Source organism: Micromonospora sp. WMMC264 (assembly GCF_027497275.1).
Taxonomy (GTDB): Bacteria; Actinomycetota; Actinomycetes; order Mycobacteriales; family Micromonosporaceae; genus Micromonospora; species Micromonospora chalcea.
In genome coordinates this window covers 2,968,153-3,025,823 of sequence record NZ_CP114907.1, presented here as the reverse complement: position 1 = coordinate 3,025,823, position 57,671 = coordinate 2,968,153, and the positions used below count along the sequence as shown (strand labels likewise).

Below are 57,671 nucleotides of genomic sequence, written 5' to 3'. Positions count from 1 at the left end.
CTACACGACCCTGCCGGACGACCCGGGAGCGGGCCGGCTGTCGAAGGTCACTCGTTCGGCCCTGACGGCGGGAACGGCGGTCGAGACGGTCGTCTACCGAGTGCCGGTCTCCGGCAGCGGAGCGCCGTACGACCTGTCGCCCACCCAGACCAACCGGTGGGGTCAGACCGAGCAGCCCACGGATGCCACAGCGGTGTTCCCACCCACCCAACTGCCGACGGGTAACCCGGTGACCGGCACGCTACCCGCCTCCTACGAGCGCGCCTCGGTGACGTACCTCGACGCCAACGCCCGCATGGTGAACGTCGCGCAGCCGGGTGGACACCTGACCACCACCTGGTACGACGACTACGGCAACACGGTACGTCAACTCAGTGCCGGCAACCGCCGTCGCGCCCTCGACGCCTCGGCGTCCGACACCGCCACGGTGGAGGCGGCGACAGCCGCCTCGCTCTCATCCGTCAGCGTCTACTCCGAGGACGGACAGCAGCTCGTCGAGACGTTCGGACCTGAGCACGACGTGCTGCTGTCGTCGAACGTCGTCGTCCGGGGCCGGGCACACAGCCGGCACACGTACGACGAGGGCGCGCCCGCCACCGACATCCCCTTCAACCTGACCACCACCACGAGCTCCTCCGTCAGCTACGTCAACGCCGGCCAGACCGTCGACGCCGACGTGCGCACCACCACCACGCAGTACGACTGGGATCTGCGGAAGGCGATCGGATCGACCGTCGACCCGGACGGTCTGGATCTGACGACGTGGACCCGATACGACTCCGCGGGAAGGGTGACGTCGAGCACCATGCCGTCAGGCGGAAGCGTCGACACCACCGCGGCCACCAAGACCAGCACGTACTACACCTCGGCGGCCAACTCGACGTACCCGGAATGCGGAAACCGTGCCGAATGGGCGGGGTTGCTGTGCCGGACGGAGCACGCCGGCACGTCGCCGGCCTCGGCTCCGCTGCGGGTGACGGTCCGCACCTACGACCTGTACCAGCAGGTCCGTACCCTGGTCGAGAAGACCAAGGCGGGTGCCCAGCTCCGCACCACGACGGTGACGTACGACGCCGCGGGGCGGGTGCGGGGCACGACGGTCACGACCGCGGCGGGTCTCGGTACGACGGTGGACACGTCCCGGCTGGAGTACCACCAGCAGAGCGGCCTGCTGGCGCGTACCCAGTCGATGTCGGGGTCCACAGTCCTCGCGGAGGTGGTCCGCGGCTATGACAACCTCGGCCGGGAGACCTCCTACCAGGACAGCGACGGCAACGTGTCCACCAGGACGTACGACGTGATGTCGCGGGTGGCCGTCGCCGACGACGGCAAGGCCACTCAGACGTTCGAGTACGGCACAGCCGGCGAGGCTCGCGGTCTGGCGACGAAGCTGATCGACAGCCAGGCGGGGACGTTCACCGGTCAGTACGACCCGGACGGCGAGCTGATCAGCGAGACGTGGCCGAACGGCATCGTCGCGGAGACGGCCGGCGACGAGGCCGGTAACACCGTGGAGGTCTCCTACCGCCGCCCCGGCTGCGGGCAGGCCGACTGCACCGTCTACCGGGAGACGGCGGCGTTCAGCCCGCACAAGCAGCAGCGGAGAAGCACGTCGACGTTCTCCCAGCAGCATTACGACTACGACCAGGCAAGCCGGTTGTCGACCGTCCGCGACACCGTCTCGGGCGCCTGTTCCACCCGGGTCTACCAGTTCGACAACGCCAGTAACCGGACCCAGCGGGACAACTACGCCGCCGGTGGCGGTGGCGTGTGCCAGAGCAGCACGGCAGCGTCGACCCGGACCTGGGAGTACGACGACGCGGACCGGCTGATCTCCTCGGGCACGTCGTACGACCTGCTGGGTCGTACGACAGCGGTGGCGGCCGCCGACACCACCACCGGCACCGCCGCGACGGTCGGCTACTACACGAACGACATGGTGCGGCAGATCGTCGCGGGAACCACGCAGGCGGAGTACACCCTCGACGTCATGCTGACGAGGTTCCGCAGGGTCCAGACCACGTCAGGCGCGGTCGTGACGGTGCAGACGCATCACTACGCCGACGACAGCGACGCTCCGAGCTGGACTTCCGAGGGCACGTCGTACACGCGCAACCTCTCCGGTCTCGGTGATGCCGTCGGCATCTATCTCGGCGCCTCGGGCACCGTCGACTGGAAGCTGCGCAACCTGCACGGCGACTTCGTCGCCACCATCCAGGGCGCCGCGACAGGCATCTCCGCGGTGCACGAGACCGACGAGTTCGGGATGGCGCGCACCGGCAGCGTGTCGGCGGGCCGCTACGGCTGGCTGGGGGCCGCCTTCCGGGACGGGGGGAACCCGGCCGGCCTCGTGCTCATGGGCGTGCGGCTGTTCAACCCGGCGACCGGGCGCTTCCTGACGGCCGACCGGGTCTACGCGGGGTCGGCGAACGCGTACGAGTACGCGAATCAGGATCCGGTCAACGAGTCGGACACCTCCGGCCTGGCCGTGTGCCGTTGCTACATCCCCGGCTGGGCCTGGACGGGATACCGTGCGTCGTACATCCGGTGGTCGAGGGTCCTGTACACGTCTCCCTGGTACGAGAGCCAGCTGAACTGGCTCGGTCGTGCGCTCATGGACGTCATCGGCGACGAGGCGTGGCTGGACTTCCACCGGATGCAGATGCAGTACCGGACCCGCGACGTGGAGCGGGTGAACTGCGTCGTGGTCAAGAGGTACGGCTGGGGCGATTTCAAGGTGTATTCCGTGCGCTTCACCTACACCGACTATCAGTATCGGGCACGGATCAAGTACCGGTACAAGTACACGAAGTGGATCACGCCGTGGTTCTACGGCTGGTGGCTGACCTACCGGTCGAATCACTATCGTAATTACCACACTGGATACTATTGGACGTGATGATGGCCAGGAGGACGACCACGACGGGTTCGCCGACGGTTCAGGGTGACGCTCCTGAGCCTCGACGCCCTCGCTCACCGAGGGCCCGTGTGGCCCTGACCGGAGTGGTGCTGATTCTGGTGCTCCTCGCGTACGTGTCGCTGGAGGCCCTGATCTACGATCCGGTGTTCGGCAGCGGCCCGTTGAGCGACGTGCTGGGGGTGGTTGTTCCGTCCCTGTTCGTCGTCGCGGTCGCCCCGCTGGTCTCCTACCGCCGTCGCGACGCTGTCGCCTGGCTGTTACCGCCGCTGGGTCTGCTCCTGACCGCACGGCTGGCGTGGCGCCTGACCCTGCTGCCCTACCGGGACTGGCCGCCACGCCCGGAAGAAGCTCGCCGGTGCCGCCGGGCGCCGGTGGGTGCTGACGAGGGAACCACCCTGTACCAGCTCGAGGGGTAACGGGGAGGACAGAGGCAGTGGCGCGGGTGCGGTCGTCGACCGCACCCGCGTCGCGTCTCGGCCGGCGCCCGCGCGCTCAGCATCGACGTTCCGCCCGGCGCCGTCAGGCGTCGGTCGCGTCGAGCCGCTTCTGCAGCCGGTCGAGGCGGTCGAGGACGTCGTGCATCATCACGCGCAGGACCGTCGTGTCGGCGTCGCGTCCGGGCAGCATCCGCCCGAACGCGACGCCGTAGTAGAGGGCGGAGAGCGCGGCGGGCGTGACGACGGCGCTCACCCCGGTGCGGCGCAGCGCGGCGCCCGCCTCGCCGTCGTCGCGCAGCAGCCCGAGCAGCAGGTGGCTGCCGGTGGTGACGGCCGAGGCGTGCGCGGTGGCCTGCTCGGCGGCGGCCGCCAGCACCGCCCGGGTGGCCGGCGAGGTGGCCGGCTCGGTGGGCGTCGCCGTGGTGGCGGGGGTCTCGCCCAGGGCCGCGCGGATCGTGGCGGCGGGGAAGCCGAGCAGTTCGACGGTGTTCAACACCAGGCTCTCGCCCTCGTCGAGAAAGGCCCGCAGCAGGTGGACCGGCTCCACCGTGCCCGCGCCGGAGGCGGACGCGAGGGCGTACGCCTGGTGCAGGATCGCCGCCACGTGGTGGTTGGCGGGCGGTGTCAGGGTGAGCCCGGCGGGCAGCGCCCGGGTGGTGGGTGTCTCGTGAGTCGCGCCCACGGCGCCGTCCAGCGCCTGGGTCAGCGCGGTCTGGCAGATCCGGGAGACCGGCAGTCGGGCGTCTCGGACGCGGTCGGCGAGGGCGTCGGGTAGATAAACGTTGACCTTGGGCACCTGACCGATCCTGTCACGCGGGGGCCGGGCCGGGCACCCCTTGATCGCCTACATTCCCTAGGGTTATAGTAGGGTTATGCCCGCGCTGCTGACCACCCGACGAGCCCTCGACCAGGGCCGTACCTCCAGCGCGCTCTGTCGCCGCTGAGCCCCACCGGCTCGCTTCGCACACGTCGCCTCGTCGTGCCCTCCTGGGCACGGCCGACTCCTTAAGGCCCGACACGCCATGACTCAGCACGACCCTGTCCAGAAAGCCCGCGTCGACCTGACCGCCGGCATCAACAAGCTCTTCGCCGCCTCGGCCATGTCGGCCAGCGGACACGGCAACATCAGCGTCCGGATTCCCGGCCACGACGACCGCCTCCTCGTCAACGCCGGGGAACTGCTGCGCCCGTGGCCCGCCGACGACCTGCGGGTCGCGGCGCCCGCGCTGCGCACCGTCAACGACGACGTCGTCGTGGTCGGCCTCGACGGGACCGTCCACGAGGGAACGCCCAGCCCGTCGGTGGCCGCGATCCTGAAGATGCACATCGGCGTCTACCAGGCCCGGCCCGACGTCAACGCCGTCATCCACACCCATTCGCCGTACGCCACCAGCTACGCCCTCGCCGGTGTGTCGCTGCCGGCCCGGTACGAGGCCCTGCTGGTGCACGGCCAGCCGGTCGACATCCCGGTCGCGCCGTGGGCGCCACGCGGCACCGAGGAGGCGGTGCGGTCGATCGCCGAGACGTTCGCGGCGCACCCCCGCACGTACGCGATCCTGCTCGGCAACCACGGCCTGCTCGTCGCCGGCGACTCCGCCCGGCACGCCGCGAGCCTCGTCGTGGCGATCGAGGAGGCGGCCGTCTCCAGCATCGGCGCCGAGCCGCTCGGCGGCCCGGCGCCGTTCCCCGACCACGTCCACGACCTCGACCTGCGCCTGCGCTTTGAGGAGCCGACCGCATGACCACCCGTAGCCGCCGGATCGCCGGCGCCCTCGCCGCCGTCCTGCTCACCACGTCGCTCGCCGCCTGCGGCGGGAACGACGAGCCCGCCGCGGCGAGCGCCGACGGCCTCACCACCGTCCGGCTCGCCTCGTCGCCGCTGGGCCACCTCGCGCCCATCTACCTGGCCCAGGAGCGCGGCATCTTCGCCAAGCACGGCCTCAAGGTCGAGGTCGACACCGAGACCTCCGACCTGACCTCCGTGCCGGCCGTGCTGGCCGGCAAGGTCGACTTCGCCACCGGCGACCTCACCACGCTGATCGTGGCCCGGTCCAAGGGCCTCGACGTCAAGGCAGTGGTGCCGGCGTCCGCGTCCACCGGCAAGGAGGGCGCCGACTACGGCGCCCTGGTGGTCAAGGGCGACTCCGGCATCACCAGCGCCAAGCAGCTCGAAGGCAAGACCGTCTCGGTCAACGTCCTCACCAACATCGCCGCCGCGGCGGCCCGCGAGGCGGTCCGCGCCGACGGCGGCGACCCGACGAAGGTCAAGCTCGTCGAGATCCCGTTCCCGCAGGCGCCCGCCGCGGTCAGCACCGGCCGGGTGGACGGCGCCTGGGTGGTCGAGCCGTTCCTGTCGGCGGCCAAGGCACAGGGCGCGGTGCCGGTCGGCTGGGGATTCACCGACCTGGCGCCCGACCTCACGGTCTCCGCCTGGTACGCGGCCGGCTCCTACACCTCGAAGAACGCGAAGACCGTCACCGCGTTCCGGGACGCGGTGCGGGAGGCGTACGCGTACGCCCGCGACCACGAGGACGAGGTGCGCGCGAAGATCCCCACGTTCACCGAGATCAAGCCGGAGGTGGCCGCGAAGATCACCCTGACCGGCCTGCGTGACGAGGTCAGCCGGCAGGCCGCCGAGAAGCTCGCCGGCTACGCCCAGCGCGACGGGCTCATCACCACCACACCTGACCTCGACGAACTGATCCTCAAGTGAGAAGGGGGTGGCTCGGCGCCCTGGGCCTGGCGGGCGCTGCAACGACCTACGAGATCCTCGCCCGCCTGTTCCTCGACCCGGCTTACGTGCCGCCGCTGAGCGCCGTGGTTCCGGAGGCGCTGCGCCTGCTCACCGAGGAACGGTTCTGGACGGCGACCGGCCGTACGCTGGCGGCGGTGGCGGTCGGCCTGGTCATCGCGCTGGCCGCCGGCATCCTGGCCGGGTTCGCGCTCGGCTCGGTGCCCCAGGTGCGCCGGGCCACCTCCTCCACTCTCGACTTCCTGCGGCCGGTCCCGTCGATCGTGCTGATCCCGGTCCTGGTGCTCGTGCTCGACGTCCGGCAGATCACCGTGCTGCTGGTCGCCGTGTCCTGCTTCTGGATCGTCGTGTTCCAGGTGCTCTACGGCCTGCGTGACGTGGACCGGGTGGCGGTCGAGACCGCCCGCGCCTTCCGGCTCGGCCGGCTGGCCCGGATCGTGCACGTCACCTGGCCCACGGTGCTGCCGTACCTGGGCACGGCGCTGCGCCTGATCGTCTCGGTCGCGCTGGCCCTCGCACTGACCGGCGGGCTGGTCATGGGCGCCGCCGGGCTCGGCGAGATGATCTGGAGCAGCCAGGAGTCCGGCGAGTCCACCGGCATGTACGCGCTGGTGCTGCTCACCGGCGGGCTCGGCATCGGCCTCGACCAGCTCGCCCGGCTGGCCGAGCGGCGGCTGCTGCACTGGCACGTGGCGACCCGCCGGGAGGCCCTGGCATGAAGGCCCTCGGCTACGCGCTCGGCCTGCCCGCGGCGCTCGTGGCCGCCTGGTGGGTGGCCAGCGACGGCAGCACCAACGTGTTCCTGCCGCCGCTGCGCACGATCGTCGAGGCGTTCCGGGACGTGTGGTTCTCCGACACGTTCGTCCGCGACGTGGTGCCCAGTCTGTGGCGCCTCGCCGCCGGCTACACGATCGCGCTCGCCGCGGGCGTCGTCCTCGGCTTCGTGATCGGGCGGTGGGCGGTGCCGCGCGCGCTGACCGGCCCGCTGCTGGCGTACTTCCGGGTGCTGCCCGCCCCGGTGCTGATCCCGGTGCTGCTGGTGGCGGTCGGCATCGGCGACACGACCAAGCTGGTCGTCATCACTGTGGGCGCGGTCTGGCCGATCCTGCTCAACACCGCCGACGGCGTCCGCGCCGCCGACGAGGTCGGGCTGGAGACCGCCGCGGCGTACCGGCTGCCGCGCCGCACCCGGCACCTGCTGGTGCTGCGCGGCGCGAGCCCGCAGATCTTCGCCGGCGCCCGGCAGGCCCTCGGCCTGTCGATCATCCTGATGGTGGTCAGCGAGATGCTGATGAGCACCGACGGGCTCGGCTTCACAGTGGTGCAGTTCCAGCGCAGCTTCGCCATCCCGCAGATGTGGAGCGGGGTGCTGCTGATCGGCCTGCTCGGGTTCGGGCTCGCCAAACTCTTCGAGCTCGTCGAGCGGCGCGCGTTGCGCTGGCATCGCGGCCACACCGGACAACTCACGGAGCGACCATGACCTCCCTGCTCGAGATCGCCGGGATCGGCAAGACCTACCGGGCCCGGGAACGCACCGTCGAGGTGCTGACCGCGATCGACCTGACCGTCTCCGAGGGCGAGTTCGTCGCGCTCGTCGGCCCGTCCGGCTGCGGCAAGACCACCCTGCTCAAGATCGTCGCCGGGCTGCTGCCGGCCACCGTGGGGCAGGTCCGGTTCGGCGGCCGTCCGGTCACCGAACCGCCGCCCGGCCTCGGCGTCGTCTTCCAGGAGTACGGCCGCAGCCTGTACGCCTGGAAGACGGTCCGGCAGAACGTCGAGCTGCCGCTGCGGCACCTGGACCTGAGCCGGGCGCGGCGGCGGGAACTCGTCGCCGACGCGCTCGACGCGGTCGGACTCGGCGCGGCCGGCGACGCGTACCCCTGGCAGCTCTCCGGCGGCATGCAGCAGCGCGTCGCGATCGCCCGTGCGGTCGCCTACCGGCCCCGGCTGCTGCTGATGGACGAGCCGTTCTCCGCCGTCGACGCGCAGACCCGCGCCGACCTGGAGGACCTGGTAGCCACGCTGTGGAAGCGCTACGGCATGACCATCGTCTTCGTCACCCACGACATCGACGAGGCGGTCTACCTCAGTCAGCGCGTCGTGGTGCTCGGCGCCGGCGTCTCCGGCGTCCAGGCCGACATCCCGGTCGACCTGCCCGCCGACCGGGAACAGATCGGCACCCGTTCCTCCGCCCGCTTCGGCGAGCTGCGCACCCGAGTGTGGACGCAGGTCCGCCGTACCCCCGAGAGCGAGATGGTATGAGCAACGCCCGATGGACCGACACCGGCGGCGGCGAGGGCCCGCTGTGGTCCTTCCGAGTCGGTGAGGTCGAGGTCTTCCCGATTCGCGAGGTCGACTACTTCGTGGACCCGGCCGAGTTCTTCCCGCAGCTGGCGACCGAGTCGTGGACCGACGGCGCGTTCTACACCCGGGAGCCGTTCACCCACGACGGCCGGATCCTGCTCAACCAGGAGGCCCACCTGCTGCGTACGCCGGACCGGCTGATCCTGGTCGACGCCGGCGGCGGCAACGGCAAACCGCGCAACGGCGGCGTGTTCGACCGGGCGGACCGGCCGTTCCTGGAACAGTTCGCCCGCGCCGGGGTGTCGCTCGGCGACATCGACACCGTCGTCTTCACCCACCTGCACGTCGACCACGTCGGTTTCGCCACCAGCGCGGACGGCCGCGGCGGCTGGGAGCCGACCTTCCCCAACGCCCGGTACCTGGTGGTCCGGGAGGAGTTCGACTGGTGGACCGGCCCGGACGGCGCGCGGGCCATGCAGCGTACCGGCGACTACATCGCCGACAGCATCCTGCCGCTGCGCGACGCCGGGGTGCTCGACCTGATCGAGGCCGACCACGTCCTGTCCCCGCACGTGCACCTGGTGCCCGCGTTCGGTCACACGCCCGGCAACGTCTACCTGGTCGTCGAGTCGGCCGGGCAGCGGGCGTTGTTCGCCGGCGACATGCTGCACCACGGCGTCCAGCTGGAACGGCCGGAGTGGAGCATCCGCTACTGCGTGGTGCCGGGCGACTCCGCCGACCAGCGCCGCCGGTTGCTGGAACGGGCCGCCGACTCGGGTGACCTGCTCGTGCCGGCGCACTTCCCGTTCCCCGCGGCCGGGTACGTGCGCCGGGCCGAGCGCGGCTTCACCTACACGTTCCTCGACGTCTGATGCTCATCGCCGACTTCCACACCCACCACGCCTGTCCGGACTATCCCGCGGTGCTGCCGCACAACGCCACCGGCGTGCTCGCCGCCCGCTGGGCCGACACGGCCCGGCGCGTCGCCGACCTCGACGGCCTGCTCGCCGAGTCCGGCCGGCACGGCGTGGACCTGCGCGTCCTGAGCGCCCCGCCGGCGATGGTCACCCCGCACGGCGAACGGACGCGGCCGGACGATTTGCGGCGGCTCAACGACCACCTGGCCGCCGTGGTCGCCGCGAACCCGGGCCGCCTCGCCGGGCTCGCCACGATCGACGCCTTCGGCGGCGACGCGGCCGCCGGGGAGGTGGTCCGGGCCGTCCGCGAGCTGGGCCTGCCGGGCGTCGTCGTCGACTGCGCCGCCGCGGACGGGCGGCTGCTCGGCGACCCGGCCGCCCGTCCCACCCTGTCCGCCGCGGCCGAGCTGGGTGTGCCGGTCTTCGCGCATCCGATCAGCAGGTCCACGCTGACCGCCGAGTTCGCCGGCCTGGGCCGGCTCGGCACGTCGCTGGCCCGCGGCACGATCAACGCCGCCGCGCTGCTGTCCCTGCTCACCGGCGGCGCCCTGGCCGCGCTGCCCGGCCTGCACGTGGTCTTCCCGATGCTCGGGGTGGCCGGCCTGGCGCTCGCCGCCGCCACCGACGAGGGCGCGTTGCTCAGCGCGCCCGGCCGTCGCGCCCACGTGTACGCCGACACCATGGGCTTCGCGCCGTCGGCGATCCGCTTCGCCACCGACCTGCTCGGGGTCGACCACGTGGTCGTCGGCGGGGACTGGCCGGTCGCCGAACGGGAGACCACCCGGGAGCGGGTCGAGGCGGCGCTGCGCGGCGCGGGCCTCGACCCGGACGAGCGCGCCCTGGTGGCCGGCGGCAACACGCTGCGCCTGCTGGGCCGCGGCTGACGCGCCGATCAGGCCGGCGCCGATCCCGTCCCCGCCACGGCCAGCGGGGCCGCGCCGAACGACACCGCGAACCGCTTGCACCAGATCGACACGCTGCGCAGCCCGTCCAGGTCCACCGACGCCGGGATGTCGTACGCCTGGTCGCCGATGTTGCCCTTGAGGCGGCCCAGTTCCACCCAGCGGCCGTCGTCGAACACCTGCCAGCCCGCGCGGCCCTGCTGCACCTTCCGGTCGGTGAGCCAGACCCGCAGGTCGGGGCCGTCGGAGGTGTTCAGGCCGCGCAGCAGCAACTGACGGCGGCCGTCGGCGAGCCGGACCAGCTGCGCCCGGCCGGACGTGTCGTGCTCGTGGGTGACGAAGTCACCGGCGGCCAGGACCACGTCGGCGGGCGGCCCGCCGGTGGCCGGCGGGCCGCTCGTGCCGGCCGTCGGCGGCTCCGTCACCGACGGCAGCGCCTCGCGCACCTCGCGGTCGGTCACCAGCCGCCACGGCTGGAACAGGTACAGGCTCACCCCGAGACCGGCGACCACCACGACGGCGAGCACCGACAACACCACACGTCTTCTGCCCATGCCGTGAACCGTAGGGCCGTTCCCGGCCGGAGGATCTTTCCGTCCGCTTACGGCCCGACCGCGGGCCGCCGCGCCGGGACGCCGATGGGTAGCGTCGGGCCCATGGAGCGCTACGTGCTCGTCGTCGACGACGACCGGACGGTCAGCGACGTCGTCCGCCGCTATCTCGAACAGGACGGCTACCGGGTCCGGCTGTCCTTCGACGGGGCGGACGCGCTCGTCGCGGCCGGGGAGCAGCCGCCCGACCTGGTGGTCCTCGACCTGATGATGCCGGGCCTCGACGGCATCGAGGTGTGCCGGCGGCTGCGGCGGAGGCTGCCGGGGCTGCCCGTCGTCATGCTCACCGCGCTCGGCGACGAGGCCGACCGGGTCGCCGGGCTGGAGGTCGGCGCGGACGACTACGTGACGAAGCCGTTCTCCCCCCGGGAACTGGTGCTGCGCATCCGGTCGGTGCTGCGGCGCACGGCCCGCGACGACCGGGGACCGGCCGGGGTGCTGCGCGACGGCGACCTGACCGTCGACGCCGGCCGGCGGGTCGCCGAGCGAGGCGGGGAGCCGCTGGCGCTGACCGTGCGGGAGTTCGACCTGCTCGCGTTCCTGCTGGCGAACCCGGGTCGCGCGTGGTCCCGGGCCGAACTGCTGGACCGGGTGTGGGGCTGGCGCTTCGGCGACCAGTCGACCGTCACCGTCCACGTCCGGCGGCTGCGGGAGAAGATCGAGGACCGCCCGGCGCAGCCGTGCCGCATCGTCACCGTGTGGGGCGTCGGCTACCGCTACGAGCCGCTGGAGTCCCGGTGAGCGAGCTGCTGGTCATCGGGTCCTACGCCCTGCTGGCCGGCGCGGTCGTCGGCGCGCTCGGCGTGGGCGCGCTGCGGCTGGTGCGCCGCCGGTCGATCCTCGCGCACATCGCGGTGCTGCTCGCGGTCACGATCGCCTCGGTGACGGCGGGCGTCACCGCTGTCGCGCAGGCCATGTTCCTGTCCGCGCACGACCTGCAGGTGGTTCTCGTGACGGTCGCGGCGTCCGCGGCGGTCAGCCTGGCCGTCGGTGTGGCGTTCGCCCGCCGGCTGGCGCGGGCGGCGGTCTGGGCCGACCAGGCCCGGCAGCGGGAACGGCAGTTGGAGGCCGGCCGCCGCGAACTGGTCGCCTGGGTCTCCCACGACCTGCGGACACCGCTGGCCGGTCTGCGGGCGATGGCGGAGGCGCTGGAGGACCGGGTGGTGGACGATCCGGCGACGGTGGCCGAGTATCACCACCGGGTCCGGGTCGAGACCGACCGGATGACGCGCCTGGTCGACGACCTGTTCGAGCTGTCCCGGATCAACGCGGGCGCGCTGCGGCCCGCGCTGTCCCCGGTGCCGCTCGGCGACGTCGTCTCCGACGCGATCGCCGCCACCGCGCCGCTGGCCGCCGACCGGGGGGTGCATGTGCTCGCCCCGGAGACCGGCTGGCCCACGGTCCGGGCCGGCGAGGCCGAACTCGCCCGCGTCGTCACGAACCTGCTCGTCAACTCGGTGCGGTACACGCCGCCGGACGGCACGGTGCGCGTCGACACCGGCCACGACGAGGGCGACGTGTGGTTCGCCGTCTCCGACACCTGCGGCGGCATCCCCGAGGCGGACCTGCCCCGGGTGTTCGACGTGGCGTTCCGGGGGACCCGGGCCCGCACACCGGCCGGCGCGGACCAGCCGGCGCCGGCCGGTGGCGGGCTGGGCCTGGCGATCGTGCGCGGCCTGGTCGAGGCGCACGGCGGGCGGGTGCACGCGCACAACGTCACCGGCGGCTGCCGGTTCGTCGTCCGCCTCCCGCCCGCCTGACAGCCGCCGCGCCCGGTCAGGCGGCGTCCGGGGGACCGGTCTGCGTCAGGCGCCCGTCGGCGAGCCGCAGCCAGCGCTCCACCCCGATCGCGGCGAGGAACCGCTCGTCGTGGCTGACCACGAGCAGCGCCCCCCGGTACGCGTTCAGCGCGCTCTCCAACTGCGCGACGCTGAGCAGGTCGAGGTTGTTCGTCGGCTCGTCGAGCAGCAGGAGATGCGGGGCCGGCTCGGCGCCCAGGACGCAGGCCAGCGTCGCCCGCAGCCGCTCGCCGCCGGAGAGCACCCCGGCCGGCAGGTGCGCCCGCGGGCCGCGGAACAGGAAGCGGGCCAGCAGGTTCATCCGCTGCGCGTCCGGGGCCTGCGGCGCGAACGCGGCCAGGTTCTCCGCCACCGTACGGTCGGAGTCCAGCAGGTCGAGGCGCTGCGACAGGTACGCGATGCGGCCGTCGGCCCGGGTGATCCGGCCCTGCTCGGGTTCCAGGTCGCCGTTGATCAGGCGCAGCAGCGTGGACTTGCCCGCGCCGTTGCCGCCGAGCACGGCGATCCGCTCCGGTCCCCGGATCGTCAGGTCGACGCCACCGGTGGCGAACAGCTGCCGGTCGCCGTACCGGATCTGCGCTCCTTCGGCGGTGAGCAGCGTGCGGCCGGCCGGCACCTCGGTGGCGGGCAGCTCCACCGAGATCCTCTGCTCGTTGCGCAGCGCCCGCTCGGCCTCGTCGAGCCGGGCCCGGGCGTCGTCCACCCGCCCGGAGTGCATCTCGTTCGCCTTGCCGGCGGCCACCTGCGCGTCCCGTTTCATGCCACCGGCGACGATCCTCGGCAGCCCCGCGTTCTTGAGGTTGCGGGCGGCGTTGCCGGCCCGGCGGGCCGCCCGCTCGCGGGCCTCCTGCAACTCCCGCTTCTCCCGCTTGAGGTCCTGCTCGGCGTTGCGGATGTTCTTCTCCGCCACCTCCCGCGCGGCGCGCGCCGCCTCCTCGTACGCGGTGAAGTTCCCGCCGTGGAACCGCACCTCGCCGCGGTCAAGCTCGGCGATGCGGTCCATCCGGTCCAGCAGCGCCCGGTCGTGACTGACCAGCAGCAGGCAGCCGGTCCACTGCTCCAGCACGTCGTAGAGCCGGTGCCGGGCGTCGAGGTCGAGGTTGTTAGTGGGCTCGTCGAGCAGCAGCACGTCGGGCTGTTTGAGCAGTTGCGCCGCCAGGCCGAGCGAGACGACCTGCCCGCCGCTGAGGGTGTCCAGCCGCCGGTCGAGCGCGAGGTCGCCGAGGTCGAGCCGGTCCAGCTGGGCGCGGGTGCGCTCCTCGATGTCCCAGTCGTTGCCGATGGTGGTGAAGTGCCGCTCGTCGGCGTCGCCGGACTCGATGGCGTGCAGCGCCGCGATCAGCGGGGCGATCTCCAGCACCTGCGCCACGGTCAGGTCGCCGGACAGCGGCAGGCTCTGCGGGAGGTAGCCCGGCACACCGTGCACCGTGACCGACCCGGCGGCGGGCCGCAGCTCACCGGCGATCAGCTTGAGCAGCGTGCTCTTGCCGGCGCCGTTCGGCGCGACCAGGCCGGTCCGGCCCGCGCCGAGGGTGAAGGAGAGGTTCTGGAAGACCGGGGTGTCGTCGGGCCAGGAGAAGGTCAGGTTCGAGCAGACGACGAAGGAATCGGACATCAGGAAGACGACCTCGAAGATGAGGGCGGGCGGACCTCAGCCGCCCGGCGGGGGACACGGTCTCGGGGTACGACGACACGACCACGGCGCCTGCCTGTGGTGGGTCACATGTCCGGTCTCACCCGGAGATGTCGTCGTCACCCGCCATGTCTGGTCTCCCTGCCTGCCTGATCGCCACTGGATCACTCCGGTCCACCGTAGCACCGGCCGGTGCCCGGCGCGGGCGTGCCGGACCGGCGTCCGCGCGGCGGTCCGCCGCGCCGTGCGCCCTATGCTCCTGGCCATGTCCCAGGTGACTGCGAGCCGCTGGTTCGGGCCGGCCGGATCCTCGACCGGCGACGCCCAGGTGTTCGTCTTCCCGTACGCCGGCGGCGTCGCCGCCTCCTTCGCGCAGTGGCGGGAACTGGCCGCGCCGGAGCTGTCGGTGCAGGTCGCGCTAATGCCGGGCCGGGGCGCCCGGCTGCACGAGCCACCGGTGGACGACCTCGCGGAACTGGTGGACGCGCTGGCGACGGCCGTCGCCGAGCGGGCGTCCGGGCCGTTCCTGCTGTTCGGCCACAGCCTGGGGGCGCTGGTGGCGTTCGAGGTGACCCGGGAGCTGCGCCGCCGGGGCGCGCCCGCACCGCTGGCGTTGCTGGTCGGCGGCGCGGAGGCGCCGGGGACCCGGCTGGTACGGCGGCGCGTCCACGACCTGGACGACGCCGGTCTCGTCGACGCGCTGCGCGACTTCGGGGCCACGCCGGCCGCGCTGCTGGCCGACCGCGACCTGATGGAGCTGATCCTGCCCGGGGTGCGGGCCGACTTTGCGCTGTCCGAGCGGTACGCCTATCGCCAGGGGCCGCCGCTGGAGGTGCCGGTGCACGTGCTGCTCGGCGACGGGGACGAGCACGTGGACCCGGAACGGGCCGCGGGGTGGGCCCGGGAATGTGTCACCGAGCCGCGATGGCACGTCTTTCCCGGCGGGCATTTCTTCCTTACCGACCATCTGCCGGAAATCATCGACCTAATGCGACACATCGTCGTCAGTCACACCCCTGTGGCGGAATAAGCGACAAAGAGCAGGTAAGGACTCGTACCCGCGCCGGACCTTCCACAATGTCCGGTATTCGACCTGGTGAGTGGCCGAGAAGCGGTGTTAAAGTTCGCCATCCGTTCGCCGAAGGGACGTCGCTGACGAGGCGGCATACTGTCGCGTGCGCCGAGGTGTTCATGAGCCGGCCGTACCTTCCGTCCCTGGTCCTACGCGATTACCTGCACACCGTGGCGACCCTCCACCCGCAACTGCGCGAGCTGCTCGACTTCGGCCGTCCCGGCGCGGACGCGGCCCTCGCGGAACTGGCCGGCACGGTCAGCGAGTTCGACACCGACTCCACCGGCCGGGGCGATTCCTATCGCCGGGCTCAGCGGGACACGCTCGTCCGCTGGACCGGTATGCGGCGGCTGCTGGACCTCGCCACGCCGGACGCAGCCGCTCCGGTCACGCTGATCCTCGACGTGCTCGGCGGCGACGGCACGGTGGCCCGCGCCGCGGGCAGCCAGTCGGCCTGCTTCGAGTCCAAACTCGCATTCATCACCGGCGACCTGTCCGGCCACATGGTCGACAAGGCGCTCGCCCACGGCCTGCCCGCCGTCCGCCAGGCCGCGCACTTCCTGTTCCTGCGCGACGCCGGCGTGGACGCGGTGCTGCTGGCGTACGGCACGCACCACATCCCGGCGGCCCGGCGGCCGCAGGCGGTGGCGGAGGCGGCCCGGGTGGTCCGACCCGGCGGCCGGATCGTGCTGCACGACTTCGACGAGTCCAGCCCGATGGCCGGGTTCTTCGGCGAAGTGGTGCACCCGCACGCCGCCGGCGGCCACGACTACCGGCACTTCAGCCGCGCCGAGCTGACCGGCCTGTTCACCGCGGCCGGGCTGCCGGTACGCGTCCTCGACCTGTACGACCCGCTGATCGTGCGCGCCGACAGCGCCGAGTCGGCGTCCGCGGGCATGCGCGACTACGTCGGCGACATGTACGGCGTGCGCGACTACTTCGCGACGCTCACCGACGACGAGGTGTGGCAGCTGCTGACCCGCCACTTCGACCACACCCGCTACCTGGCCGGGATCGGCCGCGACGACGTGCCGGCCCGTCCGCTGGTCTACCGGGCCGACGGGCAGTTCGTAGCCGAGGTGCCTCGGATGGCGATCGTCGCGGTCGCGACGAGGACGCAGGTAGCGCCGTGACCGGCCCGAGCCACCTGACCGGCCCGCGCTACCTGACCGACCTGGTGCACCGGCCCGCCGGCGCCGGCGGCGACCGGCCCGCGATCGTCGGCCCGGACGGCGAGCTGAGCTACACCGCGCTGTGGGAGCGGGCCGGCGCGACGGCCGAGCTGCTGCGCCGCGCCCGCGTGCGGCCGGGTGACCTGGTGGGTCTCTACCTGCACCGGTCCGCCGACTATGTGACGTCGCTGCTGGCGACGCTCGCGGTGGGCGCGGTGGCGGTGCCGGTCGACCCCGAGCTGCCCTCCGGCCGGGCCGAGCAGATGCTCGCGGCGGCCGCGCCCCGGCTCGTCCTGTACGCCGACCGTCCGCCCGCCGTCGCCGCGCCCGCGTCGACCGGGTGGCGGGACGTGCGTACCGCGCGGGCCGGGTCGACGGCCGACCTGACCGATCGCACCGGCTGGCTGCCGCCGGGCGAGCACGCCGCGCTGGTGCTGTTCACCTCCGGCTCCACCGGCCGGCCGAAGGGCGTGGTGCTGCACCACGCCGGGCTGGTCAACCGGCTGGCCTGGGGTCACGAGTGGTTCGGCTTCGGCGCCGACGACCGGGTGCTGCACAAGGCGTCGATCGGATTCGACGCGTCGGTGCACGAGATCCTCTCCCCGCTGATCGCGGGCGGCGCCGTGGTCGTCGCCGGGCCGGGCCTGCAGTTCGACAGCCTCGGGTTGGTCCGGCTGATCCAGCGGGAGGCGGTCACCACCGCGCACTTCGTACCGACCATGTTGCGGCACGTGCTCGACGAGCCGGAGTTCGCCGGCTGCCTCACGCTGCGGCGGGTGCTGTGCGGCGGCGAGGCGCTGGACATGCGGCTGGTCCGGCGGTTGCGCGAGGTGCTGCCGTGCGGGCTGTTCAACGGGTACGGCCCGAGCGAGACGTCGATCAACGTGTCCTACTGGGACTGCGCCGAGCCGTACGCGGGCAGCATCGCCCCGATCGGCCGGATCATCGACGGCGTCACCGCCCACGTGCTCGGCGACGACCTGCGCCCGGTGCCCGAGGGCGGGACCGGCGAGCTGTGGATCGGCGGGGTCGCGGTCGGGCTGGGCTACCTGCGCGACGACGAGCGGACGGCGGAACGTTTCCGCGCCGACCCGGCGCGGCCGGGCGCGCGGCTCTACCGCACCGGCGACCTGGTGCGGATCGCGCCGCAGGGCTTCCTGGAGTTCCGCGGCCGGGCCGACGACCAGGTCAAGATCCGGGGGGTCCGGGTGGAGCCGGGCGAGGTGGCCGCCGTGCTGCGCGAGCATCCGGCCGTGCACGACGCGGTGGTGGTGACGGTCCCGGACACCGACGACGGCCCCCGCCTGGTGGGGTACGTGGTGCCGCAGCCCCGGCAGGCCCCGGCGGTCGGCGGGCTGCCGCGCTTCCCGCTGCCGAACGGCATGGCGGTCACCGCGGCGTCGCCGGACGAGGCGGTCTTCCTCTACCGGCAGATCTTCGACCAGGCCGAGTACGCCCGCTTCGGCGTCCGCGTCGGCGACGGCGCCGTGGTCGTCGACGTCGGCGCCAACATCGGGCTGTTCTCGCTCTGGGCGTCCCGGCAGGCGCGCGACGTGCGACTGGTGGCGGTCGAACCGAACCCGGACACCCTGCCGTACCTGCGCGCCAACCTCGGCCTCTACGCCGGGTCGGCGTCGGTCGTCGAGGCCGCCGTGACCGACGCGGCGGGCACCGCCGAGCTGACCTCGTTCCCCGAGCTGAGCTACCTGTCCGGCCTCGGCGCCGACCGGGCCGGCGTCGCCTCCGACCTGGTCCGGTCGCACTACCGCAACGGTGGCGGCGACGCCGACGAGACCGAACAGGCGGCGCTGCTCGCTGACGCCCGCCGCCGCCTCGCCCCGGTGGCGCACGTGGTGCCGACGGTGACGCTGTCGGACCTGCTGGACCGCTTCGGGCTGGACCGCGTCGACCTGCTGAAGATCAACACCGAGGGCGCCGAGCTGAGCGTGCTGCGCGGGCTGCGCCCCGAGCACTGGCCCCGCATCCGCCAGGTCTGCCTGGAGGTCGAGCGCAGCAGCGTGACCACCCCGCTGGTGCGCGAGCTGCTGTGCGCTGCCGGGTTCGAGGTCAACGACATCGGCGACTGGAACGTCGGCGCGGACGCCGACGTCAGCTACGTCTACGCCGTACGGCCGCAGGACCCGCCGCCCGCGGCGACGCCCCGGGACGAGCCCGCCGACCACCTGCTGACCACCGGGCTGCTCCAGGGCTACCTGGCCTCGGCGCTGCCGCCCGCGATGCGCCCGGACCAGATCGTCCTGCTCGACCGGCTGCCCCGCCTGCCCAACGGCAAGGTCGCGCGGCTGGAGCTGCCACCACCACCGCCCCGGCCCACCGGGCCTGCTGCGGAACCCGGCGGCGGCGCCCTCACCGACCGGCTGCGCGAGGCGTGGCGGGCCACGCTCGGCGTCGACGCGGTGCACGACGACGACACGTTCGTCGCGCTCGGCGGGCACTCGCTGACCGCGCTGCGGATTGCGCTGCGGGTACGGGAGATGGCCGGGCTGGAGGTGTCTCCGGCGAGCTGCCTGCGCGCCGGGTCGTTCGCCGACTGGGTCGACCGGGTCACGGAGGCGGGACGCGATGTCAGCCCGGTCCGCTGACGCGCGGCACGTCGTCGTGGTGGGCGCCGGCCGGCTGGCCCGCTCGCTGTGCCACGCCCTGGCCGCGACGCCCACCCCGGCGCCGCTGCGCGTGACGGTCCTGGCGCGCGACCCGGACGCGGCGCTCGCGCTCGCCCGCGCCGCGCGGGTGCGCGCCACAGGCGCCGGAACCCTCGTCGCCGTCACCGCCCGGCCGTTCACCGCCGAACCCGGCGCCGATCCGGGGGAGGGGTACGCCGCCGACGCCGCCTCGATGGCCCGGCTCCGGCCCGACGTGCTGGTCTGCGCCGCGTCCGCGCAGTCGCCGTACGAGCGGGCGGCGGCGCCGTCGGCCTGGACGGACCTGATCGCCGCGGCCGGCTTCGGCGTGACGCTGGCATTGCAGGCCGAGCTGGTGTCCCGGCTGGCCGCCGCGCTGGCCGGCGGCGCGCCCGGCGCGACGCTCGTCAACGGCGCGTTCCCGGACGCGGTCAACCCGCTGCTCGCCGCACGGGACCTGCCGGTGCGCTGCGGCATCGGCAACGTGGCGACGCTCGCCGCGTGCCTGGACGCCGCGCTCGGCCGTCCCGGCCAGCGCCGCCTGGCGGTGCTCGGCCACCACGCCCACCTCGCCGCGCCCGGCCCGGACGACGAGGACACCGCCGAGGTACGCGCCTGGCTGGACGGCCGGCCCGTCCCGGACGTCACCGGGCTGCTCGCCGGCTACCGCGCGCTGCCCCGGCCGGAGCTGAACGCGCTCGCCGGGCACGCCGGGGCCGCCCTGGTGGCGGCGCTCGCCACCGGCGACGAGGTGACGGCGAGCCTGCCCGGGCCACTGGGACTGCCGGGCGGCTATCCGGTCCGGCTCACCGGCGGCCGGACCGAGCTGCGGCTGCCGGCCGAGCTGCCGATGGCGCAGGCGGTCGCCTGGAACACCGCCGCCGGGCGCCGCGACGGCGTCGAGGTCGGCGGCGGCCACGTCCGCTACCCGGAGCGCGCCCGGGTGGCGCTGGCGGCGTACCGGCCGGACCTGGCCGGCGGCTGGCACGCGAGCGAGCTGCCCGAGATCGCCTGCCGGTTCACCGCCCTGCGTGACCATCTGCGAACGGTGCCGCCGGCGCCGGCCCGGAGTGTGTTGGAGGAAGCCCGATGACCGTGACCACCCCGGCCACCCGCAACATGATCACCGACTACTACGACGTCGTCGCGTCGGCGGTGCGCAAGTGCGGCGCGGTCCCCGGCGACGCGCCCGGCACGCCCGGCTTCGCGCCCGGCTTCGACCTGCCCGAGCTGACCCCGCAGGTACGCGAGTTCTACGCCGCCGCCACGGTCAGCTGGTCCCCGCTGGGCCACTACGGCGGGCACGACCTGACGATGCTCGACCTGACCGCCAACCCGGGCACCCGGACCACGAAGACGTTCGCCTCGATGGTGATCGTCGCCCGCGCGGTGGAGCACATCCGGCGTACCGGCGAGCGGCTGTGCATCGTCACCCCGACCTCCGGCAACAAGGGCGTCGCGCTGCGCGACTCGGTGGCCCGCGCGTACGCGGCCGGGCTGGTGACCCCGGAGCAGCTGTCCATCGTGGTGCTGGCGCCGGCGGCGACCCGGCACAAGTTCCGCCACGACGCGCTCGCCGACGATCCCGCGACCCGTGCGGTGAACCCGCTGCTGCGGTACACCGGCGCGGACCCGGAGGGCGTAAAGGCGCTCGGCCGCGCGTTCGTCGACGAGTACGCGGCCACCGCGTACGACAAGCGCGGCGTCACCCTCTGGTACACGCTCGACCTGCGTAACTACCTGGTCGCCGACGCCGCCCGGGCCGCCTTCGAAGCCGACGTGTCGCCCGCCGCCGGTTCCCGCTGGCACGCGCACGCCGTGTCCAGCGCGTTCGGCCTGCTCGGCTACAACCTGGGCCGCGACGTGCTGGAGGCGGCCGGCGACGCCGACCCGGCCGACCGGCCCGGTTTCCTGCTCGTGCAGCACCTCGGCACGCCGGACATGGTGCTCAGCCTGCGCCACGGCTCGTTCGAGCGGGACCACTGCCCGGCGTACACGCTCGACGAGAGCCGGGGCGTCTGGACGCAGGACGCCGACCTGCGCTTCCCGGCCGTCACCGACGACCCGGCCGAGGTGCTCGACCCGACGTTCTACACCCATCGCCCGGTGACCTCCCCGGCCATGAACGCGCTCATCGGACGGCACGGCGGCGACGGCATCGTGGTGTCGCGGCGCGAGTGCGTGCGGCGCTATCCGGTCGCCCGGCAGTGGCTCTCCGCCGCCGGTCTGACGCTGCCCGAGGACCCGGCCCGGCTGCGGGAGTGGTCGATCCTGATGGCGCTGACCGGCGTCTGCAACGCCGTCGACCGGGGCCTGGTGCCGGCCGGGTACGAGATCGTGGTGCACGGCACCGGCAGCTACTGCGACGACTTCCGGATCGCCGAGGCCGACGCCGAGGTGTCCACGCTCGCCGACGTGGTCGCCGCCGTCCTGGACCAGCGGTGAGCCCGTCTCCGCAGCCGCTCGGCCTGCCGCCGCGGGTCGCCGCCGGGGCGCGCGCCGCGGGCGTCGACCCGGCCGCCGTCGTCCTCACCGCCACCGCCCTGGTGGTACGCCGGTACACCGGAGCCCCCGCGGTGACGCTGCGGCACGGCGACGACCCGGTGACGCTCGACCTGACCGCCGACGCGCCGATCCGGGAGTTGTGCCGGTCGCTGTGCCCGGCGCCGCCGGACCACCCGGTCGACGCCACCGTCGAGGTGAGCCCCGACCTGGTCGGCGTCACCGTCTCCGGGCTGCCCGCCGCGTACGCCGACGACCTCCGCGCCGACCTGGCCGACGTCCTGTCCACGCTGGACCCGGACGCCTCGTCGGCGGGGTTGCTGCCGTCGGCCCGCTACGAGCGGCGTCCGGCGCCGGACCTGTGGCGGCTGCACGGTGGCGACGGCACCGAGGCCGATCGGGTCCGCGGCGACACCATCCCGGCCGCGTTCGCCGCGGCGGTGCGGGCGTACCCGGACAGGCCGGCGGTGCTCGCCGACGACGCGACGGTGACCTACCGGGAACTCGGCGCGGCAGTCGCCGCGACCGCCGAAGCGCTGGCCGGGCCGGGTGACGTCACGGCGCCGGTGGCGGTGCTGTGCCGCCACGGCGTCGCCACGATCACCGGCATCCTGGCGGCGCTGGCGTCGGGGGCGCCGTACGTGCCGCTGGACCCGGCGTACCCGGCGGCCCGGCTGGCCGCGATGCTGCGCGACGCAGGCGTCCGGGCGATCGTCGCGGACCCCGGCCACGAAGAGCGCGCCGCCACGCTCGCGGCCGCCGCCGGGCTGGAGTTGCCGGTCGTGTCGTTGCGCCGGGGCGAGGCCGGCGTGCCGGTGCCGGCCGGGCCCGCGCGCCCGGACGACCCGGCGTACGTGCTCTACACCTCCGGGTCCACCGGGAAGCCGAAGGGCGTGGTGCAGAGCCACCGCAACGTGCTGTTCGGCGTCCGCAACCACGTGCGCAACTTCGCCGTCCGGCCGGACGACCGCACGAGCGTGCTCACCTCGTTCGGCTACGACATGGCGGTCACCGACACGTTCGGCGCGCTGCTGTCCGGCGCCGCCGCCGTCCCGGTCGACGTCCGCACGCACGGCCTCGGCCACCTCACCGGTGCGCTCGCCGGCCGGGGCGTCACCGTCTACCACTCCACCCCGACCGTCTTCCGGTACGTGATGGCGAGCCTCGGCGAGCACGGGCGGCTGCCGTCGGTCCGTGCGGTCGTCCTCGGCGGCGAGGAGGTCACCCGGCACGACGTGACGCTGGCCCGGCGGTCGTTCGCGCCGGGCGTGGTGTTCGTCAACGGGTACGGCACCACCGAGATCAGCTTCGCCGCGCAGCACCACCTGCCGCCGGACGCCGACCCGGGGCGGGCAGTCGTGCCGATCGGGCACCCGCTGCCGGGCGTCGAGGTGGTGCTGACCGACCCGGCCGGACGCCCCGCCTGCCTCACCGGCGAGGTGGTCGTGCGGACCCCGCACGTCGCGCTCGGCTACCTGGGCCTGCCGGAGCTGACCGCGGCCCGGTTCACCGAGCACGACGGGGTGCGCGCGTACCGGACCGGTGACATCGCGCGGCGGCTGCCCGACGGCACGCTCGTCTACCTGGGCCGCGGCGACCGGATGGTGAAGATCCGCGGCTACCGGGTGGAGCTGGGCGAGATCGAGGCGTGCCTGGCGGCGCTGCCGGGGGTGGCCCACGCGGCGGTGGTGGCGCGACGCGGTGCGTCCGGCGCGGGCGAGCAGGAGATCGTCGCGTACGTGGTCGGCGCCGCCGGTACGGTCGTCGAGCCGGGAGCGCTGCGGGAACGGCTGGCCGGTGTGCTGCCGGACTTCATGGTGCCCCGGGCGGTGGTGGCGGTGCCGGAGCTGCCGATCGGCCCGACCGGCAAGCTCGACCAGGCCGCCCTGCCCGACCCGGACGCCGGCCGCCCGGACGCCGGAGGGCCGCACGCGGGGCAGCCGGCCGCCGGCCGCCCGGATGCCGGGGGACCGCCGGCCGGGCCGGTCGAGCAGACCATCGCGGCGGGCTGGTGCACGGTGCTCGGACTGACCACTGTGGGCCGCCTGGTGAACTTCTTCGAGGCGGGCGGGCACTCGCTCCAGCTCGCCCTGGTGCAGGGGTACCTGGAGGAACACCTCGGCCGCCGGGTGCCGCTGGCCCGGCTGGTGGAGTTCCCGACGGTGGCGGCGCTGGCCGCGTACCTGGAGACGGCCGGGGACGCCGCGGGCGTACCGGAGGACGGCCGGCTGACCGCGGTCGGACGCCGGATGGCCCACCGTGCCGCCGCGCGGGCCGCCGGCGGCGGGGAGGGACGGGCGTGAGCGAGGACGACCGGATCGCGGTGGTGGGCCTGGCCTGCCGGGTGCCCGGCGCGGACGACGCACCGGCGCTGTGGCGCAACCTGCTGTCCGGGGTGGACTCGGTGCGCCGGGTCCCGGCCGGGGAGGGCGCGCCGGGCGGACCGGACTGGGTGTCGGCGTTCGGCCGGCTCGACGACCTGGAGGGCTTCGACGCGGACCTGTTCGGCTATCCCGCCGCGGCGGCGGCGCTGCTCGACCCGCAGCACCGGCTGTTCCTGGAGGTCGCCTGGCACGCCCTGGAGGACGCCGCGATCGACCCGGACCGCGACCCGGCCCAGATCGGCGTGTTCGCCGGATGCGCGCCCAGCCGCTACCTGCACCACCACCTGCTCGGCAACCCCGCGCTGGCCCCGGCGGCTGGCACGCTCGCCGAGGACTGGGACGACGCGCTGACCGGCTCCGGCTGCGACTATCTGCCGACGCGCACCGCGTTCGCGCTGGGGCTGTCCGGCCCGGCCGTGGCGGTCCAGACCGCCTGCTCGACCTCGCTCGTCGCGGTGTGCCAGGCCGGGCAGAGCCTGCTGGACTACCGCTGCGACGTGGCGATAGCGGGCGGCGCGGCGGTGGTCTCGACGCGGCAGGCCGGTTACCGGCTGCGGCCGGGCGGGCTGCTGGCCACCGACGGGGTGTGCCGCCCGTACGACGCCGCCGCCACCGGGCAGGTGTTCGGCAACGGCGCCGGGGCGGTGGTGCTGAAGCGGCTCGCCGACGCCCGCGCCGACGGCGACCACGTGTACGCCGTGCTCGCCGGGTGGGCGGTGAACAACGACGGCGCCGACCGGCCCGGCTTCACCGTGCCGGGCGTGTCCGGGCAGGCGGCGGTGATGGCGGAGGCGCTGGCGTCGGTCGGCTGGGACGCGGTCGACGTCGGTTACCTGGAGGGGCACGGCACCGGCACGCCGGTCGGCGACGCGATCGAGGTGGACGCGCTGGCCCGGGTACGCCGGGGCGCCCGCGCTCCGCTGCTGCTCGGCTCGGTGAAGGGCAACCTCGGCAACCTGGACGCCGCGGCGGGCGTGATTTCCCTGATCAAGGCCGTGTACGCGGTCCGCACCGGGCAGGTGCCGGGTACCGCGCACTTCACCGGTGCGCACGACGACGTCGACCTGGCCGCCGCGGGCGCCGAGGTGGACGCGCAGACTCGGCCGTGGGCCAACGAGCGGCGCGCGGGCGTCAGCTCGTTCGGTCTCGGCGGCACCAATGCGCACGTGCTGGTCGAGCCGGCGCCCGCGACGGACGCGCCGGACGCCGGGGCACCCGGCCCGGTGGTGCTGGGACTGTCCGCGGGCAGCCCGGCGGCGCTGCGGGAACTGGCCCGGCGGCTGGCCCTCCGGCTGGCCGACGGCGACCTGGCGGTGGCCGACGTGGCGCACACGCTCGCGGTGGGACGGCGGCGGCTGGCGTACCGGGACGCGGTCGCCTGCGCCGACGCGGAGGAGGCGGTGCGCCGGCTGACCGCGCTCGCGGCGGGCGACCCGGCCTCCGACGACGACGCCGCAGTCCGCGCCTGGCGCGCTGGTGACGAGCCGGCCGTCCCGCCGGGCCGGCGGGTGCCGCTGCCCGGCTACCCGTTCCGGCGGACCCGGCACTGGATCGAGGCACGACGATGACCGTCCGCGACGATCAGCGCGACCAGCAGGTCGGTCCCGAGCTGCCCTACCCGCAGGTGTGCCTGCCCGACCTGGTCGCGGCGCACGCCCGGCGGCGTCCCGGCGCCCCGGCCGTGGTGCAGGGCGACCTGACGCTCAGCTACGCCGACCTGGTCGGCCGGGCCGCCGCGCTGGCCGCGTCGCTGCGCGCCCACGGCATCGGCGCGGACGACCTCGTCGGCGTCTGCGTGGACCGTCGCCCGGACCTGGTGGTCGCGCTGCTCGGCGTGCAGGCGGCCGGCGCCGGGTACGTCCCGCTCGACCCGGCGCTGCCGCCCGGACGGTTGCGCGAGCTGGCCGCCGAGGCCCGGCTGCGCGTCGTCGTGGGTACGCCCGCCGCCGAGGCGTTCACCGGACGCACCGTGCTGGACGTCCCCACCGGCACCGCGCCCTGGCAGCCGACACCGGCGACGCTCGGCACCAACGCGTACGCGATGTTCACGTCCGGGTCGACCGGGCAGCCCAAGGGCGCGGTGATCGAGCACCGGGCGCTGACCGAGAAGGTCACCTCGATCGCGGAGTTCTCCGGGTTCGACACGGCGACCCGGTGCCTGGCGTTCGCCTCGATCGGGTTCGACGCGTCGGTGGTCGACATGCTCGCCCCGCTCGCCGCCGGGGGCACCGTCGTGCTCGCCGGTGACGCCGAGCGGGCCGACCCGACCCGGCTCTACCGGATCTGTGCCGAGCAGGCGGTCGACGTGGTGGTGCTGCCGCCGCCGATCCTGCCGCTGCTGGACCCGGTCCGGCTGCCCGGCGTGCGGCTGGTCGTCACCGGCGGCGAGGCCACCGGCCCGGAACAGGTCGGCCGCTGGACCGCCGGCGGGCGCCGCTTCGTCAGCGTGTACGGCCCGACCGAGGCGACGGTGCTGGTGACCTGGTTCGAGGGCAGCGGCGACTGGACCCGGCCCATCCCGATCGGCCGGCCCGCCGCCAACCACCGCATCCACCTGGTCGACGACGAGCTGCGCGAGGTCGGCCCGGGGGAGATCGGCGAGGTGCTCGCCGGTGGGCCCGGGCTCGGCCGCGGATACCTCTTCGACGCCGCCCGCACGGCGGAACGGTTCCTCCCGGACCCGTTCTCCGGAAAGCCCGGGGAGCGGCTCTACCGCACCGGTGACCTGGCCCGGTGGCTGCCGGACGGGAGCCTGGAGTTCCTCGGCCGGGCCGACCGGCAGGTGAAGATCCGCGGGCAGCGGATCGAACTGGGCGAGGTCGAGGCGGTGCTGCGCCGCCACCCGGACGTCGACCTGGCCAGCGTCCAGGTCCGCGCCGGCGCCGGCGGTCAGGAACTCGTCGCGTACGTGGCGACCGGCCTGGACACCGCCGAGCTGCGTGACTACTGCGCCCGGCTGCTGCCGCCCGCCGCCGTACCGGCCCGGATGCACACCATGCCCGCGCTGCCGATCACCATCAACGGCAAGATCGACACCGAGCGGCTGGCCGCGCTCGACCTGGCCGGACCGGCCCCCGTGCCGTCCGGCGAGCCGCCCGCCACCGACACCGAACGCCTCGTCGCGCAGGCGTGGGCGGCGCTGCTGGACGTGCCCGCGGTCGGCCGCGACGACGACTTCTTCCACCAGGGCGGGCACTCCATCACCGCGATGCGGCTGGTCGCCGACCTGCGCGAACGGCTGGGCCGCGACCTCGCCATCGAGGACGTGCTGGTCGGGCGGACGCCACGCGGCATCGCCGCCCGCGCCGACGCAGCCGCCGGAACCGGCCCGGCCCCGGTCGTCCGGGGACGGCCACCGGCGCTGTCCCCGGCACAGCAGCGGCTGTGGTTCCTCGACCGCTACTTCCCGGCCGCCGCGTCGGCGTACAACGTCGCGTTCGCCGAACGGATCACCGGCCCGCTCGACGTGGCGGCGCTCGCCACGGCGCTCACCGCCGTCGCGGACCGCCAGCAGGTCCTGCGCTGGCGCATCCCGGAGCGCGACGGCGTGCCGTACGCGGTCGCCGACCCGTCCACACCGGTGCCGCTGCCGGTACGCGACCTCGCCCCGGGCACCGACCTCGCCGGCCACCTCGCGGCGAGCGCCGCCACACCGTTCGCGCTGGGCACCGACACGCTGTGGCGGGCCGAGCTGATCCGCACCGGCGACGGCGAGCACGTGCTGGCCGTCTACGCCCACCACGCCGTGTTCGACGGCTGGTCGCAGTCGCTGTTCTACGCCGGCCTGGCCGCCGCGTACCGGGCCGTGCTCGGGGACGGGCCGCCGCTGCCGCCGCTGCCCGCCACGTACGGCGACTACGTGGCCTGGCGCGCCGACCGTGCCCGGCGTCGCGCCGCCGCCGACCTCGACTGGTGGCTGGACCACCTGACCGGGGCGCCGGTGGTGCTGCGGCTCCCCGGTGGACGGGACCGGCCGGCCGAACAGACGTACACCAGCGCGACGGTGCGTACCCGGCTGGACCGGGCCGCCACTGCCGCGCTCACCGACCTCGCCGCCGGGCTCGGCGCGACCCCGGCGGCCGCCGTGCTCGCCGCGTTCGCGCTGGTGCTGGCCCGGCGTACCGGCCTGCCCGACCTGGTGGTCGGCACACCCACCGTGGACCGGCGGGCCGCCGACTTCGAGCCGATGGTCGGCTTCTTCATCGAGATCGCGCCGCTGCGGCTGCGCCGGACGCCCGGGGCCGGCTTCGCCGCGCACGTCCGCGCCGCCTGGGAGGAACTGCTCGCCGCGCTCGCCCACCCGGAGGCGCCTGTCGAACGCATCGTCGGCGGCCTCGGGCTGGGCGGCCTGCTCGACCGCAGCCCGCTGGTGCAGGTGCTGTTCAACATGTACACGTTCGACGAGCCCCGGCTGGACCTGGCCGGACTGTCCGCCGAGCCGGTGCCGGTGCCCGCGCCCGGCTCACCGTTCGACCTGACGCTCTACGGCATCACCCGGGACGGGCGGCTGCGCGTGGAGATCGTCTTCAACCCGGACGTCTACGGCGAGGCCCTGATCAGCGACGTGCTCGCCGACGTCGAGCGGTTGCTGCGGGCCGGCGTCGCCGACCCGGAGCGGCCGGTGGCCGAGCTGCCCGCCTGGACCGCCGTCCCGGCCGGAACGGCCGACGACGTGCCCCGGGCCGCCCGGGTGAACCGGGCCGGAGGCCGCGCCGGGGTGCCCGCCGCCCGCCCGGCCACCGCCACCGAGCGGCGGATCGCCTCGGTCTGGTGCGACGTGCTCGGCGTACCGGAGGTGGCCGCGACGGACAGCTTCTTCGACGTCGGCGGCGGCTCGCTCGCGGTCGCGGTCGTGCAACGGCAGCTCAACCGGCTGCTCGGCACGAATTTGCGGGTCGTGGACCTGTTCCACCACCCGACCGTCCGCGCGCTCGCCGCGCACCTGGACAGCCTCGGTGCGCCCTCGTCCGGCGAGGACGCCGAGGACGAGGCGGTGGAACGCGCGGCGCGCCGGGGCGCGCTACGCCGCCAGCGGGTCCAGCGCCGCCCGGTGGTGGAGGAGGAGCCGCGGTGACGTACCTGGTCCCCCTCGGCGACACCGGCTGGTCGGTGTGGCGGGACGTGCTGCTGCGCAGCGCCGGGTTCCCCGCCGACGGACTGGACCGGTTCGCCGCGCCGGACTGCGCCGACGCGGCCGACCGGCATCTGTCCGGCGAGCTGGACGAGACGGCTTTCAGCGCCGCGTACGCCACCGCCGTCCGGGCGTCGTCGGCGGCGCTGTGCGGGATCGCCGCCGACCCGCTGTTCCGTGAGGCCGTCGCCTGGCAGAACCCGGAGGCGCTGGTGGCGCTGGACGGGCTGCTCCGCGACGGCCCGGACGCACCCCGCAACGTGCGCCGCCGGGGCCGGGAGAACGTCGTCGCCGGGTACTGGCAGCGCTACGTCGCCAAGTGCGAGACCATCGGCTTCTTCGGGCCGGTGTGCTGGGGCACCGTGGCACCTGGTGCGCCCGGCGTCACCGCCGTGCCCGGCCCCGGACTGCTCCGCCGCCGCGCCGTCCACCTCGAACACTGGGCGCTCGCCGCGTACGCGGACCGGCTGGCCGCCGACCCGCAGGTCCGGCAGTGGCTGGCCCCGGTCCGGGCGCCGCACGTCCACCTGGCGGACCGGGTCGTGCACCGGCCGGCCCAGCGCCCGGAACCGGTGTCGCTGAGCGAGTCGATCGCGCTGTGCCGGTGCGACGGCACCCGCCCGGCCCGGGACGTCGTCGACGACCTGGTGCGCGACGGGCAGACCGGTGTGCGCCGCGCCGCAGAGGGGTTCCTGCTGCTCGCGCAGCTCGTCGAGCGAGGGCTGCTGCGCTGGGACTTCGACCTGCCGCAGGGCTTCGCCGCGCAGGAGCACCTGCGGGAGCGGATCGCCGCGATCGGTGACCGGGAGTGCCGCGCGCGGGCGCTGGCCGGGCTGGACCGGCTGGCCGCCGCCCGCACCCGGGTCGCCGACGCCGCCGGTGACCCGGCCGCCCTCACCGCCGCGCTGTCCGCGCTGGACGCCGAGTTCACCGCGCTCACCGGGTTGCCGCCGCGCCGCCGGGCCGGGCAGAACTACGCCGGGCGGGCGCTGTGCCACGAGGAGACCGCACGCGACGTGGACCTCACCGTCGGCGGCGGCCTGCTCGACTCCCTGGCCCCGGCGCTGGACCTGCCGCTGCGGGCGGCGCGCTGGCTCACCGCCGAACTGGCCACGGCGTACGGCGACGCGCTGCGCGACCTGTACGACGACCTCGGCGGCGACGGGCCGGTCCGGCTCGGTGACCTGTGGTTCGTCGCGCAGGGGCCGCTGTTCGGGCCCGGTGACCGGCCGGTGGACCGGGTCGCGGCAGAGTTCGCCGCCCGCTGGGAGCGGGTGCTCGGACTGGCCGGACTGCCCGAGGGAACGACCCGGGTGGAGTTCGCCGCGGCCGAGCTGGCGCCCCTGGTGGCCGACGCGTTCCCGGCCGGCCGTCCCGGCTGGAGCGCGGGCCGGGTGCACAGCCCCGACCTGCAACTGTTCGCCGAGTCACCCGAGGCGCTGGCCGCCGGCGAGTTCGGGGCGGTGCTCGGCGAGCTGCACGCCGCGTACGCCACGTTCAACGCCGAGCTGTTCACCCACTGCCACCCCGACGTGGACCGGCTGCGGCGCGCGTACGCGGCCGACCTGGGCCCGGGACGGCTGCGCCCGCTCTACCCGGTCGACTTCCCCCGCGTCGGCGGGCGGTTGTCCGCGTCCCTGCACGGGCCGGACGACCACCGGCTCGCGTTCGCCGACGCGCCCGGCGCGCCGCGCGACCGGCTCGTGCCGGCGAACGCGGCGATCGTGTCCGAGGTGGACGGCGTGCTGGTGGCGACCGGCCCGGACGGCACGCGCTGGCCGCTGGTCGAGGTGTTCTCCGACCTGATCGCGGTGCACGCCGGTGACGCGTTCAAGCTGATGACCGACCGCCCGCACAGCCCCCGGGTGACAGTCGACCGGCTGGTGCTGGCGCGGGAGACCTGGCGCACCACGGTCGGGGCGACCGGCCTGGCCGACGCCGTCGACCAGGCGCGGCGCTACCTCGCGGTACGCCGGTGGCGGACCGCGCTGGGCCTGCCGGAGCGGGTCTTCGTCCGGGTGGCCACCGAACTCAAGCCCACCTACGTGGACCTGACCAGCCCGCTCTACGCCAACCGGCTCTGCCTGCTGCTGCGCGCCGCCCGGCGGTCCGGCGGCGACGACGTGACGGTGACCGTGTCGGAGCTGCTGCCCGCGCTCGGGCAGGCGTGGCTGCCCGACCGCGCGGGCCGCCGCTACGTCAGCGAACTGCGCCTGCACATCAGCGATTCGGCCGAGCCGGAGGTCATGGCGTGAACGAGACAGTGGAGCCGATCGCGATCGTCGGGCTCAGCCTGCGCGTGCCGGGGGCGGCGTCGGCGGAGGAGTTCTGGCGCAACCTGGTCGTCGGCGCCGAGTCGCTCACCCGGTTCACCCGAGCGGAGCTGCTGGCCCGGGGCGTCGCGGCGGAGCAGCTCGACGACCCGGCGTACGTGCCGGTGGCCGCCGTGCTCGACGGCGTGGACCGGTTCGACGCGGAGCTGTTCGGGCTGAGCCCCCGCGACGCGGAGCTGACCGACCCGCAGCAGCGGTTGTTCCTGGAGCACGCGCACGCCGCGCTCACCGACGCGGGCTGCGACCCGGCCCGCTACGACGGCGAGATCGGCGTGTACGCGGGCGGCAACGCCGACCTGTACCAGTGGCTCAACGTCCGGCGGAACCCGCGTGCGCTCGCGGACGCCGGTGAGCTGCGCGTGTCGCTCGGCAACAAGCCGGACTACCTGGCCAGCACCGTCGCGTTCCGGCTCGGCCTGCGCGGCCCGGCGATGACGGTGCAGACCGCCTGCTCGTCGTCGCTCGTCGCGGTGCACCTGGCCGCCGAGGCGCTGCGCAGCGGCGAGTGCGACACGGCGCTGGCCGGCGGCGTGTGCGTGGAACTGCCGCACGGCGTCGGGTACGTCGCCGACGAGGGCTACACCTCCGCCGACGGGCACTGCCGCCCGTTCGACGCGGACGCCGACGGCACCGTCTACGGCAGCGGCGTCGGCGTGGTCGTGCTCAAGCGGCTCTCCGACGCGCTCGCCGACGGCGACGACATCCGGGCGCTGGTCATCGGCAACGCGGTGAACAACGACGGCTCGGCCAAGGCGAGCTTCACCGCGCCGAGCGTCACCGGTCAGGTGGAGGTGGTCACGCAGGCGCTCGCGGTGGCCGGCGTCGCCCCGCGTTCGGTCGGGTACGTCGAGGCGCACGGCACCGGCACCGTCCTCGGCGACTCGATCGAGCTGGCGGCGCTGAGCACGGCGTACGGGCGGCGCACCGCCGAGCGCGGCTGGTGCGGGGTCGGCTCCACGAAGGCCAACATCGGTCACCTCAGCGCGGCCGGCGGCGTGATCGGCCTGATCAAGACCGTGCTGTCGATGCGGCACCGGCTCATCCCGCCCACCGTCAACCACGACCGGCCGCACCCGGACATCGACATCGAGGCGAGCCCGTTCTACGTGGTGTCCACGCTGACCAAGTGGGAGCCCGAGGACCAGCGACCGCTGCGGGCCGGCGTCAGCTCGCTCGGCCTCGGCGGCACCAACGCGCACCTGGTGCTCCAGGAAGCGCCGCCGCGCGTACCCCCGGAGCCGGATCACGGCGGCGGCGAGCTGCTCCAGGTGTCCGCCGCGACGCCCGACGCGCTGGCCGCTGCTTGTGCCCGGCTGGCCGAGCGGCTCACCGGCGCGCCCGATGTGGAGCTGCGCGACGTGGCCCACACGTTGCGGGAGGGCCGGCCGGCGTACCGGCACCGGGCCGCCGTCGTCGCTGTCGACCGGGCCCGGGCGGCGGCGGCGCTCACCGACCCGAAGCGCCGGGCCGCCGGGGACGCCGCGACGCCGCCCCGGGTGGGCCTGCTCCTGCCCGGGCAGGGCGCGCAGCACCCCGGCATGGGCGCGCACCTGGCCGCTACCGAGCCGGTGTTCGCCGCCGCCGTGGACGAGTGCGCCGCGATCCTCGGCTGGGACGCGGGCGAGATGATCTTCGACGCCGGACCGGGCGCGGACGAGCGGCTGGCCGGACCGGCGGTGGCGCAGCCCGCGCTGTTCGCCGTCGAGTACGCGCTCGCGGCGCTGTGGCGGCACTGGGGCGTCACGCCCGCCGCGATGATCGGCCACTCCGTCGGCGAACTGGTCGCCGCCACGGTGGCCGGGGTGTTCGACCTGCCGGACGCGCTGCGGCTCGCCGCCGCCCGGGGCCGCCTCGTGCAGGCCGCGCCGGAGGGCCGGATGCTCGCCGTGCAGCGCGGCGCCGACGAGATCGCGCCGCTGCTGCCCGACGGTGTCGCGGTGGCGATCAGCAACGGCCCGCACACCTGCGTGGTGGGCGGCGCGCCGGAACCGGTCGCCGCCGCCGAGGTCCTCCTGCGCGAACGCGGCATCGGCTGCACGCCGCTGCGGTCGCCGTACGCGATGCACGTGCCGCTGCTGACGGCGGTGCGCGACGAGTTCGCGGCGCTAGTGGCGGCGGTGCCGCGCCGGGCGCCGGACCTGCCGGTGTTCTCGGCCGCGACCGCCGCGCCGTTCACCGACGAGCAGATCACCGACCCGGCGTACTGGGCCGACCAGCTCTGCCGGCCGGTGCGGTTCGGCGCCACGGTGGCCGCGCTCGCCGCGACCGGCGCCGCCGACGACTGGCTGCTGCTGGAGTGCGGCCCCGGCCGGCAGCTCGCCGGTCTGGCCCGGCTGAGCCTGCCGGCGGGAGCCCGGGCGCCGCTGCGCACGCTGCCCGCGCCGGGGGAGCGGCTGACCGGCAGGCAGACCGCGTACGAGGCGGCGGGCCGGCTGTGGACGGCCGGGGTGCCGGTGCGACTGCCCGCCTCCGGCGCGCCGCGCCGGGTGCCGCTGCCCGGCTACCCGTACCAGCGCGCCCGGCACTGGATCGACCCGGAGCCGGTGGCCGCGCCCGCCGGACCGGCCAGCGACGAGCGGTACGACGACGGCGTGGTCGAGGTGCCGGTCTGGGGTCAACTGCCCGACCTCGCGCCCGTCGAGGCGCCCGGCCCGCTGCTGTTGTTCGCCGCAGGGGAGCGCGGCACGGCGCTCGCGGACCGGCTGCGCGAGCGCGGCGTGGACGTCACGGTGGTACGTCCCGGACCGGCCTTCGCGGTCCGCCCGGACGGCTACCGGCTGCGCCCGGCCAGCGTCGCCGACCACCAGCGCCTGCTCGACGAGTGCGCCGACGACGGCCGGGCCGCCCGGATCGTGCATGCGTGGGCGCTCGACGGCGACCCGGCCGGTCCGGACGCCGATGCCGTGGCGGCGGCCCAGGAACACGGGTACCTCGCGCTGCTGACGCTGCTGGAGGCACTGCCTGCCGCCGACGTGGCGCTGGACGTGGTGACCGCCGGGACGGCCGACGTGACCGGATCCGACCTGCTGCGCCCGGAACATGCCACAGTCGCCGGGGTGGTGCGCTCGGTGCCGCTGGAACGTCAGGGACTGCGTTGCCACTGGGTCGACGCCGACCCGGCCGACCCGGGCGCGGACGCGCTGGCGGACGAGCTGCTCGGCGCCGAGCGGGCCGAGGCGGTCGCGCTGCGGCTGGGCGGGCGCCGCTGGACACGCGGGTTCACGGCCGCGCCGGCGCGCCGGCGTACCGGGCCGGCACTGCGCGACGGCGGGCGCTACCTGATCACCGGCGGACTGGGCCGGATCGGCGGGGCGTTCGCCGCCGAACTGGCCCGCCGGGGCGCGCGGCTGGTGCTGGTCGGCCGGACCGCCCGGCCGGACCTGGTCGAGGCGCTGGAACGGGCCGGGGCGCAGGTGCGCCACGTGCGTGCCGACGTGACAGACGTGGACGCGCTGCGGGCGGTACGCGCCGACGTCGAGGACGACCTCGGCGGACTCGACGGCATCGTGCACGCCGCGCGGCTGCCCGACACCGGACTGTCCACCGGGTCGCGGCCGGCCGAGGCGACAGCCGAACTGCTGCCGAAGGTCACCGGCGCGCTGGCGCTGCGTGCGGTCTTCGGCGACATGCCGCTCGACTTCGTGCTGCTCAGCTCCTCGGTGACCGCGCTCGCCGGTGGCCTGGGCCGCGCCGACGACACGGCCGCCAACGCGTTCCTCGACGCGTACGCGCGCAGCCCGCACGGCTGGCGGTCGCCGGTGCTGTCGGTGGCCTGGGGCGCGTGGCGGGAGGAGGGCGTACCCGACCACGACGGGCTGGCCCCGGACGCGGCGGTGCGGGCGGCGCTGCGGGTCCTCGCCGAGGGGCGGACCGGCTCGGTGGCGATCGGCGCCTACACGGTGGGGGCGGTCGCCGGGCACGAGCGGCGGCTCGCCGCGACCACGGCGGCCACCGCCTCGACGGTGACCGCCGCCGACGGCGACCTGCAGGACACCGTCGCCCGGATCTGGCGTGACGTGCTGGGCGTGGCCGAGGTCGGCCCGCACGACGACTTCTTCCGGCTCGGCGGCACCTCGCTCGTGGCCGCGCAGCTGGTGCTGCGGATCCGGCAGGCGGTGGGCGCCCGGCTGTCCATGCGGGTGCTGTTCGACGCGCCCACCGTCGCGGCGATGGCCGCCCGGATCGAGTCGCTGCGCGCCGCCCCGTCCGCCTCCGCACCTGCCGAGGCGCCCATCCCGCGTCTGCGCCGACCGGGACGGCCGGGATGACCGAGTCGCGCCACGACGTCACGCCTGTGGACGACGTCTACACCGTTCCCGCCTCGTACGCCCAGGAGCGGGTCTGGTTCACCGCCCAGCTCAGCCCCGGGCAGCCGCTGTTCACCATGACCGACGCGGTCACCCTGCCGGCGGGCGCCGGGCCCGAGCAGGCGCTCGCCGCGCTGCGGACGGTCACCGACCGGCACGAGGCCATGCGCACCACGCTGCGCCTGCACGACGGGCGGCTCTACCAGGACATCCACTCCACGGTCCCGGTGGAGCTGCCGGTCACCGACCTGTCCGCGCTGCCCGAGCCGGAGCGGGACGCCGCCCGCGCCCGGATCGTCGCCGAGTACGCAGGTCTCGACCTGCCGATGGACGCCGCCCCGCTGTGGCGGGGCCGGCTGCTGCGGCTCGACCCGGACACCTGGTGGCTGCTGTTCGCCGGGCACCACGTCGTCCTCGACGGCACGTCCCTGCTCCACCTGCGCGCCGAGCTGACCGAGCTGTGCGCCGCCGCCGTCGCCGGCCGCGCGCCGGACCTGCCCGAGCTGCCGATCCAGTACGCCGACTACGCGGCCTGGGAACGCGACCGCCTCGACGGCCCCCGCTGGGACAAGCTGCGCGAGTACTGGCGGGAGACGCTGACCGGGCTGTCGGCAGTGCACGCGCTGACCACCGACCGGCCGCGCCCGGCGACGCTCACGTTCGACGGCGCCGACGTCCGCCGCACGCTGCCCGGCGACGTGACGGCGGCGCTGCCGGAGCTGTCCCAGCAGGCCGCCGCGACCCCGTTCATGGTGCAGCTGGCCGCCTACGTGGCGCTGCTGCACCGGCTGTCCGGGAGCGACGACGTGGTGGTCGGCATGCCGGTGGCCGGCCGGGACCGGGCCGAGCTGGAACCGCTGCTCGGCATGTTCATGAACATGCTGGTGCTGCGCGTCGACGTGTCTGGCGATCCACCGTTCCTGACCCTCGTCCGCCGGGTCCGCCGGGTCGTGCTCGACGCCTGGGACCACCAGGACATGCCGTTCCAGAAGCTCGTTGAGGAGCTGGCGGTACGGCGCGACCCGGGCGTGCCGCCGCTCTACCAGCTCACGTTCCACCACCTGCCCACCGGCCGGGGCGAGGCGTTCGGCGGCGCCATGGACGACCTGTCGCTGGAGATCGCCGGGGACGAGCTGCGGCTGGAGTACCGCACCGCGCTGTTCGAGCGTGCCGCGATGGAGGCGTTCGCGGACCGCTACCTGCTGCTGTTCGCCGCCGCCGTGGCGGCGCCCCGGACCCGGGTCAGCGCGCTGCCGGTCATGCCGACGGACGAACGCGCCCAGGTCGTGACCGGCTGGAACGCCACCGCCGCCCCGGTGCGCCGGACCACGCTGGCGGAGCTGTTCGACGCCCAGGCCCGGCGCACGCCGGACGCGGTCGCGCTGGTCGACGGCGACACCCGGATGACGTACGCGCAGTTGTCCGACGCCGCCGAGCAGGTGGCGTCGCGGCTGGTCGCGCACGGCGTGGGACCGGAGTCGGTGGTCGCGATCCACGAGCCCCGCTCCCGCCGCCTGATCGCCGGGCTGCTCGGCATCCACCGGGCCGGCGCGGCGTACCTGCCGCTGGACCCGGACCACCCGCCGCAGCGGCTGGCCTTCATGCTCGCCGACGCCGGCGCCGGGGTGCTGCTGGCCGACGAGCTGCCGGACGGGCTGACCGTCCCGGGCACCGTGCTGCCGCTGACCGCGCCGGACCGGCCGAGCGCCGCCGCCGGCACTGCCGCCGGGCCGGGGAACGCGGCGTACGTGATCTACACGTCGGGCTCCACCGGACGGCCGAAGGGCGTGGTCAACGAGCACGCCGCGATCGTCAACCGGCTGGACTGGATGCAGGACGCCTTCGCGCTCGGACCGGACGACGCGGTGCTGCACAAGACACCGATCGGGTTCGACGTGTCGGTGTGGGAGGTGTTCTGGCCGCTGCTCGTGGGCGCGCGGCTGGTGCTCGCCGCGCCGGGCGGGCACCGCGACCCGGCGTACCTGCGGGAGCTGATCGAACGGGAGCGGATCACCACGGTCCACTTCGTGCCGTCGATGCTCGACGCGTTCCTGTCCACGGCCGCCCCGGCCGGCCCGGCCCGCTGCGGGTCGCTGCGGCGGATCGTGTGCAGCGGCGAGGAACTGCCCGCCGACCTGGCCCGCCGCGCCGTCGCCGCGATCCCGTCCGCGGCGCTGCACAACCTGTACGGGCCCACCGAGGCGGCGATCGACGTCACCGCCTGGGCGGCCACCCCCGACGCGCTGACCGGCGTGACCCGGGTGCCGATCGGCGGGCCGATCCGCAACGTGCGGACCTACGTGCTCGACGAGGCGATGCGCCCGGTGCCGGTCGGCGTGGCCGGGCAGCTGCACCTCGGCGGCGTGCAGGTGGCCCGCGGCTACCTGAACCGCCCCGGACTCACCGCGGGCGCGTTCGTCCCCGACCCGTTCGGCGAGCCCGGCGGCCGGCTGTACGCCACCGGCGACCTGGCCCGCTGGCGTACCGACGGGACGCTGGAGTTCCTCGGCCGCATCGACGACCAGGTGAAACTGCGGGGCCTGCGGATCGAGCTGGGGGAGATCGCCGCGGTGCTGCGCGAACAGCCCGGCGTCGGCTCCGCCGCCGTCGTCGTGCGCGGCGCCACGCCCGCCGAGCAGCGTCTCGTGGCGTACCTGACGGGCGAGGCCCCGGACCCGGCGGAGCTGCGGGCGGCGCTGAAACGGCGGCTGCCCGAGTACATGGTGCCGTCGGCGTTCGTGACGCTCGACGCGCTGCCGCTGTCCGCCAACGGCAAACTCGACACCGCCGCGCTGCCCGCACCCTCGTCCGGCGTCGCCCCCGCGCAGCGCCGTCCCCCGGTGACCCCGGTCGAGCAGACGGTTGCCGCCACCTGGCGCGACGTGCTCGGCGTGCCGGAGGTCGGCCTGGACGACGACTTCTTCGAGCTGGGCGGTCACTCGCTGCTGGCGATCCGGATGCTGGCGCTGCTGCGCGAGGCGTACGGGCAGGTCGACGTCGGCGTGATGGACGTGTTCGCGCACCCGACGGTGCAGGGGCTGGCCGCGCTGATCGACGCCCCGGCGGACGGGGAGCGGCAGCGCCCGCTGCTGTACGAGCTGACCCGGCCGGTCCCGGCGGACCAGCGGGTGCGCTCGTACGTGTGCGTGCCCTACGGCGGCGGGCTCGCCAGCATCTACCAGCCGCTCGCGGACGCGCTGCCGGCCGGGCACACGCTGTTCTCCGTGGCGATCCCCGGCCACGACGTCGGCGTCCGCGACACCGAGCTGCCCTTCGACGAGCTGGTCGAGCGGTGCGTGGCCGAGATCCAGGAGCGGGTGGACGGCCCGCTGGTCCTGTACGGCCACTGCGTCGGCGGCGCGCTGTTGACCGGCATCGCCCGGCGGCTGCACGAGCGCGGACGTCCCATCGAGGCGATCTACGCCGGGGGCGTGTTCCCGACCGCCCGCCCGGACAACATGCTCGGCCGGCTCGTCGACTGGGCCGACTCCCGGGGCGCGGACCGGCGGTACGAGACGTTCCTGCGCTCGATCGGCGCGGAACTGGCCGACCTGGACCCGGCGCAGGTCGACCGGTTCGTCCACCACGTACGGCGGGAGGCCGCCGAGGCGCAGGAGCGGTTCACCGAGTGGCTGGACGGCGAACCGGTGCGGGTGCCCGCACCGGTGATCTCCGTCGTCGGCACCCACGACGTGCTCACCGAGTACTACGAGGAGCGGTACCGCGAGTGGAGTTTCCTCGGCGAGTCCACAGCGCTCGTGGTGCTGGACGAGGCCGGGCACTACTTCGTCAAGCAGCGGGCCGAGGCGCTCGCCGAGGTGCTCACCCGCACCCATCCCCGGCTCGCCGAGCCGTCCGCCGCGCCGTCCGCCGCGCCACGACAGCTCGCCGGTGACGGCTGGGCACTGGCGGCCACCAGCACCGATCCGGTCACCGCCGAGACCGGCGTGCAACCGGGCGTACGCCGGTTCCTGGCCATCACCGCCAGCCAGCTCATCTCGTCGACCGGGTCGGCGCTGACCCAGTGGGCGGTGCCGGTCTGGGTCTACCTGGAGACCGGCTCGATGCTGTGGTTCGGCCTGTCCGGGGTGATCGCGTACCTGCCGGCGCTGCTGACGCTGCCGGTCGCCGGCGCGGTCGCGGACCGGTTCGACAGGCGCCGTGTGCTGCTGGCCGCGTGCGCGACGGCGGTGACAGCGGAGGCGCTGCTGGCGCTGCTGCTCTGGACCGACCGGCTGGGGCTGGCGGCCGTCTACACGCTCGTGTGCGTGCTCGGCGCGGCGTCGGTGTTCCAACGCATCACCTACCTGGCCGCGATCCCACAGGTGGTGCCGAAGCGCTATCTGGGGCACGCCAACGGCATCGCGCAGCTCGCGGTCGGGCTCAGCTCGCTCGCGGTGCCGCTGCTGGCTGCGGGTCTGCTGGCCGCGATCGGCCTGGCCGGCGTCCTGGTCATCGACATCGTCAGCTACGTGGTGGCGATCGGTGTGCTGACCGCGGTGCGGTTCCCCGACCTGCTCGGCCGGCGGCGCAAGGAGCCGTTCCTGGCGGAGCTGATCGGCGGCGCGCGGATGACGTGGGCCGAGCCGGGCTTCCGGGCCATGCTGGGCTTCTTCTCGCTCTACAACCTGTGCCTGGCGAGCCTGCTGCTGGTGCCGCCGATGGTGCTCGCGTTCGGCACGATGGGCCAGGTCGGCACCGTGGCGTTCGCCGAGGCGCTCGGCGCCGTCCTCGGTGGACTCGCCATCGCGGTGTGGGGCGGCCCGACCCGGCGCCGGATGCCCGCGCTGATCGCCATCGCGTTCGGCGTGGCGGTCAGCCTGGTGCTCAGCGGCGTCCGGCCGAGCCTGCTGCTGGTGGCGCTCGGCAGTTTCGGCGTGGGGCTGGGCCTGGGCCTGCACAACGGCATCTACCTGTCGATCATCCAGGTGAAGGTGCCGCAGCGGTTCCACGGCCGGGTGCTGGCGATCATCCAGACGCTGACCTGGGCGACGCTGCCGCTGGGCTTCGCCGTGCTGGTGCCGCTGAGCGGGTCGCTGCTGGAACCGATGTTCGCCCCCGGCGGCGCGCTGGCCGGCAGCGTCGGCGCGCTGATCGGCACCGGCCCCGGCCGGGGACTCGGGTTCGCGTTCGTGGTGTCCGGGCTGGCCCTGGCCGTGGTGGCGCTCGGCGCCTACGGCGTACGCCGGCTGCGCCGGTTCGACACCGAGACCCCCGACGCGCCGGCGGACGCCACCGAGTGGCTACCGCACCTGCGCCGGGTCGACGATCTGTAGCCGCAGTTCCGAGGCGTACGCCCGGCCGGCCCCGTCGGTCAGCCAGGCGTCGTCCGGGCCGGGCAGCAGCTCGGTGACGGTGAGCCCGACGCCGCCGCCGCCCTTGGCGTGCGCGCCGCGCAGCAGCGTGCACAGCAGCCGGGTATAGACGCCGCTGGTCAGGTCCACATAGCTGGGTTTGAGTTCGGTGTCGACCCGCACGAAGATCCGCTCGGGCAGGCCGAGCGCGAGCCGCCAGCGCCGTACCGCGAGGTAGCGTTCCCGCTCGCCCTTGACCGTGTGCAGGCCGGTCTCGCCCACAGTGGTGCGCCACGTCTCGCGGACCAGCACCAGGTCGTCGACGGTGACGCGCGGCGTGCGCCCGGCGTTGCCGGCCAGCTTCCACGTGTCGAACACCTGGTAGTCGAACAGCGGCGCGAACACCTCCAGCAGCGGCCACCGCCGCCCGTCGTCGGCGTGCGCGGAAAGAGTGCCGTCGTCGTCCGGCCGCACGGTCAGGGTCGTGATCGGCACGAGGCGGTCCGGGTCGGCGCCGGGCGCGTCGACGAACCCGAGCTGGGCGTCGGCGGGCCCGTGCAGCCACTCCGCGATCCGGGCGGTGTGCCGGGGCCAGTCCACCGGCGGCAGCAGCCGGACCCGGCCGCCGGGCAGGTCGGCGCGCATCCCGTCGCGCAGCCGCTGCGGGTCCGGGTGCCCGTACGCGAAGAAGTGCGTGTCGAACGCGGCCAGCGCCACGTGCAGCTCGCCGAGCACGACTGTGAAGTCGCCGCGCAGCAGCGCCGCCTCGTCCGGCGCGCACACGTGCACGTCCGGGCTGTGGATGCGGGCGGCGGCCCAGCCGGGCGCGTCGGCGGGGAACGCGGCGGCGACCCGCTCGGCCAGCGCGGCGGCGTCGAACCGCAGCTCCCGGGCGTCGGTGTCGGCGTCGGCCAGGCCGAGCACCGTCGACCACCGGGCCAGGAACTCGGCGGTGACGGCGGCGGCGGGCGGGTCCGCCCCGAACACCACCGCCTGCGCCAGGAACCACAGGTCGGCCACCGGCACGTCCGCGGTGGCCGACTCCGCCGCCAGGTCGCGGTACAGGGCGGCCAGCGCGTCGGCGTACGCCTGCCCGATCGCCGCGGTCAGCCACCGCGCCGACAGCAGCAGCGGTTCCAGCGGCGCGAGCCGTGCCAGCAGCGCGTCACCGAAGCGGACGTCCAGGTCGCGGACCGTCTCCAGGTGGCACAGCGTGCGGCCGGCGTACACCTCGCCGGGCTGCTGCCGCGCGTCCCGGCCGGTCAGTTCCACGAACCGCCGGTCCAGCGCGGACATCGCCGCGGCCAGCGCGTCCGGGCCGTCGGCGGCGGCCACCGCGTCGCGCAGGTCGCTCACCGTCGCGAGGTCGCCGAGCACCCGCTCGCGGACCGTGTCGTCGCCGATCGCGGCGAGCTGCTCGCGCAACGCGTCCTCGGCGGTGAGGTCGACCGGCAGGTCGAAGCCGATCCGCAGCACGCCGCGCCCGGCCAGGTCGTCGAGCTGCGCGTGCACGTCAGCGGCCCGGCGGAAGCCGCTCGCCGGGTCCGCGAGCAGCGCGGCGACCAGGTCGGCCACGCGGGGTCCGCACCGCGCCAGCGTGAGCAGCGCGGCGGTCGCCGCCGGGAGCGTCTGCGGTGGATGGTGCGGGCGCCGCAGCACCCGGTCGCGCAGGCTCAGGTGCGGGCCCAGCCGCACCGGCAGCCAGTCCCGCACGCCTGGCCCGCGGGCGAAGGCCTCCGCGAGCGCGTCCAGGCCCCACCGCTCCAGGAACACCTTCCGGGTACGCGTCAACGCCGCGCCGGGACGCACCGTCGCGATCGGACCGCTGCCGCCCAGCTCGGTCCAGCAGATCGGGCCGAAGAAGCCCACCGTGTCGTTCTTCAGGCAGTACCGCTGCCAGTACTTCGCGACGACCTCCTCCCGGTGCCGCCGGCGCAGGTTGCGCGGGGCGTGCGGGCCGTCGCGCCGGATCGCGTCGACGGCGAGCAGGACCGCAGGGTTCTGCCAGGTCAGCGCCGTACGGAAGGCGTCGTCGCAGGCGATGCCGTAGACCGTCTGCCCGAGGTCGGCCGCGGCGGCGTCGAACGCCGCAGCGAACTCCGCGGCGTCGCCGTCCCCGCGCAGGTGCCGGTCGGCCGCCTCCGCGAGCGCCGGAGCGGCGAACCGGCTCATCCCGCCGGCCGGAAAACCGGCCGACCGGAGCAACGCGGAACGCCATACGTGCCAACGGGTTCCGGGCAGGGACGTGAGATGCTCTCGGGGCATGGGGGAATGGTAAGCAGCGGCGGATCTGCGGCGGGACGGTCGAGCATGAGCTTCGGGCTGGTGTCCTTCGGTGAGGCGCTCGGCGACCCGGCGCCCGTCGCCGACGTGGTGGCGCAGTACACCGACGACGTCAACCGCGTCCTCGGCTACGGCTACCGGCGGGTGCACCGCGCCGCGCCGGACGTCGGCCTGACCGACCTCGCCGAGCGGGCCGCCCGCCGCGCCTTGGACGCCGCCACGCTGCCCGCCGCGCGGGTGGACCTGCTGGTGCTCGCCGTCACCGACCTCACCGAACACCTCTACTGGGACGCCGCCGCCGACCTGGCGTACCGGCTCGGCGCGGCCGGCGCCGAAGCGGTGCTGCTCACCCAGGCGTGCACCACCGGCGTGCTCAGCCTCGACACCGTCGCCGGCAAGTTCGCCACCCACCCGGAGTACGACACCGCGCTCGTGATCGCGGCCAACCGGACCTGCGAGGCGTACTGGAACCGGATGGAGACCCAGCCGATGGTGTTCTCCGACGGCGCCGTGGCCACAGTGGCCCGGCGCGGGCACCCCCGGCTGCGCTGGCAGGTCACCGAGGCCGCCACCGACGGCCGCTACGCCGGGTTCTACCGGCTCGACGGCGGTGGCGCCGCGGCGCCGTTCGCACCCGGCGCCGAGCCGCCGGCCGCCCGCGACGTGTGGCACGTGATGGAGTTCTTCGACTACGACCCCGAGCAGTTCGCGCAGTACGCCCGCCACCTCGACGAGCGGATGGTGCGGGTCACCGAACGCGCCTGCGAGCGGGCCGGCGTCACCGTCGCCGACCTGGCGCGGCTGATCCTGGTCGCCGACAACGAACGCGCCATGACGTCGCTCGCCGAGGCCCACAAGGTGCCGCCGGAGCGGACCAACCGGGCACTGGCGGCCGAGTACGGGCATCTCGGCGCGGCTGACCAACTGTTCGGGCTGAGCCGCCTGCTCGACGCCGGTGAGCTGCACGAGGGCGACCGGGTCGCGTTGATCTCGTTGGGCCGGGGCACCCACTGGGCCTGTACGATCATCGAGGTATGAGCATGTCCAGCCGGCTGGTGCGGCTCGTCGCCGACGTGCTGGAACTGCCCGTCGACCAGGTCGACGCGCAGACCGGCCCCGCGACCACCGCCGCGTGGGTGAGCCTGCGTCACCTCCAGATCGTCGTGGCCGTCGAGGACGCGTACCGGATCTCGCTGACGCCCCGGGAGATCCGGACCGTGCGGTCGGTGGGCGACCTGCGCGCGCTGCTCGCCCAGCGGGGCGTGCCGGAGTGAGCGCCGCGCCGGCCCCGCTCGACGACGCCGACCTCGACGCGGGGCTGCTCATCCGCCGCTTCGAGGAGCACCTGCTGCGCCTGTACGCCGACGGTCACCTCGCCGGCACCACGCACACCTGCCTCGGCCAGGAGTACGTCCCGGTCGCGCTGGCCCCGCTGCTGACCGGGGACTTCGTGTTCAGCAACCACCGCGGCCACGGGCACTACCTGGCGCACTGCGGCGACCCGGAGGGCCTGCTGGCGGAACTGCTCGGCCGCGACGGCGGGGTGTGCCACGGGTACGGCGGCAGCCAGCACCTGCGCCGGGACCGGTTCCTGTCCACCGGCGTGCAGGGGGAGAGCCTGCCCGCCGCTGTCGGCGTGGGACTGCACCTCAACCGCACCGGGCAGGACGCGATCGTGGTGGCGTACATCGGCGACGGGACCTGGGGCGAGGGTGCTGTCTACGAGGCGCTGAACATGGCCGCGCTGTGGCGGGTGCCGCTGCTCGTCGTGGTCGAGCACAACCGGATCGCCCAGTCCACCCCGACCACCGCGCAGCTCGCCGGCACCATCGCGGGCCGGGTCGCCGGGTTCGGCATCACCGTCAGCGAGTCCGGCTCGTTCGACCTCACCGAGGTACGCGCCGCCGCCGCGCCGCACGTCGAGCGGGTCCGCGCCACCCGGACGCCGCACGTGCTCGTGCAGCACACGGTCCGGCTCGGCCCGCACAGCAAGGGCGACGACACCCGGCCCGCCGACGAACTCGACCGGCTGCGCCGCCTCGACTGGCTCCAGCGGTACGCCGAGGCGTACCCGGAGCGGTTCGCGGCCGCCGACGCGCGGGCCCGGCAGCGGGTCGCGGAGGTCTCGGCCGAGGTGCTGGCCCGGCCGCTCGCGCGTGGAGCGGCGGCGTGACGCGCGCGGAACGGGTGAGCCGCAACCTCAACCGTGCCCTGCACGCGCTGTTCGCCGCCGACGAGCGGGCCTGGCTGCTGGGGGAGGACGTCGCCGACCCGTACGGCGGGGCGTTCAAGGTGACCCAGGGCCTCGCCACCGCCTACCCCGACCGGGTGCTGTCGACGCCGCTGAGCGAGAACGGCATCACCGGCGTCGCGGGTGGCCTGGCGCTGTGCGGCGACACAGTGATCGTCGAGATCATGTTCGGGGACTTCGCCGGTCTCGCCTTCGACCCGATCCTCAACCTGATCACCAAGTCCGTCGCCATGTACGGCGAGCGCACCCCGATGCGGGTGGTGATCCGCTGCCCGGTCGGCGGCGGGCGCGGCTACGGCGCGACGCACAGCCAGAGCCCGCAGAAACACTTCATCGGCATCCCGCACCTCGCGCTGTACGAGCTGTCCCCGCTGCACGACGCGGCCGACGTGCTGGCCGCCGCGCTGCGCCGCGACGAACCGGCGATGCTGTTCGAGGACAAGATCCTCTACACCCAGCGGCGGTACGTGGACGGCCGCGTCGACGACCGCCTCGCCTTCGAGTCGCGCGGCGCGGACGGCAACTGGGCCCGCGTCCACGACCCGGACGCCACCGGCGCGCCGACGCTCGTCATCGCGCCGGGCGGGGTCGCCAACCGGGCGATCGCCGCCGCCACTCGGGCCGCCGAGCGGGGACGTACGGTCGAGGTGCTGGTCCCGGCACGGCTCTACCCGGTGGACGTGGACGGCCTGCGCGACCTGCTCGCCGGCGCGCACGGCGTGATCGTCGCCGAGGAGAGCACCGCGGGCGGCACGTGGGGGAGCGAGGTCGCGGCCCGCCTGCACGCCGAGGCGTGGCCGCTGCTGCGCGGCCCGGTCGAGCTGGTCAGCTCCGCCGACCGGGTCATCCCGTCCGCGCCGCACCTGGAACAGGCGGTGCTGCTCGGCACCGACGCGATCCTGGACCGGATCATGCGCCTGCCCGCCGCGCCGGTGGCGACCGGCTACCGGGGCGGACCGGCTGACGCCCCGGCGACTCCGGCCGGCGTGTCTCCGGGCGTGCCCGGCGCGGTTCCGGTTCCGCGCACCGACCCGTCACCCGTCGATCCGCCGCCCTCCGCTCCGACGACGGCGGCGCAGGCGGGCGTCCCGGTGGACGTACCGCGGCTCAACCCCAACGACGACAGCTACGTGCTGCTGGAATGGCTGGTCGCGGACGGCGCCACGGTGGAGGCCGGCGAGCCGGTCGCGGCGGTCGAGACGTCCAAGGCGATCGAGGAACTCGCGGCGACGCGGGCCGGCGTGCTGCGTCAGGACGTGGCAGCCGGCGCCGACTGCGCCCCGGGCGCTCCCATCGGCCGGATCCTGCCCGAGTCGGCCGTGCCCGCCCCGCCAGAGCCGCTGGGCTCGCCCGCTGCGGCGTACCCGGAGCAGGTGGAGGCCGTGGGGACGCGGACGGCGACGCCGGGACGGCCGCTGCCACCGGCGCAGCGCCGCATCGCCGACGTGGTGTCCACCTCGCACCGGGAGATCCCGGTGGCCTTCACCGCCGTGCGCGTCGACGTGACGGCAGCGCTCGCCTATGCCCGCCGCGCCGCCGACGAGACCGGCGCCACGGTCGGCCTGACCGAGGTCGTCATCGCCGCCGTGGCCGCGCTGCACGAGCGGTTCGGTGCCCTCTACGCCCGGCTCACCGGCGACGGGCTGGTGGTCGACGCGGAAGCGCCGTCGATCGGGCTCACCGTGGACGTCGGCACCGGACTGTTCCTGCCGGTGATCCGCGACGCGGCCGGACTGGACCTCGGCGACCTCGCTGACGCCGTGGTCGCGCTGCGGATGAAGGCGCTGCGCGGCCGGCTCCGCGAGGAGGACATGGCCGGCATGAACTTCCTGGTCGCGCTCAACGACACACCCGGCGTCACGGTGTCCCGGCCGATCATCCCGCCCGGCGTCACCTGCGCCCTCTCGGTGCCGGACGTGCACCGCGAGGTCGTGCTCGACGGCGACGGCGGGGTACGCGAGCGGGCGGTGGCGGACCTGGGGCTGGCGTACGACCACCGGCTCGTGAACGGGGCGCAGGCCGGGGCGTACCTGGCCGCGCTCGGCGAGGTGCTGCAACGCTGACCGGCACCCCGGATCGGCCGCCGTGCGGTCGTCGCAGCCGCTTCGTCCCCGTCCGGCGCCGGCAGCGACGTCGGCCCCGGCGGCGTGCCGCACCGGTGGGCAGGCGCGTGACCTGCGTTACCTCTCGCCGAGACGGGAATGTGATCACCGGGGGCGCATTTGACTCACTGTGTGAGTGCCGCACCCTCCCGCGCCCGGTCGCACGACCGGGCCGGGACGCCCCAGACGACCGATGCCACCCCGACGCCCACCCCGGGTGACCTGATGAGCCGCAGCCAGCGCCTGAGGCTCGTGCTCGTCCTCGGCTCGCTGATCGCCGTGGGTCCGCTGACCATCGACATGTACCTGCCCGCGCTGCCCGCGATCGTGGCGGACTTCGCGACCACGTCGGCGGCGGTGCAGTTGACGCTCACCGGGACGCTCGCCGGGCTCGCCGTCGGCCAGTTGCTGATCGGGCCGCTGTCGGACGCGGTCGGGCGGCGCCGTCCGCTGATCGCCGGTCTGCTGCTGCACATCGTGGCGTCGGCGCTGTGCGTCGTCGCCCCGAACGTCGCCGTCCTGGGCGTCCTGCGGGTCGTGCAGGGCCTCGGCGTCGCCGCGACCGCAGTGGTCGCGATGGCGGTGGTGCGCGACCTGTTCAGCGGGTCGGCGTTCGCCACCATGCTGTCCCGGCTGCTGCTGGTGATGGGCGCGGCGCCGGTCCTCGCCCCGACGCTCGGCGGTGGTGTGCTGCGGTGGACGGACTGGCGTGGCGTGTTCGTGGTCCTGGCCGTCTTCGGGGTGCTGCTCGTCGTGCTGGCCACGCTCGCGCTGCCGGAGACGCTGCCGCCCGCGCGCCGCCAGCGCGGCGGAGTCGTGGCGACAGTGATGAACTACGGCGGGCTGCTGCGCGACCGCGTCTTCGTCGGCCTGGTCCTGGTGGCCGGCCTGGCCATGGCGGCGCTGTTCGCGTACGTGGCCGGCTCGTCGTTCGTCCTCCAGGACGGGTACGGCCTCAACGAGCAGGAGTTCGGGCTGGCGTTCGGGGCGGGCGCGGTGGGCCTGATCGGCGCGACCCAGTACAACGTGCGGCTGCTGCGCCGCTACTCCTCCCAGTGGATCCTGGTGGCCTCGCTGGCGGGGGGCACGGTGGCCGGGCTGGCGCTGCTGGTGTTCGCCGCGACCGGCTTCGGCGGGCTGCCCGCGCTGCTGGTGTCGCTGTGGTTGGTGCTGGCGGCGGCGGGTCTGGCCATGCCGAACGCCCCGGCGCTGGCCCTGTCCCGCCACGGCGAGGCGGCCGGCACCGCGTCCGCCCTGCTGGGCGCGGTGCAGTTCGGCGTGGGCGCGGTGGCGGCGCCGCTGGTGGGCGTGCTCGGCACCGGCGCGGTGGCGATGGCGCTGGTGGTGGCCGGCGGGATGGTGGCGGCGCTGGCGGTGCTGCTGGTCGTGGTGCGGCCGTCGCAGCTCGCCGGCCTGGAGGCGGATCCGGCGGTCGCGGTCGCGCACTGACGGACCGTCCGGCGCGCGGGATGCGGGCAGCGCCTACGCTGCTGCCATGACCGCCCCGGCCCGCATCCTGGTCGAGGGGATCCACGGGTCCGGCAAGTCGACGCTGGCCGCGCTGCTGGCGCAGCGCTACCGCCTGCCCTGGTATCCGGTGGACGATCTGCTCTGGGAGCCGGGCTGGGTGGAGGTGCCGGTCGCCGAGCAGCGACGGCGGATCGCGGAGATCTGCCGACGTGACCGCTGGATCCTCGACGGCGCCTACCACGGCTGGCGGGACGTGGTGCTCGGCCGCGCCGACCTGGTGATCGGCCTGGACTACCCGCGCGGGGTCTCGTTCCGGCGGCTGCTGCGGCGTACGCGGCAGCGGCTGGCCAGCGGCGAGGAGATCTGCAACGGCAACCGGGAGTCGTGGGGAAGCGTGCTGTCCCTCGACTCGGTGCTGGTGTGGCACGTGACCGGGTTCGGCCGGGCGCGCCGGCGCCTGCGGGCCTGGGCGGCCGACCCGGCCGGACCGCCGGTGCTGCTGTTCACCGACCCGGCCGCCCTCGACGACTGGCTGGCGCGCGGCAGCCGGGTGCCGGACCGGCGCGGGACGTGACTACATCGGAAAACGGCCGCGACGCCACTGCCAGTGGCGGCCGGCCCGCAGGTGGTCGATGACCGCGCGCTGGAGGACGGTGCGGCGGGGCAGCCGGTCCAGCGGCGTGTTCAGGCTGCGGAAGACGAAGCGCAGCACCTCGACGTCGCCGTCCAGCCCGTCCATCTGCTGGTAGGGCTCCAGCGTGAACCGCCGCTGGAACCGGACGATGTTGGAGTCCGCCGGCAGGTATTCGCTCAGTTGTGGGTCGAGCAGCCAGGAGCCACAGGAGAAGGCGGTGTAGCTCTCGTCGGGGAAGTGGCGCGGGAAGAACGCCCGGGCCCGGTCCAGCGACGCGTCGACCGCCGCCGGGGTCAGCGGCCCCGAGTCGGGGATGTGCAGGTCGAGGGCGCCGGTGTCGCCGCGCTGGTGCTGCAGGCGGCCCAGCTCGTAGAGGCCGCCGCGCGCGTGCAGCGTCAGCCATGCCTGCATGACCGGCCAGCCCTCACCGTGCATCCGCCGGTCGACGGCGAGGTTGTTGCCCAGGTCGGCGAGCGTCGCCCAGGAAACCTCGTCGGGCACGCCGTGGTCGGCGTGGTACGCCCGGACGACGTTGACCAGTGCCAGGTACGCGTAGGCGTAGAGGTGCCGCCAGGCCGGTCCCCGGTCGCGGGGCAGCGCCGGGCCCGGCGGCAGCCAGGCGAAGCCGCCGAGGTCGGCCCGGACCAGGGCGATCGAGCGGTCGAGCAGCCAGCGCAGCTCCGGGGTCCACAGTGGGGACTCCGGGTCCGGCCAGCCCGCCATGATCTCGGCGGCGTCGTCGGGGCGCACCGCGAGCCGCCGCAGCAGCGCGGGCGCGTCCGCCCGGGCGGGCAGCGGCGCGGAAGGCCGGTCGCCGGCGAGCCGGCGCACCCGGTCGATCTCCTCGGCGGGCACGCCGAGCCGGCCGGCGACGTCGTCCACGTCCATGGGGACGACGCTACCGGCCGGCGCGCGCGCCGACAGCCCCGTGCGGCGTCAGCGCCGTTGCTGACACGGCACGCAGAAGCGGGCCGCGGGCCGGATCTCCAGGCGGGCGGTCGGGATGTCCTGGCCACAGCGCTCGCAGACGCCGTACGTGCCGTCGGACATGCGCTTGAGCGCCTGGGCGGTGTCCGCGACGCCCTGGCGCGCGGCCTCGATCAGCCGGCGCAGGGTGTCCGGGTCGTGACCGCCGTGGTCGGGCTGCCGCGTGTGCAGCGTCAGCTCGGTGAGCTGGTCGGTGTACTCGTTGAACTGCCGGTCCAGCAGTTCCCGCAGGGTGTCCGTGCGGTCGTTCAGGGCGTGCGTCATGATCAGGCGCTCCTTTCCGGGCGGCGCTGGGTGTCGTGCGGGTGGCGCAGGGCCGAGACAGCGGCCATGCCGGCGCCGGTCAGGGCGGCGGTCCGGGGTGAGGCGGCGCGGTGGACGGCGGCGCCGAGCCTCGCGACCAGGCGCGCGGTCACGTCCGGCCGGGTCGCGCCGTCGCCGATGACGATCGCGCCGCGGGCCAGGGCGGTGCGGACCAGGGGCCGCAGCGCCGGGTCCTGCCGCAGCTCACGGACCAGCCGGGCGGCGGCGTCGGCGAGCATGCCGGCGGTCGTCGCGTGGTTCAGGTCGCGGGTGCCGACCTCGGCGCGGCGGGCGGCGACGACCCGGCCGTCCTCCAGCAGCGCCACCTCGGTGAGCTGCGCGCCGATGTCGGCGAGCAGCAGGGTGCCGGCGGCGGCGCCGGCGCCGATGGCGCCCGCCCGGACGCTGTCGAGGAACAGCAGCCGGGACGGCGCGAGGACGGCGGCGAGCACGCGGCGCGTCGCCTCCTGCTCGGCCGGCGCGGCCAGCACCGGCCGGCAGGCGACCACGAGCGCGCCGACCGGCACCGACGCGCGGTGGTCACGCAGGATGCGTCGCAGCTCGGTGACGCAGGCCGGACCGTCCACGATCCGTCCGCGCCGCACGACCGGGCTGCGCAGGCCGTGACCGAGCGGGACGCTCAGCGTCCGGCCCGGACCCAGCCAGATCCGCAGCAGGCTGCTGCCGAGGTCCACGGCGATCGGCGCCGCGTCGGCGCCCACCGGCGGGCGGGTGGTGTGGGAGCGGCCGATCAGCAGACCGGTACGCGCCGGAGAACGGACGACGGTGACGGGATGCGGCATACCGACCTCTTTCGGATCAGGTGCCCAACCGGGCGGTGGACGGTGCGGGGGAGGGGCGTGGCCGGGGGCCGGGGCCGGATTCGCTCGACGGCGCCGGCGGCCGGGGCTCAGGCGCGCCGCGGGTCGCCGCTCGCGGACCGGGACGCGACGAAACCGGCGAACACCGGTGGTGAGGCCATCGACGTGCGGGTCATGGTCACCACCTCCTCGCTACTCGGGTACCGCCTCGGACCTCCAGCTTCGCCCGGAATGCGGCGCCCGGCATTGCGCACGACCGGCCAACAAAGGGCCGAATGATTGCCGGTCACTGGACAACCGGTCCGGGCACCCCCCGGAGCTATGGTTGACCCGAGGAGGTTGACGTGATCATCGAACGCACGATCCTCCCCGGCATCGGGGTCCGGCACACGCTGACCACCGACGAGGGCCGCCGCATCGGAGTGATCGACTACCAGACCGGCGGCCGGCGCGACATCGTCCACGACGACCCGGACGACCCGGACCGGATGGTGGCTCTCAGCCTCACCCGCGACGAGGCGTCGGCCCTGGCGAACCTGCTCGGCTTCCCGGAACTGGTGGCCGTTCCCGCCTGAGCGTCACGCCGGCAGCGGCCTGAGCGTCACGCCGGCAGCGGCTTGCGCGGCCAGTCCAGCGCCCGCGCGCCGAGGACGGCGGCGTGCAACGTGAACCGGTCCCGTGCGTCGGCGGGGTCGTACCCGCTCAGCGCCCGGACCCGGGCCAGCCGGTAGGTGACGGTGCGGACGGAGACGTGCAGCCGCCGGGCCGCCTCGGTGCTCACCTCGCCGCAGGCGAAGTACTCGTTCAGCGTGTCCAGCAGCGGCTCGGCGCCGCCGCGCGCCTGGGCCAGTGGCGTCAGCACCGCCCGGACGAGGTCCACCATGGCCGGCTGGTCGCGCAGCAGCACGCGGTAGATGAGCAGGTCGTGCGCGTCGATCACGGACGTCTCGGAGTGCAGCCGCCGCGCCGTGGTCAGCGCCTCCCGCGCCTCCTCGTAGGAGCGGGCGATGCCGTACACGCCGGGGTGCGGGCGGCCCACCGCCACCTGCCACGGCCGGCCCCGCACCAGGCGGTCCAGCTCGCCGTGCATCAGCGTGCCCAGGTTGCCGGCCGGCCCGCGGCCCCGGTCGGTGGCCACCGGGTCGGCCGGGGCGATCACCACGAGCAGCCCCTCCTTCGTGGCCACCAGCACGTCCCTGTCGCCCAGCCGGTCGAACACGGCCCGTTCCAGCGCGCTGATCGCCGCCTCCGTGTCCGGCAGGCGGCGACCGGGCGCGGCGAGCGCCACCTGGTGTACGCGGGCGAGGTCGAGCCCGAACGGCTCGGCCCGTTCCACCAGCCCGCCGAGGTCGGAGTCGCCGCGCAGCAGGTCGTCGACGAGTTCCCGGCGCAGCGACTCCTCCCGCCGGACCAGTTCCCGCCGGGCCACGGCGTAGCCCTCGGCGAGCGTGGCGACGGCGGTGTCGACCACCTGCAGCACGGCGTCGGCGGCGGCGCGCACCGCCTCGCTGTCGTCGGAGCGGTCCAGGTGCGGAAACTGCCGCCACACCCGCCGCGCCGCGGACAGGTAGAGGCGTACCGCGCGTCCGGCGGACACCCCCTGCTCGGCCGCGCGCCGGCCGAGGGCGCCCACCGCGTCGAGTTCGGCGCGGCGCGGACGGCGGCCGGTCACCGCCGCGTCGGTCAGCAGCCGCAGGTAGTCGCCGAGCAGTTCCACGGGTACGCCACCGGCGTCGGCGCTCGCCGCGCGGGCCACCTCGGCCAGCCACTGCTCGTCCTCGCCGCCCGCGGCCGGCGCCGGCCGGCGGACGTTGTCGGTCATCGCGGTCTCCCCGTGCCGGGCCGGCACCCGATGCCGGCCCACTGCGCCCAGCGTAGGCCGGGGGTCCGGCGCCGTCGGGCGCGACCGGCCCGCGCGGTCCGTCCGGGAGCGGGCGCGCCCGTTGTCATGCCCGCGACGGCGGGCCCGGGTCGACCACGAGCGCCGGACCGGTCCGCCGCCCACCCCGGGGGCCGCGGGTCAGGCGCCGCGCCGCCCCCGCCGGGTCGTCGTCGGCTGCCACCTGATCGAGTACGCGCACCCAGCGCTCGCCGTGCGCGTCGGCGACCGCGGCGGCGACCGCGGCGACCCGCCGGCCGGTGACCGGCGACGGCGTCGCGCCCCCGCCCGGTGACGCGGACCCGGCCCGGGCAGTGGACCCGGCCCGGGCAGTGGACCCGGCCGGTCGAGTGGACCCGAGCGCCGGACCGGCCGGCACTCCGGCGAGGGCGGCCCGGTCTGCGGCGACGGTGATCAGGTCGGGCGAGCCGCAGCGCGCCGCCTCCACCGCGCCGGACCGGTCCACACGCACGATCGTGGCGCGCAGGTGACCCGCCGGGGCGAGGTCGCGTACCGCCTGGTCGAGCACCCCGGCGAGGCGCTGCGGCGACGCTGCCGGCCGGGCGTGCCGGCGGAACGTCTGCTCGATCGCCCGCCGCCCGGCGGGCGTGTCCAGCGCGGCGCCGGTGACGGTGCCGACCAGGGCGAGAAGCCCGCCGCCGCGCAGCGGGACGGCGGCGCCGATCTCGCCGGGCGAGCCGCAGACCGCCAGCGCGGCGCTTCCCGGGCCGGCCGGCACGGTGAAGACCGCGACGTCCGTGGGCCCGGCGGCGCGCGTCACCGACGCGGTCCGGGTCCGTCGGCGGGCCCACGCCAGCAGGGGCACAGCGGTCAGGCTGAGCGTGGAGGCGAGCAGCGCCTGCGGGTCGCTGCGGTGGCCGGGGATCACCGGTACGAGGACCGACGCCACCACCAGCACGCCCGCCCACGCCGACACCAGTGCCGCCACCCGGGGCCGGGCCGAGACGCCGAGCAGGCCGGGCAGCAGCACCCAGCCGATCGGGGTGCCGACCTCGGCGACGCCCATCAGCACCGCGTTCCCGGTGGTGCCCGCCAGGGCGGCTCGCATCGGCAGCACGCCCACCACTCTATCCGGGCCCCCGCCGTACCGGCCGAGACCCAACCTCACTCCTTACCCTGTGCGGGACCCGGACGACACGACACGAGCGCGTGATTCTCTCGACATACCGTCGTGCCGCCTGGCCAGTTAGGGTTGACGTACCGAGCGTCGATCTTGAGGAGTGTGTGTGCTGGTTCTGGTGGCGGTCCATGCGCTCGCAGCCGTGATCGCCCCCGTGCTGGTACGCCTACTCGGTCGACGCGCTCTCTACGTCCTCGCCGCCGTTCCCGCCGCGGCGGGAGTCTGGGCACTGACCCGCACCGAGGAGGTCCGCGCGGGCCGGCCGGTCGTCGAGACGGTCACCTGGGTGCCGCAGCTCGGCCTCGACCTGGCGCTGCGGATGGGCACGCTGTCCTGGCTGCTGGTGCTGCTCGTCGGCGGCGTCGGCGCCCTCGTGCTCGTCTACAGCGCGCGCTACTTCCACTCCGACGACCCGAGCCTCGGCCGGTTCGCCGCGGTGTTCGTCGCGTTCGCCGGCGCGATGCTCGGCCTGGTGGTCTCCGACGACCTGCTGCTGCTGTACGTGTTCTGGGAACTGACCACGGTCTTCTCGTACCTGCTGATCGGCAGCGACCCCACCAAGCGGGCCAGCCGGCGCGCCGCGATGCAGGCGCTGCTCGTGACCACGCTGGGCGGCCTGGCGATGCTCGCCGGGTTCGTCATGCTCGGCCAGCACGCCGGCTCGTACCGGTGGTCCGAGATCGCCGGGAACCTGCCGGAGGGCGGATACCTCACCGCCGCGCTGGTGCTCGTCCTGCTCGGCGTGACGAGCAAGTCGGCGATCTTCCCGTTCAGCTTCTGGCTGCCGCGCGCGATGGCCGCGCCCACGCCGGTCAGCGCCTACCTGCACGCCGCCGCCATGGTCAAGGCGGGCGTGTTCCTGGCCGCGCTGATGGGCCCGGCGGTCGGCCAGGCCACCGTGTGGCGCGCCATCCTGCTCGGCGGCGGCCTGATCACGCTGTTCCTCGGCGGCTGGACGGCGCTGCGGCAGGTCGACCTCAAGCTGCTGCTGGCGTACGGCACGGTCAGCCAGCTCGGCCTGCTCATGGTGATCCTCGGGGCGGGCACCCGCGACACCGCGCTGGCCGGCGCCGCGATGCTGCTGGCGCACGCCCTGTTCAAAGCCACCCTCTTCCTCGTCGTCGGCGTCGTCGACCACGTCACCGGCACCCGGGACCTGCGCGAGCTGAGTGGGCTGGGCCGCCGTGCGCCGGTGCTCGCGGCGGTCGCCGGGCTCGCCGCCGCCTCCATGGCCGGGCTGCCGCCGCTGTTCGGCTTCGTGGCCAAAGAGGCAGCGCTGGAGGCGTTCCTGCACGGCGGGCCGGTCGAACTGCTGGTGCTCGCCGGGGTGGTGGCCGGTTCGGCGCTCACCGTCGCGTACACGTTGCGTTTCCTCTGGGGCGCGTTCGCCGCCAAGCCCGACGTGCCCGACACCCCTGTCGAACGGATCGAGCCGGCCTTCCTCGGCCCGGCGGCGGTGCTCGCCCTCGCCGGCCTCGTGGTCGGGATCGCCGCTCCGGCGGTGGACCGGGTGCTCGCCCCGTACGCCGACCAGTTCCCCACCGCCGATCCCGGCTACCACCTCGCGCTGTGGCACGGCCTGACGCCGGCGCTCGGCCTGTCGGCGCTGGCCGTCACCGGCGGCGTCGGGCTGTTCCTGTTGCTGCAGCGCCGCCGCCCGCGCCTGCTGCGGCTGCCCTTCGACGGCGCCACCGGATACGAGCGGCTGGCGAGCGCGGTCGACCGCGCGGCGGTGGAGCTCACCGGCGCCACCCAGCGCGGATCCCTGCCGTTCTACCTCGGCGTCATCCTGCTGGTGCTGGTGATCCTGCCGGGCGGGGCGGTGCTGGCCGGCCTGCCCTGGGCGCAGCGGTTCCAGCTCTGGGACACCCCGCTGCAGGCCGTCGCGGGAGCGGTGGTCGTGGTCGCCGCGCTGGTCGCCGCGCGCGCCCGCCGCCGGCTGACCGCCATGATCCTGGTCGGGGTGACCGGCTACGGCACGGCGCTGCTGTTCATCCTGCACGGCGCGCCGGACCTGGCGCTCACCCAGTTCCTGGTGGAGACCGTCACGATCGTGATGTTCGTGCTGGTGCTGCGCCGCCTGCCGCGCCGGTTCTCGGCCCGCCCGATCCGCGCCACCCGGCAGTTCCGCGTGGCGCTCGGCGTGGCCGTCGGCGTGGTCACCGCCGGCATGGCGTACGTCGCGGCGGGCAGCCGGGTGGCCACGCCGATCTCGGTCGGCTTCCCGGACGAGGCGGTCTCCTACGGCGGCGGCAAGAACGTCGTCAACGTGACGCTCGTCGACATCCGGGCCTGGGACACGATGGGCGAGATCGCGGTGCTGGTGGTGGCCGCCACCGGTGTGGCCAGCCTGATCTTCCGCGGCACCCGCGCCCTGGACCTGCGCAGCGGCATCCCCGGCGTCGGCCGGCAGCAGTCGTCGCGCCCGCGCTGGCTCACCAGCGGCGCGACGTCCCGGCAGCAGTCGGTGATCCTCCAGGTCGTCACCCGGCTGCTCTTCCACGCCATCCTGCTGTTCTCCATCTACCTGCTCTTCTCCGGCCACAACGCGCCGGGTGGCGGGTTCGCCGCCGGGCTGGTCGCCGGTCTCGGGCTCGCGGTGCGGTATCTGGCGGGCGGGCGTACCGAACTCAACGGCGCCGCACCGGTGGACGCCGGCTTCGTGCTCGGCGCGGGACTGTTCGTCGC

The 57,671-nt window shown here is 75.1% G+C and carries 39 protein-coding genes (2 of these 39 only partly in view); 30 read left to right on the top strand and 9 right to left on the bottom strand.

All coding sequences use genetic code 11. The features are described from left to right. Positions 1-2,899: the end of an RHS repeat-associated core domain-containing protein gene (locus O7542_RS13020; RefSeq protein ID WP_281606300.1), read on the top strand. Its footprint begins 3,248 nt before the window's first position; only the last 2,899 of its 6,147 coding nucleotides appear in the window; its start codon lies beyond the left edge, outside the window; it ends in the stop codon at positions 2,897-2,899. 89 nt (positions 2,900-2,988) lie between these two features. Beyond that, positions 2,989-3,336 (top strand): hypothetical protein, encoded by a 348-nt coding sequence (locus O7542_RS13015; RefSeq protein WP_064446297.1) that lies wholly within the window; start codon positions 2,989-2,991, stop codon positions 3,334-3,336. Between the two features lie 103 nt (positions 3,337-3,439). On the opposite strand, the gene O7542_RS13010 is transcribed toward O7542_RS13015, so the two are convergent. Further along, entirely contained in the window at positions 3,440-4,153 is a 714-nt protein-coding gene (locus O7542_RS13010; protein WP_281606299.1) for a Clp protease N-terminal domain-containing protein, read from the bottom strand. Positions 4,154-4,379: 226 nt separating this feature from the next. On the opposite strand from O7542_RS13010, the gene O7542_RS13005 reads away from it, so the two are divergent. From O7542_RS13005 to O7542_RS12975, 7 genes are read left to right on the top strand one after another with little or no spacing between them, the layout of a single operon-like run. Next, positions 4,380-5,099 (top strand): class II aldolase/adducin family protein, encoded by a 720-nt coding sequence (locus O7542_RS13005; protein ID WP_051610994.1) that lies wholly within the window; start codon positions 4,380-4,382, stop codon positions 5,097-5,099. Continuing rightward, a complete protein-coding gene (locus O7542_RS13000; protein WP_064446294.1) occupies positions 5,096-6,070 on the top strand; it encodes an ABC transporter substrate-binding protein in 975 nt (324 codons plus the stop codon). The genes O7542_RS13005 and O7542_RS13000 overlap by 4 nt, the downstream gene beginning before the upstream one ends. Beyond that, positions 6,067-6,828 carry an ABC transporter permease subunit gene (locus O7542_RS12995; RefSeq protein ID WP_281606298.1) on the top strand — a complete coding sequence of 254 codons (762 nt, stop codon included), beginning with the start codon at positions 6,067-6,069 and terminating at the stop codon, positions 6,826-6,828. Before O7542_RS13000 ends, O7542_RS12995 begins: the two co-directional genes overlap by 4 nt. Beyond that, positions 6,825-7,589 carry an ABC transporter permease subunit gene (locus O7542_RS12990; protein WP_073829906.1) on the top strand — a complete coding sequence of 255 codons (765 nt, stop codon included), beginning with the start codon at positions 6,825-6,827 and terminating at the stop codon, positions 7,587-7,589. The genes O7542_RS12995 and O7542_RS12990 overlap by 4 nt, the downstream gene beginning before the upstream one ends. Next, positions 7,586-8,371, top strand: a complete 786-nt coding sequence (locus O7542_RS12985; protein WP_043324780.1) for an ABC transporter ATP-binding protein — start codon at positions 7,586-7,588, stop codon at positions 8,369-8,371. The genes O7542_RS12990 and O7542_RS12985 overlap by 4 nt, the downstream gene beginning before the upstream one ends. Beyond that, positions 8,368-9,285, top strand: coding sequence for an MBL fold metallo-hydrolase (locus O7542_RS12980; RefSeq protein ID WP_051610992.1), 918 nt, complete (start codon positions 8,368-8,370; stop codon positions 9,283-9,285). The genes O7542_RS12985 and O7542_RS12980 overlap by 4 nt, the downstream gene beginning before the upstream one ends. Next, positions 9,285-10,214, top strand: coding sequence for an amidohydrolase family protein (locus tag O7542_RS12975; protein ID WP_209961482.1), 930 nt, complete (start codon positions 9,285-9,287; stop codon positions 10,212-10,214). Before O7542_RS12980 ends, O7542_RS12975 begins: the two co-directional genes overlap by 1 nt. Positions 10,215-10,222: 8 nt before the next feature. Here the strand turns inward: O7542_RS12975 and O7542_RS12970 are convergent, their stop codons facing one another. Continuing rightward, complete coding sequence (locus O7542_RS12970) at positions 10,223-10,786, bottom strand: DM13 domain-containing protein (protein WP_209961484.1); 564 nt, start codon at positions 10,784-10,786, stop codon at positions 10,223-10,225. A gap of 102 nt (positions 10,787-10,888) precedes the next feature. Between O7542_RS12970 and O7542_RS12965 the strand changes: the two genes are divergently transcribed. Both O7542_RS12965 and O7542_RS12960 read left to right on the top strand, forming a co-directional pair. After that, a complete protein-coding gene (locus O7542_RS12965; RefSeq protein WP_064446288.1) occupies positions 10,889-11,584 on the top strand; it encodes a response regulator transcription factor in 696 nt (231 codons plus the stop codon). Then, positions 11,581-12,603, top strand: a complete 1,023-nt coding sequence (locus O7542_RS12960) for a HAMP domain-containing sensor histidine kinase (protein ID WP_281606297.1) — start codon at positions 11,581-11,583, stop codon at positions 12,601-12,603. The genes O7542_RS12965 and O7542_RS12960 overlap by 4 nt, the downstream gene beginning before the upstream one ends. A 16-nt stretch (positions 12,604-12,619) precedes the next feature. Here O7542_RS12960 and abc-f read toward each other — a convergent pair whose 3' ends face one another. Next, positions 12,620-14,257, bottom strand: coding sequence for a ribosomal protection-like ABC-F family protein (abc-f, locus tag O7542_RS12955; RefSeq protein ID WP_281606296.1), 1,638 nt, complete (start codon positions 14,255-14,257; stop codon positions 12,620-12,622). 283 nt (positions 14,258-14,540) lie between these two features. On the opposite strand from abc-f, the gene O7542_RS12950 reads away from it, so the two are divergent. From O7542_RS12950 to O7542_RS12900, 11 genes are all read left to right on the top strand, one after another. Beyond that, positions 14,541-15,305 carry an alpha/beta fold hydrolase gene (locus O7542_RS12950; RefSeq protein ID WP_281606295.1) on the top strand — a complete coding sequence of 255 codons (765 nt, stop codon included), beginning with the start codon at positions 14,541-14,543 and terminating at the stop codon, positions 15,303-15,305. Between the two features lie 161 nt (positions 15,306-15,466). Next, positions 15,467-16,480, top strand: a complete 1,014-nt coding sequence (locus O7542_RS12945) for a class I SAM-dependent methyltransferase (protein WP_104115000.1) — start codon at positions 15,467-15,469, stop codon at positions 16,478-16,480. After that, positions 16,477-19,122: an amino acid adenylation domain-containing protein gene (locus O7542_RS12940; RefSeq protein ID WP_281606294.1), complete on the top strand. Its 2,646-nt coding sequence runs from the start codon at positions 16,477-16,479 to the stop codon at positions 19,120-19,122. Before O7542_RS12945 ends, O7542_RS12940 begins: the two co-directional genes overlap by 4 nt. Continuing rightward, complete coding sequence (locus O7542_RS12935; protein WP_281606293.1) at positions 19,103-20,254, top strand: potassium transporter TrkA; 1,152 nt, start codon at positions 19,103-19,105, stop codon at positions 20,252-20,254. Before O7542_RS12940 ends, O7542_RS12935 begins: the two co-directional genes overlap by 20 nt. After that, positions 20,251-21,606: a DUF6002 family protein gene (locus O7542_RS12930; protein WP_281606292.1), complete on the top strand. Its 1,356-nt coding sequence runs from the start codon at positions 20,251-20,253 to the stop codon at positions 21,604-21,606. The genes O7542_RS12935 and O7542_RS12930 overlap by 4 nt, the downstream gene beginning before the upstream one ends. Next, entirely contained in the window at positions 21,603-23,966 is a 2,364-nt protein-coding gene (locus tag O7542_RS12925; RefSeq protein ID WP_281606291.1) for a non-ribosomal peptide synthetase, read from the top strand. Before O7542_RS12930 ends, O7542_RS12925 begins: the two co-directional genes overlap by 4 nt. Continuing rightward, positions 23,963-25,615 (top strand): polyketide synthase, encoded by a 1,653-nt coding sequence (locus tag O7542_RS12920; protein ID WP_281606290.1) that lies wholly within the window; start codon positions 23,963-23,965, stop codon positions 25,613-25,615. The genes O7542_RS12925 and O7542_RS12920 overlap by 4 nt, the downstream gene beginning before the upstream one ends. Then, on the top strand, positions 25,612-29,121 hold the full coding sequence (locus O7542_RS12915) for a non-ribosomal peptide synthetase (protein WP_210887486.1): 3,510 nt from the start codon (positions 25,612-25,614) through the stop codon (positions 29,119-29,121). Before O7542_RS12920 ends, O7542_RS12915 begins: the two co-directional genes overlap by 4 nt. Beyond that, the gene (locus O7542_RS12910; RefSeq protein ID WP_210887482.1) at positions 29,118-31,433 is read left to right on the top strand and encodes a lantibiotic dehydratase; all 2,316 of its coding nucleotides are present in this window, start codon (positions 29,118-29,120) and stop codon (positions 31,431-31,433) included. Before O7542_RS12915 ends, O7542_RS12910 begins: the two co-directional genes overlap by 4 nt. Continuing rightward, entirely contained in the window at positions 31,430-35,779 is a 4,350-nt protein-coding gene (locus O7542_RS12905; RefSeq protein ID WP_281606289.1) for a type I polyketide synthase, read from the top strand. Before O7542_RS12910 ends, O7542_RS12905 begins: the two co-directional genes overlap by 4 nt. Further along, positions 35,776-41,094: a non-ribosomal peptide synthetase/MFS transporter gene (locus tag O7542_RS12900; RefSeq protein WP_281606288.1), complete on the top strand. Its 5,319-nt coding sequence runs from the start codon at positions 35,776-35,778 to the stop codon at positions 41,092-41,094. Before O7542_RS12905 ends, O7542_RS12900 begins: the two co-directional genes overlap by 4 nt. Here O7542_RS12900 and O7542_RS12895 read toward each other — a convergent pair. Next, on the bottom strand, positions 41,062-43,377 hold the full coding sequence (locus tag O7542_RS12895; protein ID WP_281606287.1) for a lantibiotic dehydratase: 2,316 nt from the start codon (positions 43,375-43,377) through the stop codon (positions 41,062-41,064). The two genes, O7542_RS12900 and O7542_RS12895, sit on opposite strands and share 33 nt — an antisense overlap. Positions 43,378-43,422: 45 nt before the next feature. On the opposite strand from O7542_RS12895, the gene O7542_RS12890 reads away from it, so the two are divergent. The 6 genes from O7542_RS12890 (at position 43,423) to O7542_RS12865 (ending at position 49,792) form a co-directional block, all read left to right on the top strand. Then, positions 43,423-44,433 (top strand): 3-oxoacyl-[acyl-carrier-protein] synthase III C-terminal domain-containing protein, encoded by a 1,011-nt coding sequence (locus O7542_RS12890; RefSeq protein ID WP_043324769.1) that lies wholly within the window; start codon positions 43,423-43,425, stop codon positions 44,431-44,433. Then, positions 44,430-44,669, top strand: coding sequence for an acyl carrier protein (locus O7542_RS12885; RefSeq protein ID WP_223201113.1), 240 nt, complete (start codon positions 44,430-44,432; stop codon positions 44,667-44,669). The genes O7542_RS12890 and O7542_RS12885 overlap by 4 nt, the downstream gene beginning before the upstream one ends. Next, on the top strand, positions 44,666-45,568 hold the full coding sequence (locus tag O7542_RS12880; protein WP_043324767.1) for a thiamine pyrophosphate-dependent dehydrogenase E1 component subunit alpha: 903 nt from the start codon (positions 44,666-44,668) through the stop codon (positions 45,566-45,568). The genes O7542_RS12885 and O7542_RS12880 overlap by 4 nt, the downstream gene beginning before the upstream one ends. Continuing rightward, positions 45,565-47,709 carry a 2-oxo acid dehydrogenase subunit E2 gene (locus O7542_RS12875; RefSeq protein WP_043324766.1) on the top strand — a complete coding sequence of 715 codons (2,145 nt, stop codon included), beginning with the start codon at positions 45,565-45,567 and terminating at the stop codon, positions 47,707-47,709. Before O7542_RS12880 ends, O7542_RS12875 begins: the two co-directional genes overlap by 4 nt. Before the next feature lie 264 nt (positions 47,710-47,973). Continuing rightward, a complete protein-coding gene (locus tag O7542_RS12870; protein WP_043324765.1) occupies positions 47,974-49,197 on the top strand; it encodes a multidrug effflux MFS transporter in 1,224 nt (407 codons plus the stop codon). Positions 49,198-49,243: 46 nt separating this feature from the next. Next, positions 49,244-49,792 (top strand): adenylate kinase, encoded by a 549-nt coding sequence (locus O7542_RS12865; RefSeq protein ID WP_043324764.1) that lies wholly within the window; start codon positions 49,244-49,246, stop codon positions 49,790-49,792. Here O7542_RS12865 and O7542_RS12860 read toward each other — a convergent pair whose 3' ends face one another. From O7542_RS12860 to O7542_RS12850, 3 genes are read right to left on the bottom strand one after another with little or no spacing between them, the layout of a single operon-like run. Beyond that, positions 49,793-50,740, bottom strand: coding sequence for an acyltransferase domain-containing protein (locus O7542_RS12860; RefSeq protein WP_043324763.1), 948 nt, complete (start codon positions 50,738-50,740; stop codon positions 49,793-49,795). Between the two features lie 48 nt (positions 50,741-50,788). Then, positions 50,789-51,103: a TraR/DksA family transcriptional regulator gene (locus O7542_RS12855; RefSeq protein ID WP_030501973.1), complete on the bottom strand. Its 315-nt coding sequence runs from the start codon at positions 51,101-51,103 to the stop codon at positions 50,789-50,791. A 2-nt stretch (positions 51,104-51,105) separates the two neighbouring features. Continuing rightward, positions 51,106-51,945: a rod shape-determining protein gene (locus O7542_RS12850; RefSeq protein WP_043324762.1), complete on the bottom strand. Its 840-nt coding sequence runs from the start codon at positions 51,943-51,945 to the stop codon at positions 51,106-51,108. 362 nt (positions 51,946-52,307) lie between these two features. Between O7542_RS12850 and O7542_RS12845 the strand changes: the two genes are divergently transcribed. After that, positions 52,308-52,538: a hypothetical protein gene (locus O7542_RS12845; protein WP_043324761.1), complete on the top strand. Its 231-nt coding sequence runs from the start codon at positions 52,308-52,310 to the stop codon at positions 52,536-52,538. Positions 52,539-52,564: 26 nt separating this feature from the next. On the opposite strand, the gene O7542_RS12840 is transcribed toward O7542_RS12845, so the two are convergent. Together O7542_RS12840 and O7542_RS12835 are read right to left on the bottom strand one after the other, a co-directional pair. Beyond that, complete coding sequence (locus O7542_RS12840) at positions 52,565-53,785, bottom strand: helix-turn-helix domain-containing protein (protein WP_064446529.1); 1,221 nt, start codon at positions 53,783-53,785, stop codon at positions 52,565-52,567. Between the two features lie 124 nt (positions 53,786-53,909). After that, positions 53,910-54,911, bottom strand: a complete 1,002-nt coding sequence (locus tag O7542_RS12835; protein ID WP_281606466.1) for a SpoIIE family protein phosphatase — start codon at positions 54,909-54,911, stop codon at positions 53,910-53,912. 178 nt (positions 54,912-55,089) lie between these two features. Here O7542_RS12835 and O7542_RS12830 point away from each other — a divergent pair, with 178 nt between their 5' ends. Continuing rightward, on the top strand, positions 55,090-57,671 hold the 5' portion of the coding sequence (locus O7542_RS12830; RefSeq protein ID WP_043324759.1) for a Na+/H+ antiporter subunit A. 253 nt of this gene lie beyond the right edge of the window; the window shows 2,582 of its 2,835 coding nt (coding positions 1-2,582); its start codon is at positions 55,090-55,092; the stop codon falls past the right edge of the window.

Excerpts from the sequence above, each read along its gene's own strand:
- O7542_RS12965 (WP_064446288.1), top strand. The coding sequence starts at position 10,889 with ATGGAGCGCTACGTGCTCGTCGTCGACGACGACCGGACGGTCAGCGAC.
- O7542_RS12850 (WP_043324762.1), bottom strand. The coding sequence starts at position 51,945 with ATGCCGCATCCCGTCACCGTCGTCCGTTCTCCGGCGCGTACCGGTCTG.
- O7542_RS12895 (WP_281606287.1), bottom strand. The coding sequence starts at position 43,377 with ATGCCCCGAGAGCATCTCACGTCCCTGCCCGGAACCCGTTGGCACGTA.
- O7542_RS12930 (WP_281606292.1), top strand. The coding sequence starts at position 20,251 with ATGACCGTGACCACCCCGGCCACCCGCAACATGATCACCGACTACTAC.
- O7542_RS12835 (WP_281606466.1), bottom strand. The coding sequence starts at position 54,911 with ATGCGAGCCGCCCTGGCGGGCACCACCGGGAACGCGGTGCTGATGGGC.
- O7542_RS12890 (WP_043324769.1), top strand. The coding sequence starts at position 43,423 with ATGAGCTTCGGGCTGGTGTCCTTCGGTGAGGCGCTCGGCGACCCGGCG.
- O7542_RS12975 (WP_209961482.1), top strand. The coding sequence starts at position 9,285 with ATGCTCATCGCCGACTTCCACACCCACCACGCCTGTCCGGACTATCCC.
- O7542_RS12900 (WP_281606288.1), top strand. The coding sequence starts at position 35,776 with ATGACCGAGTCGCGCCACGACGTCACGCCTGTGGACGACGTCTACACC.
- O7542_RS13005 (WP_051610994.1), top strand. The coding sequence starts at position 4,380 with ATGACTCAGCACGACCCTGTCCAGAAAGCCCGCGTCGACCTGACCGCC.
- O7542_RS12985 (WP_043324780.1), top strand. The coding sequence starts at position 7,586 with ATGACCTCCCTGCTCGAGATCGCCGGGATCGGCAAGACCTACCGGGCC.
- O7542_RS12970 (WP_209961484.1), bottom strand. The coding sequence starts at position 10,786 with ATGGGCAGAAGACGTGTGGTGTTGTCGGTGCTCGCCGTCGTGGTGGTC.
- O7542_RS12950 (WP_281606295.1), top strand. The coding sequence starts at position 14,541 with ATGTCCCAGGTGACTGCGAGCCGCTGGTTCGGGCCGGCCGGATCCTCG.
- O7542_RS12860 (WP_043324763.1), bottom strand. The coding sequence starts at position 50,740 with ATGGACGTGGACGACGTCGCCGGCCGGCTCGGCGTGCCCGCCGAGGAG.
- O7542_RS13000 (WP_064446294.1), top strand. The coding sequence starts at position 5,096 with ATGACCACCCGTAGCCGCCGGATCGCCGGCGCCCTCGCCGCCGTCCTG.
- O7542_RS12935 (WP_281606293.1), top strand. The coding sequence starts at position 19,103 with ATGTCAGCCCGGTCCGCTGACGCGCGGCACGTCGTCGTGGTGGGCGCC.
- O7542_RS12990 (WP_073829906.1), top strand. The coding sequence starts at position 6,825 with ATGAAGGCCCTCGGCTACGCGCTCGGCCTGCCCGCGGCGCTCGTGGCC.
- O7542_RS12870 (WP_043324765.1), top strand. The coding sequence starts at position 47,974 with ATGAGCCGCAGCCAGCGCCTGAGGCTCGTGCTCGTCCTCGGCTCGCTG.
- abc-f (WP_281606296.1), bottom strand. The coding sequence starts at position 14,257 with ATGTCCGATTCCTTCGTCGTCTGCTCGAACCTGACCTTCTCCTGGCCC.
- O7542_RS12885 (WP_223201113.1), top strand. The coding sequence starts at position 44,430 with ATGAGCATGTCCAGCCGGCTGGTGCGGCTCGTCGCCGACGTGCTGGAA.
- O7542_RS12980 (WP_051610992.1), top strand. The coding sequence starts at position 8,368 with ATGAGCAACGCCCGATGGACCGACACCGGCGGCGGCGAGGGCCCGCTG.
- O7542_RS12945 (WP_104115000.1), top strand. The coding sequence starts at position 15,467 with ATGAGCCGGCCGTACCTTCCGTCCCTGGTCCTACGCGATTACCTGCAC.
- O7542_RS12840 (WP_064446529.1), bottom strand. The coding sequence starts at position 53,785 with ATGACCGACAACGTCCGCCGGCCGGCGCCGGCCGCGGGCGGCGAGGAC.
- O7542_RS12865 (WP_043324764.1), top strand. The coding sequence starts at position 49,244 with ATGACCGCCCCGGCCCGCATCCTGGTCGAGGGGATCCACGGGTCCGGC.
- O7542_RS12855 (WP_030501973.1), bottom strand. The coding sequence starts at position 51,103 with ATGACGCACGCCCTGAACGACCGCACGGACACCCTGCGGGAACTGCTG.
- O7542_RS12915 (WP_210887486.1), top strand. The coding sequence starts at position 25,612 with ATGACCGTCCGCGACGATCAGCGCGACCAGCAGGTCGGTCCCGAGCTG.